The sequence below is a fragment of the Shewanella benthica KT99 genome, assembly GCF_000172075.1.
GTDB classification, from domain to species: domain Bacteria; phylum Pseudomonadota; class Gammaproteobacteria; order Enterobacterales; family Shewanellaceae; genus Shewanella; species Shewanella benthica_A.
Genome location: NZ_ABIC01000014.1, coordinates 1 through 57,671 on the forward strand (window position 1 = coordinate 1; position 57,671 = coordinate 57,671).

Annotated in this window: 53 protein-coding genes and 6 pseudogenes (1 of these 59 running past the window's edge); 29 read left to right on the forward strand and 30 right to left on the reverse strand. The window is 45.8% G+C overall.

What is annotated here, in order from left to right:
- Positions 1-417 precede the first annotated feature (417 nt).
- Positions 418-849, forward strand: coding sequence for a universal stress protein (locus KT99_RS08495; RefSeq protein ID WP_040571768.1), 432 nt, complete (start codon positions 418-420; stop codon positions 847-849).
- A gap of 90 nt (positions 850-939) precedes the next feature.
- Positions 940-1,383, forward strand: coding sequence for a universal stress protein (locus tag KT99_RS08500; protein WP_005498978.1), 444 nt, complete (start codon positions 940-942; stop codon positions 1,381-1,383).
- A gap of 305 nt (positions 1,384-1,688) precedes the next feature.
- On the opposite strand, the gene KT99_RS08505 is transcribed toward KT99_RS08500, so the two are convergent.
- Complete coding sequence (locus tag KT99_RS08505; RefSeq protein WP_005498979.1) at positions 1,689-3,098, reverse strand: alanine dehydrogenase; 1,410 nt, start codon at positions 3,096-3,098, stop codon at positions 1,689-1,691.
- Positions 3,099-3,506: 408 nt separating this feature from the next.
- Positions 3,507-3,665 (reverse strand): annotated as a pseudogene (locus tag KT99_RS23550) (TetR/AcrR family transcriptional regulator); the annotation flags it as partial.
- On the opposite strand from KT99_RS23550, the pseudogene KT99_RS08510 reads away from it, so the two are divergent.
- The 7 genes and pseudogenes from KT99_RS08510 to KT99_RS08540 all read left to right on the forward strand — a co-directional run.
- Positions 3,658-3,933 (forward strand): annotated as a pseudogene (locus tag KT99_RS08510) (oxidoreductase); the annotation flags it as partial. The pseudogenes KT99_RS23550 and KT99_RS08510 overlap by 8 nt on opposite strands.
- 319 nt (positions 3,934-4,252) lie before the next feature.
- Positions 4,253-4,600: a hypothetical protein gene (locus tag KT99_RS08515; RefSeq protein WP_232504272.1), complete on the forward strand. Its 348-nt coding sequence runs from the start codon at positions 4,253-4,255 to the stop codon at positions 4,598-4,600.
- A gap of 255 nt (positions 4,601-4,855) precedes the next feature.
- Complete coding sequence (locus KT99_RS08520) at positions 4,856-5,539, forward strand: HupE/UreJ family protein (protein WP_420038539.1); 684 nt, start codon at positions 4,856-4,858, stop codon at positions 5,537-5,539.
- Positions 5,540-5,586: 47 nt separating this feature from the next.
- Complete coding sequence (locus KT99_RS08525) at positions 5,587-6,288, forward strand: hypothetical protein (RefSeq protein ID WP_005498991.1); 702 nt, start codon at positions 5,587-5,589, stop codon at positions 6,286-6,288.
- A gap of 447 nt (positions 6,289-6,735) precedes the next feature.
- Positions 6,736-7,689, forward strand: coding sequence for a zinc metalloprotease (locus KT99_RS08530; RefSeq protein WP_040571770.1), 954 nt, complete (start codon positions 6,736-6,738; stop codon positions 7,687-7,689).
- Positions 7,690-7,724: 35 nt separating this feature from the next.
- Positions 7,725-8,111 (forward strand): hypothetical protein, encoded by a 387-nt coding sequence (locus KT99_RS08535; protein ID WP_040571771.1) that lies wholly within the window; start codon positions 7,725-7,727, stop codon positions 8,109-8,111.
- A 169-nt stretch (positions 8,112-8,280) separates the two neighbouring features.
- Positions 8,281-8,631 carry a hypothetical protein gene (locus KT99_RS08540; RefSeq protein ID WP_005499001.1) on the forward strand — a complete coding sequence of 117 codons (351 nt, stop codon included), beginning with the start codon at positions 8,281-8,283 and terminating at the stop codon, positions 8,629-8,631.
- A gap of 347 nt (positions 8,632-8,978) precedes the next feature.
- Here the strand turns inward: KT99_RS08540 and KT99_RS08545 are convergent, their stop codons facing one another.
- The 3 genes from KT99_RS08545 to KT99_RS08555 all read right to left on the reverse strand — a co-directional run bounded on the left by KT99_RS08545 (position 8,979) and on the right by KT99_RS08555 (position 12,027).
- On the reverse strand, positions 8,979-9,518 hold the full coding sequence (locus KT99_RS08545; protein ID WP_005499002.1) for a DUF924 family protein: 540 nt from the start codon (positions 9,516-9,518) through the stop codon (positions 8,979-8,981).
- Between the two features lie 111 nt (positions 9,519-9,629).
- On the reverse strand, positions 9,630-11,213 hold the full coding sequence (locus tag KT99_RS08550) for a PH domain-containing protein (protein ID WP_040571772.1): 1,584 nt from the start codon (positions 11,211-11,213) through the stop codon (positions 9,630-9,632).
- A gap of 1 nt (position 11,214) precedes the next feature.
- Positions 11,215-12,027, reverse strand: coding sequence for a PH domain-containing protein (locus KT99_RS08555; RefSeq protein WP_005499004.1), 813 nt, complete (start codon positions 12,025-12,027; stop codon positions 11,215-11,217).
- A gap of 212 nt (positions 12,028-12,239) precedes the next feature.
- Here KT99_RS08555 and KT99_RS08560 point away from each other — a divergent pair, with 212 nt between their 5' ends.
- Positions 12,240-12,530, forward strand: coding sequence for a winged helix-turn-helix domain-containing protein (locus KT99_RS08560; protein WP_005499005.1), 291 nt, complete (start codon positions 12,240-12,242; stop codon positions 12,528-12,530).
- A gap of 140 nt (positions 12,531-12,670) precedes the next feature.
- Here the strand turns inward: KT99_RS08560 and hmpA are convergent, their stop codons facing one another.
- Positions 12,671-13,918, reverse strand: coding sequence for an NO-inducible flavohemoprotein (hmpA, locus tag KT99_RS08565; RefSeq protein WP_005499006.1), 1,248 nt, complete (start codon positions 13,916-13,918; stop codon positions 12,671-12,673).
- Positions 13,919-14,055: 137 nt separating this feature from the next.
- The gene (locus tag KT99_RS08570; protein ID WP_083804827.1) at positions 14,056-15,138 is read right to left on the reverse strand and encodes an NnrS family protein; all 1,083 of its coding nucleotides are present in this window, start codon (positions 15,136-15,138) and stop codon (positions 14,056-14,058) included.
- Positions 15,139-15,382: 244 nt separating this feature from the next.
- Between KT99_RS08570 and norR the strand changes: the two genes are divergently transcribed.
- The 3 genes from norR to KT99_RS08585 all read left to right on the forward strand — a co-directional run bounded on the left by norR (position 15,383) and on the right by KT99_RS08585 (position 17,795).
- Positions 15,383-17,008 carry a nitric oxide reductase transcriptional regulator NorR gene (norR, locus tag KT99_RS08575; RefSeq protein WP_005499011.1) on the forward strand — a complete coding sequence of 542 codons (1,626 nt, stop codon included), beginning with the start codon at positions 15,383-15,385 and terminating at the stop codon, positions 17,006-17,008.
- 64 nt (positions 17,009-17,072) lie between these two features.
- Positions 17,073-17,390, forward strand: a complete 318-nt coding sequence (locus KT99_RS08580) for a cupin domain-containing protein (protein WP_005499012.1) — start codon at positions 17,073-17,075, stop codon at positions 17,388-17,390.
- A 30-nt stretch (positions 17,391-17,420) separates the two neighbouring features.
- Positions 17,421-17,795 (forward strand): PH domain-containing protein, encoded by a 375-nt coding sequence (locus tag KT99_RS08585; protein ID WP_005499013.1) that lies wholly within the window; start codon positions 17,421-17,423, stop codon positions 17,793-17,795.
- 51 nt (positions 17,796-17,846) lie between these two features.
- Here KT99_RS08585 and KT99_RS23275 read toward each other — a convergent pair whose 3' ends face one another.
- Both KT99_RS23275 and KT99_RS08590 read right to left on the reverse strand, forming a co-directional pair.
- The gene (locus tag KT99_RS23275) at positions 17,847-17,975 is read right to left on the reverse strand and encodes a hypothetical protein (RefSeq protein ID WP_005499014.1); all 129 of its coding nucleotides are present in this window, start codon (positions 17,973-17,975) and stop codon (positions 17,847-17,849) included.
- Between the two features lie 6 nt (positions 17,976-17,981).
- Positions 17,982-19,136, reverse strand: a pseudogene (locus tag KT99_RS08590) (membrane dipeptidase).
- A 221-nt stretch (positions 19,137-19,357) separates the two neighbouring features.
- Here KT99_RS08590 and KT99_RS08595 point away from each other — a divergent pair.
- Together KT99_RS08595 and KT99_RS08600 are read left to right on the forward strand one after the other, a co-directional pair.
- Complete coding sequence (locus KT99_RS08595) at positions 19,358-20,284, forward strand: TAXI family TRAP transporter solute-binding subunit (protein ID WP_005499020.1); 927 nt, start codon at positions 19,358-19,360, stop codon at positions 20,282-20,284.
- Between the two features lie 344 nt (positions 20,285-20,628).
- Positions 20,629-21,018, forward strand: coding sequence for a hypothetical protein (locus tag KT99_RS08600; protein ID WP_232504273.1), 390 nt, complete (start codon positions 20,629-20,631; stop codon positions 21,016-21,018).
- Positions 21,019-21,700: 682 nt separating this feature from the next.
- Here the strand turns inward: KT99_RS08600 and KT99_RS22805 are convergent.
- The 3 genes and pseudogenes from KT99_RS22805 to KT99_RS08615 form a co-directional block, all read right to left on the reverse strand.
- Positions 21,701-22,742: pseudogene (locus KT99_RS22805) on the reverse strand (transposase).
- Between the two features lie 131 nt (positions 22,743-22,873).
- Positions 22,874-23,143, reverse strand: a complete 270-nt coding sequence (locus tag KT99_RS08610; RefSeq protein WP_005499029.1) for a Txe/YoeB family addiction module toxin — start codon at positions 23,141-23,143, stop codon at positions 22,874-22,876.
- Positions 23,124-23,396, reverse strand: coding sequence for a type II toxin-antitoxin system Phd/YefM family antitoxin (locus KT99_RS08615; protein WP_005499031.1), 273 nt, complete (start codon positions 23,394-23,396; stop codon positions 23,124-23,126). The genes KT99_RS08610 and KT99_RS08615 overlap by 20 nt, the downstream gene beginning before the upstream one ends.
- A gap of 83 nt (positions 23,397-23,479) precedes the next feature.
- Between KT99_RS08615 and KT99_RS21965 the strand changes: the two genes are divergently transcribed.
- Positions 23,480-23,767, forward strand: coding sequence for a hypothetical protein (locus KT99_RS21965; protein ID WP_157752192.1), 288 nt, complete (start codon positions 23,480-23,482; stop codon positions 23,765-23,767).
- A 199-nt stretch (positions 23,768-23,966) separates the two neighbouring features.
- Here KT99_RS21965 and KT99_RS21605 read toward each other — a convergent pair.
- Both KT99_RS21605 and KT99_RS20100 read right to left on the reverse strand, forming a co-directional pair.
- A pseudogene (locus KT99_RS21605) lies at positions 23,967-24,109 on the reverse strand (IS110 family transposase); the annotation flags it as partial.
- A gap of 235 nt (positions 24,110-24,344) precedes the next feature.
- Positions 24,345-24,779: pseudogene (locus KT99_RS20100) on the reverse strand (aminotransferase class I/II-fold pyridoxal phosphate-dependent enzyme); the annotation flags it as partial.
- A 78-nt stretch (positions 24,780-24,857) separates the two neighbouring features.
- Between KT99_RS20100 and KT99_RS21970 the strand changes: the two are divergent.
- Positions 24,858-25,013, forward strand: a complete 156-nt coding sequence (locus KT99_RS21970) for a hypothetical protein (protein WP_157752193.1) — start codon at positions 24,858-24,860, stop codon at positions 25,011-25,013.
- A gap of 88 nt (positions 25,014-25,101) precedes the next feature.
- Here KT99_RS21970 and KT99_RS08630 read toward each other — a convergent pair whose 3' ends face one another.
- From KT99_RS08630 to yjjX, 5 genes are all read right to left on the reverse strand, one after another.
- The gene (locus KT99_RS08630; RefSeq protein WP_005499036.1) at positions 25,102-25,539 is read right to left on the reverse strand and encodes a SufE family protein; all 438 of its coding nucleotides are present in this window, start codon (positions 25,537-25,539) and stop codon (positions 25,102-25,104) included.
- A 91-nt stretch (positions 25,540-25,630) separates the two neighbouring features.
- Positions 25,631-26,845: a cysteine desulfurase gene (locus tag KT99_RS08635; RefSeq protein WP_005499038.1), complete on the reverse strand. Its 1,215-nt coding sequence runs from the start codon at positions 26,843-26,845 to the stop codon at positions 25,631-25,633.
- A gap of 149 nt (positions 26,846-26,994) precedes the next feature.
- Positions 26,995-27,132 carry a hypothetical protein gene (locus tag KT99_RS21975; RefSeq protein ID WP_157752194.1) on the reverse strand — a complete coding sequence of 46 codons (138 nt, stop codon included), beginning with the start codon at positions 27,130-27,132 and terminating at the stop codon, positions 26,995-26,997.
- A 288-nt stretch (positions 27,133-27,420) separates the two neighbouring features.
- Positions 27,421-28,395, reverse strand: a complete 975-nt coding sequence (locus tag KT99_RS20705) for a bifunctional helix-turn-helix transcriptional regulator/GNAT family N-acetyltransferase (protein WP_005499040.1) — start codon at positions 28,393-28,395, stop codon at positions 27,421-27,423.
- A gap of 200 nt (positions 28,396-28,595) precedes the next feature.
- Positions 28,596-29,195, reverse strand: coding sequence for an inosine/xanthosine triphosphatase (gene yjjX / locus KT99_RS08650; RefSeq protein ID WP_005499042.1), 600 nt, complete (start codon positions 29,193-29,195; stop codon positions 28,596-28,598).
- A 587-nt stretch (positions 29,196-29,782) separates the two neighbouring features.
- Between yjjX and KT99_RS08655 the strand changes: the two genes are divergently transcribed.
- Positions 29,783-31,075, forward strand: coding sequence for an HAAAP family serine/threonine permease (locus KT99_RS08655; protein ID WP_040571774.1), 1,293 nt, complete (start codon positions 29,783-29,785; stop codon positions 31,073-31,075).
- Between the two features lie 54 nt (positions 31,076-31,129).
- Positions 31,130-31,462: a serine dehydratase beta chain gene (locus KT99_RS22810; protein ID WP_005499047.1), complete on the forward strand. Its 333-nt coding sequence runs from the start codon at positions 31,130-31,132 to the stop codon at positions 31,460-31,462.
- Between the two features lie 105 nt (positions 31,463-31,567).
- Here KT99_RS22810 and KT99_RS08665 read toward each other — a convergent pair whose 3' ends face one another.
- Positions 31,568-32,011 carry a GNAT family N-acetyltransferase gene (locus KT99_RS08665; RefSeq protein WP_040571789.1) on the reverse strand — a complete coding sequence of 148 codons (444 nt, stop codon included), beginning with the start codon at positions 32,009-32,011 and terminating at the stop codon, positions 31,568-31,570.
- A gap of 411 nt (positions 32,012-32,422) precedes the next feature.
- On the opposite strand from KT99_RS08665, the gene KT99_RS22280 reads away from it, so the two are divergent.
- Entirely contained in the window at positions 32,423-32,740 is a 318-nt protein-coding gene (locus KT99_RS22280) for a DUF4234 domain-containing protein (protein WP_005499051.1), read from the forward strand.
- A gap of 139 nt (positions 32,741-32,879) precedes the next feature.
- On the opposite strand, the gene KT99_RS08675 is transcribed toward KT99_RS22280, so the two are convergent.
- The 3 genes from KT99_RS08675 to KT99_RS08685 form a co-directional block, all read right to left on the reverse strand.
- Positions 32,880-33,293, reverse strand: a complete 414-nt coding sequence (locus tag KT99_RS08675; RefSeq protein ID WP_005499053.1) for an META domain-containing protein — start codon at positions 33,291-33,293, stop codon at positions 32,880-32,882.
- Positions 33,294-33,459: 166 nt separating this feature from the next.
- Positions 33,460-34,404, reverse strand: a complete 945-nt coding sequence (locus tag KT99_RS08680; protein WP_005499063.1) for a GGDEF domain-containing protein — start codon at positions 34,402-34,404, stop codon at positions 33,460-33,462.
- A gap of 135 nt (positions 34,405-34,539) precedes the next feature.
- Positions 34,540-35,511, reverse strand: coding sequence for a GGDEF domain-containing protein (locus KT99_RS08685; protein WP_005499066.1), 972 nt, complete (start codon positions 35,509-35,511; stop codon positions 34,540-34,542).
- Between the two features lie 180 nt (positions 35,512-35,691).
- Between KT99_RS08685 and KT99_RS08690 the strand changes: the two genes are divergently transcribed.
- Together KT99_RS08690 and KT99_RS08695 are read left to right on the forward strand one after the other, a co-directional pair.
- Positions 35,692-36,258: a GNAT family N-acetyltransferase gene (locus KT99_RS08690; RefSeq protein WP_005499068.1), complete on the forward strand. Its 567-nt coding sequence runs from the start codon at positions 35,692-35,694 to the stop codon at positions 36,256-36,258.
- A gap of 53 nt (positions 36,259-36,311) precedes the next feature.
- A complete protein-coding gene (locus KT99_RS08695; protein WP_005499069.1) occupies positions 36,312-36,824 on the forward strand; it encodes a hypothetical protein in 513 nt (170 codons plus the stop codon).
- A gap of 214 nt (positions 36,825-37,038) precedes the next feature.
- Here the strand turns inward: KT99_RS08695 and metK are convergent, their stop codons facing one another.
- Positions 37,039-38,193 carry a methionine adenosyltransferase gene (gene metK / locus KT99_RS08700; RefSeq protein ID WP_005499072.1) on the reverse strand — a complete coding sequence of 385 codons (1,155 nt, stop codon included), beginning with the start codon at positions 38,191-38,193 and terminating at the stop codon, positions 37,039-37,041.
- Between the two features lie 441 nt (positions 38,194-38,634).
- On the opposite strand from metK, the gene tkt reads away from it, so the two are divergent.
- The 6 genes from tkt to KT99_RS08730 all read left to right on the forward strand — a co-directional run bounded on the left by tkt (position 38,635) and on the right by KT99_RS08730 (position 46,566).
- On the forward strand, positions 38,635-40,629 hold the full coding sequence (gene tkt, locus KT99_RS08705; protein ID WP_005499073.1) for a transketolase: 1,995 nt from the start codon (positions 38,635-38,637) through the stop codon (positions 40,627-40,629).
- A gap of 336 nt (positions 40,630-40,965) precedes the next feature.
- A complete protein-coding gene (gene epd, locus KT99_RS08710) occupies positions 40,966-41,988 on the forward strand; it encodes an erythrose-4-phosphate dehydrogenase (protein ID WP_005499075.1) in 1,023 nt (340 codons plus the stop codon).
- A 323-nt stretch (positions 41,989-42,311) separates the two neighbouring features.
- Complete coding sequence (locus KT99_RS08715; protein ID WP_005499077.1) at positions 42,312-43,487, forward strand: phosphoglycerate kinase; 1,176 nt, start codon at positions 42,312-42,314, stop codon at positions 43,485-43,487.
- A gap of 230 nt (positions 43,488-43,717) precedes the next feature.
- Entirely contained in the window at positions 43,718-44,782 is a 1,065-nt protein-coding gene (fba, locus tag KT99_RS08720) for a class II fructose-bisphosphate aldolase (RefSeq protein ID WP_005499079.1), read from the forward strand.
- A gap of 217 nt (positions 44,783-44,999) precedes the next feature.
- A complete protein-coding gene (locus KT99_RS08725; protein WP_040571775.1) occupies positions 45,000-45,740 on the forward strand; it encodes a DUF481 domain-containing protein in 741 nt (246 codons plus the stop codon).
- Between the two features lie 244 nt (positions 45,741-45,984).
- Positions 45,985-46,566 (forward strand): helix-turn-helix domain-containing protein, encoded by a 582-nt coding sequence (locus tag KT99_RS08730; protein ID WP_005499083.1) that lies wholly within the window; start codon positions 45,985-45,987, stop codon positions 46,564-46,566.
- A gap of 85 nt (positions 46,567-46,651) precedes the next feature.
- Here KT99_RS08730 and KT99_RS21980 read toward each other — a convergent pair whose 3' ends face one another.
- Positions 46,652-46,798 (reverse strand): hypothetical protein, encoded by a 147-nt coding sequence (locus KT99_RS21980; protein ID WP_005499084.1) that lies wholly within the window; start codon positions 46,796-46,798, stop codon positions 46,652-46,654.
- A gap of 334 nt (positions 46,799-47,132) precedes the next feature.
- Here KT99_RS21980 and KT99_RS08735 point away from each other — a divergent pair, with 334 nt between their 5' ends.
- Complete coding sequence (locus KT99_RS08735; protein WP_005499086.1) at positions 47,133-48,518, forward strand: hypothetical protein; 1,386 nt, start codon at positions 47,133-47,135, stop codon at positions 48,516-48,518.
- 42 nt (positions 48,519-48,560) lie between these two features.
- Here KT99_RS08735 and KT99_RS08740 read toward each other — a convergent pair whose 3' ends face one another.
- The 5 genes from KT99_RS08740 to srmB all read right to left on the reverse strand — a co-directional run.
- The gene (locus tag KT99_RS08740) at positions 48,561-50,777 is read right to left on the reverse strand and encodes a PAS domain-containing protein (protein WP_005499087.1); all 2,217 of its coding nucleotides are present in this window, start codon (positions 50,775-50,777) and stop codon (positions 48,561-48,563) included.
- Between the two features lie 116 nt (positions 50,778-50,893).
- Entirely contained in the window at positions 50,894-51,496 is a 603-nt protein-coding gene (locus tag KT99_RS08745; RefSeq protein WP_005499088.1) for a TatD family nuclease-associated radical SAM protein, read from the reverse strand.
- 642 nt (positions 51,497-52,138) lie between these two features.
- Positions 52,139-55,282: an efflux RND transporter permease subunit gene (locus KT99_RS08755; protein WP_420038540.1), complete on the reverse strand. Its 3,144-nt coding sequence runs from the start codon at positions 55,280-55,282 to the stop codon at positions 52,139-52,141.
- Positions 55,283-55,296: 14 nt separating this feature from the next.
- Positions 55,297-56,517, reverse strand: a complete 1,221-nt coding sequence (locus KT99_RS08760; RefSeq protein WP_005499093.1) for an efflux RND transporter periplasmic adaptor subunit — start codon at positions 56,515-56,517, stop codon at positions 55,297-55,299.
- Positions 56,518-56,846: 329 nt separating this feature from the next.
- On the reverse strand, positions 56,847-57,671 hold the 3' portion of the coding sequence (gene srmB / locus KT99_RS08765) for an ATP-dependent RNA helicase SrmB (RefSeq protein ID WP_040571791.1). Its footprint extends 408 nt past the window's final position; 825 of the gene's 1,233 nt are visible here — the last part of the coding sequence; the start codon falls outside the window, past its right edge; it ends in the stop codon at positions 56,847-56,849.

Here is a 57,671-nt window from a genome sequence, read left to right on the forward strand (position 1 = left end):
ACGACTGATTGGTCGGTCTGTGTGGGGTAATCATAATTCACTATGGAAGTAAGATCTAGCCCTGCTTAAAAATAATACGCATCGTTAGAGGATAGAGGAGTGACATCTATCGATAAGGCGAGGAGGATAAAGGATAGGATTAACAGGCATTTTGGGACTATGCTTAATACATGAGAACGGCTCTAAATGTTCAATACTTATAGCTAATCGTTAAATTTTCGATAGGGACGTCGAACGCGATCTGAGAGGGTCACTAGACAAGGTTTGGCGTAGCCCTATTGGACTAAGTATGGCGCTGCTCGTGGCACATGTCATCAGCGACCTGTAGGCAGTAGATTGGGGCTATGCCATTTATTTTGAGATAAGGTTCAGGGGTTTAGGCTTAAGAACTGGGAGCTTATCTATTAGGAGAATGTCATGCGAACTCGTCAAATACTCTGTCCCACAGATTTTTCTGAGACAGCCTCCCATGCAATGAGCTACGCCTTTGAAATGGCCAACTTCTATAGTGTAGGCATTCGCATATTGCATGTGGTCGATAAGCCATTCGGCGATAAATATACACGCGTATTATCAGTAACTCCCGAGGAACTCGCGAGTCGAATGGAGGGGGAGGCAGCTGAAAAGATGCGTAAGCTGATTGGAACCTTAGATTCCGGTTTGTCGGTTGAGGGGGTTATTCGCCACGGCTCACCGGCCGAGGAGATCTTGGCATCGGCTAGTATGATAAACGCCGGGATGATCGTCTTAGCCAGTCATAGTCACACAGGTTTAACCCATTTTCTCCATGCGAATGTGGCGGAAGCTGTGGCAAATAAGGCTAAGTGTCCGGTCTTAGTGGTTAAGTAAATTTGGTCTGGATTCTAGTTCTAAGTTCTAGGGTCTAGGAAGGCTTATTGAGAGCTGACTATTTAGAAGCTGATCCAACAGGAGAGAGTTATGCGTACTCGTCATATACTGTGCCCGACCGACTTTTCGGAAACGGCATCCCATGCCTTAGGTTATGCCGTCGAGATGGCAAATCTATACGCAGTTGATATTAGGCTGCTCAATGTGATTAGCCTGCCATACGGTGCACCTGATTTTGGCATCGTTATCGATAGCCCCGCCGAATTGCTGCAAGACCAGGAAGCCTACGCCGATGAGAAGATGAAGAAGATGGTAGCAGAAGTGCGCGAACAGATGCCCAGTGGCTTGTTGGTACATACCAATATTCGCAGCGGAGGGGTATTAGCTCAAATATTGGAAGAAGCCGAAGAACGTGAAGTGGGCATGATAGTTATTGCAAGTCATGGTCATACCGGAATCTCACACATGTTAAGTCCGAACGTAGCCGAGGCCGTCGCCAATCAGGCTCTATGCCCTGTGTTGGTGGTTAAATAAAGCTAATAAGACAGCTTCGAGTTCAAGACAAGGCTAAGAAAGTCTCGAGTTGTAAGCTTTAAGTTTTAAGAAAAAGCTAAGAAAGTCTCGAGCTGTAAGCTTTAAGTCTTAAGAAAGGCCATAGAACTGGCAGGCTCAAGTTGGTCCAAGGCTGGAGTGCTACTATCCCTAGGTCATTCCGGTGTGCTTGTGGCCGGAATCCAGTTTTTAGCTTTTAGCTTTAAGGCTCGAGGCTGCAAACAATGACAATATTGTAAAACTAGGGGGAGCATCGGCTCCCCCTAGTTATGTAGACTTTTTTTAGATTAAAAGGGACCACAGACCAGAGCAGGTCGTATTCCGGGGGCTAAATCTTTAATGCCATCGATCAGTTGTTCATGACCAATCAACACCTCGACTATCTGGCTAGAATAGCGAATGGCGGTTTCACGCATCATTCCCATCATAGGCCAGCCCCATAGCGCGGAAACAAACACACCATCCTGTACCAGATAGGGGGCAGTCAAGAAGCTACAACTTATGACTGCTTCTACTGGGCTCCTGTTGGTAGGGCTGCCGCCGACCAGGTCTATGACCACCGAATTATGAGGCATTAAATCTTTGATGTGTTGGTTGCTGATTAAAAAGTTATTTCCTCTCAGATCAGCCGCTTGTTCGGCGCCATTGACGACGATATCGGCATCCTTGAGCCAATAATCAATTCTACCGCTGCTAGTCTGAGCGCGTCCTAATACATGGATATGTTTGATGCCTTGGCTATGCAATTCATCTAATGCCCCTTGGCCTACGTTACCATAGCCTAGAATGACAGCTTTACAGTTGGAAATATCCAGAGAGGGCTTATTTTTCTTCAGTAGATCCATGCCGTATCTCGCACCGGCTTGACCGGTTTCGTGTAGGCACTGGATACGGCGTAAGCCAAATTCAGCGGGTGGATGACTGGCTCTGTAGGCCTCGACGGCTTGCTGACCTTGTTCGCGCTCAAATTCATGCATGTCGAATAGGTGAGTGCCGTTATCTTTCAGTTGAGCGAGTATGTTATGGGGATCATCAAAGCTCTGACTGTCGTATAAATACAGGGCATTGCTTCCGCTGGCATCTAGCTCATCGAAAGTGATATTGGGCTGGATTACCTGTAATGAGCGTGGATTACGGTTGCCACATCGGTTGATTGCTCCGCGAAGACGTTCACTCCAGCCGATGATTCTGACTCGCAATCCGCCCACGCTATTGTCACTGAAGAAGGGATCCAAGGCCTGATTCATGGCCACTCTTCCTAAGATTCGAGTATCCGACTCCTGATTGGGAGATTCGTATATCTCTTCCATGGCGATGACATTGATACGCTTGTCTTGCAGTAATTTGGCTCGTTCCGGGTAGGAGTTAAAATGTGCCATGCAAAACAGGGTACAGCCTTCACTCATGTTTTCTATGGAAGCGAGTGACGGCCCTTTAAACTTAATGATGAGCGCTTTATCTAAGTATATTTGTTCTGCCGTCTGCATGATGGCGCCATTTTTCAGGTATTCGTCATCGGTAAAAGAGACACCTTCTCCGGCACCATGCTCAACATAAACCTTGATCCCGGCTTGGACGAGTCGACCCACATCATCGGGGACTAGTGCCACACGTTTCTCGAGCCCACCAGGGTTTTCAGGTGACTCTATCTCTTTAACCAGGGCAATGGAGGAATAACGAGCAAAACTCATGGACATAGATTTATGTACTCTCATAATATAAGGTAAAAAATAGTTTTGAGCATAACATATAACTTGGTGTAGAGTCTGAACTTGAGTTTTACCAAGGTGTTTGTGACTGCTTTTTGGTTTGATATTGATACGAATGACTATGTCGTCAGTAAATATTGGTTAATCGTGTTATTGCTATGGGGTTAAGAAAGTCGCGAGTTCAGGGAAGAGCTAAGAAAGTCTAGAGTTCAGGGCAGAGCTAAGAAAGTCTAGAGTTGTAAGTTTTAAGTCTTAAGATAAAGCGAAGAAAGCCATAGGACTGGAGTGTATAGCCCCTATGTCATTCCGGCATGCTTGTGGCTGGAATCCAGCTTGAAAGATTGAAAGTCTGTCGCTTTAAGTAATAGTTGTCTTACAGGTCATCTGTTTCCTGATTTATCGACACAGGTCCCGATAAAGCTGATCGGCCAGTTCTTGTATGGTGTCGCCTTCGGGATGTGTGTGTGCGAAAGTTCTCAGGCCATATACTCCTAGCATGAAATAGCGTGCCAGATGCTCTGCATCGCGCTCAGTTGTGAGCTCACCTTTGGCTTTCTTACATATAGGTATCTTCGATGATGCCATGGAGTTCGACTATTTAGGTGGTCGTGCTTCGAGTTACGTGCGTAGTATCTATAGTAAAACCTTAGTGGGTGTAGGTAGCTATACCGCTGAGACGGATAGCCGTGCCATAGCGGCAGATAAATTTGATCTGCTAGCCATAGGCAGACCCTTCATCGCTAATCCAGATTACGTGGAATTAGTGCGTGATGGTAAAGCGCTGGTGGAATACTCAGATGAGATGCTGACTAGCCTGGTGTAACGAGTACTGTATAGAGGCTAATAATAGAGGCTAATAACGACAAGAAGAGGGTTAGGTGTATCCCTCTTCTTGTTAAATCGAGTTCATCTTAGTGCCTTATTTAGGTTAACACCTTGATAACAGAGCCCGCTATCTGATTTAATAGCTGAGACTGAATTATTGGAGTCCGGAACTGAAAACACATGCTTCACAGCCTCTCGCCTCGTATGGCCAGTTTAGCTCGAAGGTAACACTGGCTATTTTGCTGGTGGTGTTATTGTGTCAGTTTCTCGCAATCGGTTCGGCTTTCTCTGTGCAATACCCTAGCGGTGAACACCCTATGGGGATTGACGTTAGTCATCACCACAGCCATATAGACAGTTCAAACTCTTATGCTTCAAACTCTTATTCTTCAAGCAAGCAAGTCTCTCATCACCATGCTCCTTTAGCATTTAATGCCACTGTGCCTTCAGCTTTTGAGAGCAATGAACTCACTATTTTAGATGGCGCATCGACAGTAAATGCAGAAGCTGAACATGAACATGCTAACCATTCACATACTCAGTCTCACCCACCTGCTGAACCTATAATCATTTCAAGTTTTTTCCAGTCTGAAATCCTCAAAGATGATGATATTTCATACCTTAATTGCCGCCATGCGCCGCCCATTCCACCTCCTCACACATAATATTGCTTCATTTTTTTAGCGTAGGAGCTCGTTTTTACGAGTAAAACGTTAATCCAATATTGTTAAGACACTTAATCTGCTTATAGCTTATAGCTTATAGCTTATAGCTTATAGCTTATAGCTTATAGCTTATAGCTTATAGCTTATAGCTTATAGCTTATGATTTAGTGCTATTTAATTGATTTAAATGTTATTTTTGGAGTATGTGTAATGAGCCATCCTTTGGCCAAAACCATGACGACTATGAGTAAAGTGATGACTCAAACTATGACCTTGTTGGTGGTCTTTTTTGGGATATTTGCTTCTTTTTCGTTATCGGCACATGGGGTCGATGAAGGTACCAGGCTGTTTTTAACTCAAAATGAAGGGGTATCGATTCTGCCCTTTATCTATATCGGAGCCAAACATATGGTTACCGGTTACGATCATCTCTTGTTTCTTGTTGGGGTGATTTTCTTCCTGTTCAGAAGTAAAGATGTGTTGCTCTATGTCAGCCTGTTTACCTTAGGCCACAGTATCACCTTGTTGTTTGGTGTGCTCAGTGACATTCAGGTCAATGCCTATCTTATCGATGCCATTATTGGTTTCTCTATCGTCTATAAAGGTTTCGATAACTTAGGCGGTTTCAAGCGGGTGTTTGGTTTTCAGCCCAATACTAAAGCTGCGGTGATGATCTTCGGCTTATTCCATGGTTTTGGCTTAGCCACCAAGATTCAGGAGTTTAATCTGCCACAGGAAGGGCTGGTGCCTAATATTCTGGCATTCAATGTTGGGGTGGAGATAGGTCAGTTCTTGGCTCTGGGGGGGGTACTTATCTTGATGAGTTTCTGGCGACGGCACAGGAGTTTTCTGCAGTTTTCCACTGCGGCTAACACCTTGTTGATGAGTGGGGGCCTGATGTTAGTCGGCTTCCAGTTAACGGGATTCTTCGTTAGCTAACAGACCCAATTTGACATCAGAAATAGATTTAAGCTTAAGGAATAATCATGAAAAACAATGACAAGCCAAGTTCAACAAATCACAACGATACACTGTTTAATAGCATTCCGGTGCACTCCATTGCCACCTTAGTCAAAGCCAGTGTTGCCGCTGCGGCGATTGCAGCAGTTGTCTTGGTCACAGCTATCTTGCCTGCCGAGTACAATATCGATCCAACCGGCATAGGTAGGGCGTTGGGATTAACTGAAATATCTCAGGCGGCTTCAACCAGCGCAGCAAACACAGTTGAGAGTAAAGCGACAGATAAGAGTGCCAGCTCAGTCAAGAATAACGAGACCGTTTTCGCCTTTGGACAAGCCACGCCAGTGACGAGTACAGAGATGGCTAATGCCCCGAGTGTTGCTCAGATAGCTCAAGCTCGCCAGACTCCCGGGGTGAGAAGCGATACTGTTAAGATCAATATCCCCGCGGGTAAGGGGCTCGAATACAAGTTATTGATGGATGAGTTTGTTCACTTAGAGTATGAGTGGAGCACGGGTGGCGAGGAGCTGTATTTTGATTTCCATGGTGAGCCTAAGGGAGATACCACAGGTTATTTCGAGAGTTTCTCTATCACTACGTCAGATAAGATGAAAGGGTCCTTGACCACGCCATTCGCCGGTGCACATGGCTGGTATTGGAAAAATAAAACAGACTCTGCAATCATTGTGACCCTATCGACAACAGGGGATTACAGCATAAAGGGCTAGCTGTTCTGAGCTAGTTGTTATAAATAGCTTTGTACTAAACCTTTCTATAATTATAAGAGGCGCATCCATGGGATGCGCCTCTTTGCATTCACACTCACTTAATCTGCTCAACAAGCTAGTGTGTAATTCTGTCAGCCGTAAACATCAGCTGAGCCTAAAGAGTCTCAGAACAGAAAAAAAGGAGGAGTTAGAAGCTCTAAATAATTAATTTATCTAGCTAAGTATTTGTTGAGTCTGAAATGAGCTAAGTAGTGATGCCATCAGAGCTTCAGTCATTTTTACCTAGGTTATAATTTAGACATTACAAGTTAACTATGTAAGCAATTATTCACTTTATTTCTCTATTTGAAGCTTTGTTGAGCTAGCGGTTTGAAAGAGATGTTTGCATGAGTTGTTTATGTTAGTCACATGAATCGGTGGAGGGCAAAGCCTCCCAGGAGGTTTCAGATGTTTAGGTCACTTTTATTATCGGTATGCCTACTACTCTTAACCGTGCCGCAATCTATGGCTGCGGGGCCAAATCCTGATGGCAAGGGGTGGGATAATGCCAATCCTAATGCCGCATTTAAACGTTGCGGCACGAGAACGCCTACGGAAGTAGAGGTTCATCGGATTAATAAACGTCTCAACGCGATGAAAAAGCCAGATGGAGTGGGTAATGGTAATGGCGGAGGAAATGGTAATGGAGGCAATGATGATAATGGCACGCCATCCAATCCGACCATAAGAAGCATTAATGTGTACTTTCATGTCCTAACCGATGGTGCAAGTGGTGCACTTTCTACAGCAGATATTGCGGGGCAGATGAACGTGTTACAAGCAGCCTTCTCTTCGGGTTCGAATAGCAATGATACGGGTATCAAGTTTGTTTTATCAGGGACAAGTTATACTGATAACCCAGCTTGGTTTAATGCTGGTTATGGTTCTGTCGCTGAAAAAATAATGAAACAGTCACTTCGAATTGGCGATGAAGATGATCTGAATGTATATACTAATAATCCGGGGGGAGGATTATTAGGTTGGGCGACGTTCCCTAGCGATTATGGCGGGAACCCTGATAATGATGGTGTGGTCATACTCTACTCATCTTTGCCTAATGGCAGTGCCACTCCTTACAATGAAGGTGATACCTTGACCCATGAAGTTGGGCACTGGCTTGGCCTTTATCATACCTTTCAAGGTGGGTGTAATGGTATTGGTGATGATGTGGTAGATACACCGGCGGAGCGCTCACCAGCCTATGGTTGTCCAACGAATAGAAATTCCTGTAAGAGGCAGTCAGGTGATGATCCGATCACAAATTTCATGGATTATACTGATGATAATTGTATGGATGAGTTTACTCTGTGGCAGGCCGAACGTATGGATAAAATGAGTAATATATACCGCACACCTGAATAAAGAGTACTTAGCTTATGACTTTTTTGAAATGGAAAATGTCTTTTATTCATATAGCTATTTTACTACTTGGGTTATGTATTTCGCTTTCGGTAGCAGCCGAGGGGCGTCTTCGTCCCCCGGCTGACTTTGACTGTGAGCCTAATCATATGACTTCCTGGACCGGGACTCTAGTCTTTTACTGGCGAGGTGCGTCCCAGTTGGGTTTCACCATAGACACAGATGATGGCACGCAAGAGTCCTTGATCACGCCTTATAGCCTGGATAAATTGTTGATCAATGGTGAGCACTTCACCGATGAAGATTGGTCCAGAGTCGAGTCGGAAGTCGGCCTACTCAAGCCGATGACCAGAGCCAGAATCTGGCTTTGTGATAATGATGGCAATGCCACCTTGATCGACTGGCAGATCAGTACTTTTTTGTAGATTCGTCATCTGCTCTTCCTCTTTCCTTGCCCCATTTTTTGGCTTAGTGATAAGCTGCTAACTGACATCCTCTTGTGCCGATTGGTATTAGTTCCTGTAGACTCAAGCCTCCCCATAAAGTACTGGCTAGCGCTCCCAGTACGATAGAGATGATTAAGGTGAAACTGAGATGAGAAAGTCGGATAAGAAAATTGAAAATAGCCTGAGAGAATCACTGACTCACGTCTGTGAACTGGCACTGGAGCATGTCGAGGGCTTCGAGTGGATAACTCACCTAGTTAATTACGATAAGTTTCCTCAGTCATTAAGAATTGTCTGTGTATTTAATACCGATGCCGAGTTATCCGCTGCGATAACCAATAAACAGGATGAGTATCTTATCGGGCTCATTGAGCAGGAACTGGCTAAGGTGGCGATTAAGGTCGGTGATTTAACTAACAAGGTCAGCTTCGATACCGAAGAGAAGTGCAGCTCACAAGCCGAAGGGAAGTGGGAGCTACGTTTGAAGCGTCATGGATAAATAGACCGATATATTGATTGTTTTTGACTGGAGCAATATCTGTCAGGAAAACCTTCGGTGTCATCTGCATACTAGCCTCATATTCAGCAGGGAATATATATTGGTATGAGGATGAGTGAGCTTTATCGTGGAGCTCGCCATCTTGAAAGCTTGATGGGATCTTATGCAGTCGAAAGCAAAAATAGACAGTTACGATAAAGTGATGAACCGGGTCTGTGACACTATTTATGAAAAATCAGAACTTCTTCCCCGAAGTGGCAGAGCATGAACTGATAACAGACATTTACCTGCCTTTGGAGTGACATTAGGTCCTAGGTTCCAAGCACTAGAACCTAGGACCTATCAATCTAGAAGCTTGATCCTGGCTGCGACAGAAACTCTACTTCTTCTGACGTCGATTCTCGCCCAAGGATCTCATTTCTATGTGGGTATCGGCCAAATTGGTCGATAATCACCTTATGCCTGCGCTCAAACTCTAAGTTACCCGCTGCGGCTTCTCTGCTAAACAGTACCATGGCAATTTCATGGATCTTCTGAGATTCACTGTGCATGTAAGGCATAAACAGGAAAGGCACCTGCTTGGCTTTAAGTTCGGTATCCGCACCCTGTGCCACGGCTTCCTGCGCCAGCGCGAGCGCTAAGGGATCCGAAGCGAAAGCCTGTGGTGTATCCCTGTGTATGTTACGACAAAACTGATCCAATAGGATGATCTCGGCGAGGCGTCCCTGAGGTGTGGCGCGCCAATGATAGAGCTCACCGGCCTGAGCTTGTACGACGAGCAAACCGAATCTCTGTTTTATCAGTGCATCAAATTCAGTATCTTTAACCCACCAGGCTTTAGGCTCTATCTCGTCGAACCAAAAATTGATGATAGTTTCAGGTGTCATCTGTATCGTCTGTGACTGTGTATATTCACTTGTGTTCAAGAGTATTCTCCTTTTTCAGGCTCGAGGTTGAGCACTCGGTTCCTAGGTTATAGAACCTAGGAACGGGTAAATTTAAATCCAATTCTGATAAGAGCGACCCGTTATGGCTAAGGCACGCTCGGCAATTTCTCTGGCATCATGCAGAGGTAAATAGGGGATGGTCTGGGTACCGCTTGCAAGACCGAGTTCAAGGGTCGCCAGGCCTTTTCTTTGCTGACCTTTAGTCTGAATAATGGTGACGTGTTGTACTTTTTTTAGCGCAATTAAGTGCCAGCTATGGCCAAGCATGCCTGTGTGGATCCAGCAGTCATTGCCATCTAAGCAGTAACCCCATTGTCGATATCGCAAATAGAGACCAATAGTAAAGCCTAAACCGATCACCCACATCAATTCGGTGATGGGGCTGAGTCCCATGCCTAGGGTGTTGACCGCTGGCACGATAAGCGGGGCCAAGCCTCGTCGCCAGTACCAGCCAAAATGTATGGGATTATAGTGTTTGGGAAGCTCAGTCGTCCTGGCTTCGATGCCCTTCATATCTTGCAGTAGTGCAGATACGGTCTGTCGAGTCATGCTGGGCACTAACATATGACGTTGGGATTTTTGCTCGACTTCCGTGCCTTTTACCTGTTTGAAATAGACGGTCCACAGCTTGAGTAGTCTGCCTATGACAGGTTGTGAGAATCGTATGACCTGAATTCGCTGTAGGGCCAAAGCATCACTCTGTTTAGCGATAATACCGCCACTTCTGTGCAGCGTGTTGTTATCTCTGCTCAGATGATAGGGATAATATTTGAGCACAGATGCGGCCATAGAGATCAATGACAATAGCAAGTAGAAGCCAATCAATAACAGACTAGCCAGTACGATTTGGTAAATCACATGGTTACCGATAGTGAGCTCATACCCGTGCCACGCCGACTGAGCTAGATGAGTGTCGGCGAGTTGCGACCAGTCAAATTGGCCAATGATTGGACCGGCAATAATGGCAAACCAAAACAGGTTGTTTTGATATAAACCAAACAACAATAGTGGCTTAAAACCTTTGCGAACTAAGCTTTCGCTTCTGGTCTTAAGGCCTTTACTAGCGTAAGTGCCATGGGATTCGGCGCCATTGATCTCGGCATTATTTCCTCTGGCATTTTTAGCCTGATATTTATCTTCTGCATCAGCTGCAACATCCTCTAATGCCGAGGGAAGAAGAGGGTTAACCAACTGGTGTTTTAATTGGATCGCCTTGCGATAGCTGACCGCGGCGAGTACCGCTTCATCTTCTTTGGAGCCAGCGGTCTCCACGACTAAGCTGTAGAGTCCCATGGGCCTGAAATAGAAGGGCTGTTCCAGACGCACATTTTGTATCTTGCTCAAGGGGATCTCGTGGGTCTTCTTAAAAATGAGCCCTTGGCGAACGCCAAGTTTATCTTCATATAAGCGATAACGAAACATGGCCCATTGAATGATGGCATAGACGAGTACCGCGAGGGCAACACCAACCACAGCCACTATGACCCAGGGGGAGTTAAAGCCTTGTTTCCAACCCGTATAGACCACAGGGATCATGGCATAACCGTTGGAGATCACTAAACGAATAGTATTTAAGGTATAGCTGATTATCGACCAGGGCGAGAGTCCTGACCATTGTGAGAATCTCTTGTGCATATTAGCGCTCACTTTCTGTGGTGAGGCTGGCTGGTTTCGATTCCTGTCTCTCTGAATGTGTATCAGGAGAAGTATCGGTGGGAGTCTTGAGGGATGTCTCTGACGAAGTGTCAAAGGAGCTATTTATGCCTGGTTCTGGATTTAAACTCGAGTCTGGATTGATGTTTGCATTACCGCTTTGACTGGCAATGCCCGCTTTTGCCAGCAGATGCTGCCTGAGTTTTTCGGCTGTCCTGCTTTCTAAGCCTGGCAGCTCTATCTCGGCACTGCCGCTACCAGCACTGAAACACTTAAGTGTATGCAGGCCAAATTTTCTCTCTAAGGGGCCTTGAGACAGACTGATATGTTGCAGTCGGGTATAAGGTAGGGAGATACGTTTAAACCAGACGATCCCTTTTTGCATCAAGAGCTCGTGATCACATACCGCGAAGGCAATTGACTTAGCATGGGCATAACGTACCCAGGTGATGACACTAAAGGCCAGGCCTAAAACAAGCAGCACCGGCAGAGCGACCAGAATAGGAAACTCTGCGACTAAGATGATAAATACCGACAGTGCACTGAAAAGAACCAGTGTCGCTATGATGGTCTCACATAATACTTGGGTGTAGTAGCGAGGATCCACTGCAGTCAAAGGGATTTGATCGAAGCCAAGCCAATCGGACTCGGCTTGAGTCTGTCTGGGTAACTCATGCTCTTTGGAGGTTATTTCGTCTGCAACTCGCTCCGAGGTTGGCAGAGTCAGCGAGGCACTGCCTGATGCATTATCTGCAGCCTTGTTTGTCGCAGTAGCCAAATCAGTCGAATTATCCATATCTTGTCAATTTGTTCCTATTATTAGAAAATCACTATATCAGGATCCCGCCAACATACTCTAGGTCAGACATATTTCACAACAATTTAATGGCAGGATTTAAGCGTTGGCATAAAATTGCCTGAAACAATTCCCATTGCGAGTATTCATTCATAATGTGCTATTTTATCAATAAGTAATTGATTAGCCACTAGCTGAAAATAGGTGTTTTTGTGGATATTGAAGTCTCTAAACAGAAAAAAGCATTTTTACGTAAGCTCTATCTCGCTCACGCCATCGACAGCGAGCAGCATAACCTGCTCTCTTTGAATAAACACACAGGCATGCCAAGAAGAACCCTGCAAGATTCGATAGCCGCCTTGAGCGATGTCGGTATCGAATGCCAGTTTGTACAGGATGGAGAGCGTAATAATTCGGGATATTACAAGATTAATACCTGGGGGCCGATAAGCTCAGCCTGGGTCGATACCCACCTGGATGAGATAACTAAGCTGCTTGTTTAGATTTGTTATTTATTGAATAAAATACCCCCCGTGATACAAACCTGTATCACGGGGGTTATCAGCCAGTCGTTAAGGTAAAGATGCCATCCTCATTGTTAACCGTGATGTTTACGCCTCCTGAGTCACCTTTATAACTGTTCTTATAACTCGGAATGTGGACCGAAGACTTCGTAATGAATACGGGTATCTTCGACGCCCAGCTCGATGAGTTGCTGTTTAACAAAGCGCATAAAGGCGACCGGGCCACAGAGGTAGAAGTCACCTTTATCCAGAGGCAGATCGGCTTTCATGGGGACTAGGTTCATAAAGCCCATATGGCTGTTGACGCTGCCGCTATTACTCTGGCCCAGACCTTGTGAATTCAAGGCTTCCTGCTCATTGCCATCGAGTTCTCTGTACCAGGTATGGTGAGTCAACTTGAGTTCACTTGTCAGCGCCTGCACTCGATCATTGAAAGAGTGTTGGGCCAAGTTTTCACAGGCATGTAGGTAAAATACCGGCTTGTCGGATTTTTTCGAGGCAAGCATTTCCAACATAGACTGCATGGGAGTGACACCAACACCTGCCGAGATAAGTACCACAGGTTCGTTGCGCTCCACATAATGAAAATCACCTGCCGGTGGGAATATATCTAGCACGTCGCCCACATTCACTTGGTCATGTAGGTAGTTGGAAACGGTTCCCGGCTCATCATCTGGGTTGCTGGAGTCTTCACGTTTTACCGATATGCGGTAAGTCTTGCCATTGGGCTTGTCTGACAGTGAGTATTGACGCATCTCGCGGTATTCATGATTGGCAGGTTCTACCTTGATGCCCAGATACTGACCGGCTTGGTAATCGACCACGGGCTCGTCATCGACTGGGGCAAATATAAAGCTGGTGACCAGGGCCGATTCCTGACGTTTCTCTATCAGCTTAAACTGTCTTGCGCCGAGCCAGCCACCGACTCGATTGGCATTTTTTTGGTAGAGCTCTTCTTCGCGGTTAATGAATATCCCGGCTAACACACCGTAGGCTGCGGCCCAAGCTTCTTCGACTTCGGCGGTAAACGCCTCCGGTGCCAACTCTCGTAGTGTGGCTAGCAGGTGGTGTCCCACAATCGGGTAGTGCTCGGGTTGAATATTTAGGCTGGTATGCTTATGCGCGATACGCTCGACAGCCCCAGAAAGGGCAGCGAGGTTGTCGATATTTTTAGCATAGGCTGCGATGGCGCTAAACAGCGCAGCTGGTTGGCCTCCGGTGCGTTGATTGGTCATATTAAAGATGTGTTTAAGCTCTGGATTATGCTTAAACATGCGCTGATAAAAGTATTCGGTAATGCCAGTGCCTGCAGATTCTAATAGGGGAATAGTGCTCTTTACCAGTTCAATATGTTTTGCAGATAACATTTAAATATCCTTCATTATTATGGGTGACTTATGCATCATCCCTTCGGGTGATGGTATTGTTTTTACTGTTTTAGCTTGAGGGTATTAATCAGTGAGCTTCATAATTTGGCTGTAACACGGTTTGATAATCTGGATCCTTAGTGTCTGGCGCTAAACAAGATAGGCGTGTAGTGCCACAGAAACAGGCTGAAAGCGATGATCCAAGACGCGGCGGCTATGTCCCAACCCAAACTTGCTTGTTGAAACAGGGGCAGAATGAAACGAGCCAGAGCGCCAAATAAAATCAGCGCGAAGGCGATATTCAATGAGGCGTGTGGCTCGAGTGCGCGGCCCGTATGACCCAGAGACACTCTGGCTATCATGGCGAGTATTATGCCGCCTATGGTACCTATCGTTATCAGGTGCAGTGCATCGGCGAAGCGTATGGCGTCGGTCAAATAGCTTGCGCCTAACAGTAGCAGACCTAGGCCCAGGGCTAAGTAACTGGCATGCAGTGACCAGAGTAAGGGTACCTTGCGTGTGGATATGGGATCCCAGCAATATAAACGCCGCAGATGTAAGATTCCAGCGGCGATAAGCGGCGCTGCCGGTGTGAATGGCAGGGCGATAAAGTGGCCACTAAAGAACACAAATACCCCGAGTAAAGTCACAATTGGCAGTAACTTGTCGACTAATGGCGTGGCCTTAACCTGAGCTCCATCGGCGCCTCGTTCGGTGAAGAAGGGGATAACGCGTCCGCCGACGATACCAACCAGTAAACCAAACATGAGTATGGCACTGCGGGACAGGTGCAGGGCGAGTGCGGTATCGCCGAAGATATCTGCCAACAGGAAAGCTAAGTTCAGCAGCATCATGGCGGACAATAGGGGGATAAACGGATAATTGCGGCGACTCTTAGCGCGAATGACCATATAGGCCAGATAGCCGATGGATACCAGCCACCATAGAGCCAGCAGTTGCAGGTTAACGGAATTGCTTAAGAGTAACACGCGAACGGCTAACCAGATGCCGGTGAGCAGGAGTAAAACCAGGCCGTTGAAGCTACGGATCTTGGTCCAGGTCTGCGCCGCCGTTAACAGAAATCCCACGGCTATGGTGGCGCCGAAACCAAAAAGCATTTCATGAATATGCCAGATCAGTGGACTGATCCCTTCAGCGCTAAAAGGCGAGACCTTGCCATGGCGGAACTCCTTAAATCTGAATCTGTGTTTGAGCCAGATAGTTAGTTCAAGTAACTTACACCGAACATATTATGTGTTTAACACTGCTAATCTCGTGCCAAGTATTTAAAGTGTTCTTTTACAATGATTTGATTAATTAGCTAAATCTTAATGAGTCATATCGACTCGATTGTTTGGAGTCAATATGACTCTTGTGATGCGTTTTTTTGTGTTGGCATGCTATGGTCACTGTATACTTCATATGACTCGGCTCGTTTGAGCAGACAAGAGAGCGGCAATTTTTATGACCATGATAGATATCTCTTCGACGGCCCTGATAGAGCTGGCCCTGGATTTGACCAACAGTTTGACCACCAAAGATCGCTTCGATCGTCTACTCAGTACCGTGCGTCGTACCGTGAGCTGTGATGCAGTGGTCTTGTTGCACGTCCAAGGCGAGAGGCTAAAGCCTTTAGCCCAACAGGGACTAAGCAAAGACAGCCTGGGGCGGCGCTTCGATATTCAGGCTCATCCCAGGTTCGAGATTATCTGTGGCTCATCGACTCCGGTGCGCTTCGCCGCCGACTGCGTGCTTCCCGACCCCTACGACGGCATGCTGTTAGCTCATACTGGTGATCTTCCTGTTCATGCCTGCATGGGTCTGCCACTGCTGGCCGATGACCAGCTTATCGGGGTGTTGACCTTAGATAGCATGACGCCTGAAGTGTTCGATGAATTACCTGAACGTACCTTAGACATCATCTCCGCCATGTCGGCTGCTACCCTAAAGACAGCGATTTTACTGCAAGAGCTGGAGAGTCATTCCCAGAACAGTCAGGAGCTGGTTGCCGAGTTGACTAATGAAGCTTTGGTTAAGGATGGTGGCGAGCTGATTGGCGATAGCCCGGTGATGTTAAAGCTTAAGCGAGAGATCGACATGGTGGCGGTTTCAGGTTTTTCGATTCTTATTGAAGGCGAAACCGGCGTGGGTAAGGAGCTGGTGGCCAGAACCTTACATAGGCAGTCGGCGCGATCAGAAGGGCCCCTCGTCTATGTTAACTGCGCTGCACTACCGGAAAACTTGATCGAGAGTGAGTTGTTCGGTCACGTTAAAGGGGCATTTACCGGTGCCGATAGGAATCGTAGCGGTAAATTCAGCCTGGCCGATGGCGGCACGATTTTTCTCGATGAGATTGGTGAGCTTCCCTTAGGTGTACAGAGCAAGTTACTGCGGGTACTGCAGAGCCAGGAGATCCAGGTAGTGGGCAAAGATGCCACCGAGCAGGTCAATGTGCGCATCTTAGCGGCGACCAACAGGAAGCTTAAGCTGGAGGTGAGTGAGGGGCGGTTCAGGGCCGACCTGTACCACAGGCTAAGTGTTTATCCCATCTCAGTGCCAGCTCTTAGAGAGAGGGAAGGGGATGTGACTATGCTGGCGGGGTATTTTATCGAACAGATCCGGCGTAAATTGGGGATCCGTCAGCTGACAATCGATGCCTCGGCCATCAGCATACTCAATCGTTATGATTGGCCGGGCAATGTCCGTGAGTTGGAGCACGTGATAGGTCGTGCGGCTCTCAGGGCTAAAGGACGTGGAAACCAGGCTATCGTGAGAATAGGTATCAGGCATATCGAGCAACTGGTGGATTCGGTGGCAAGCTCCCAGGATAATTTGTCACCTTCAGCCTCGAATGGGTTAAATGCCGATCTGTTAACATCAGGTCTTGTGGTGGAGAAGGGGGCGAGTATAGGCCTTAAGCTGGAAACGGAAACGTTTCAGCGTCAGCTTATTACCCGAGTCTTGAGTCAGGAATCAGGAAATTGGTCGGCTGCGGCGAAACGCCTGCAAACAGACAGAGCCAACCTGAGCCGGTTAGCGAAGAGGTTAGGGATCAGCGTGACCAAAGCTGTCACCCTCAGTACGAATTAATCCACAGTGGTTAAACCGTCGTTGTTAAAGTAAGAGATAGCATAAATACGTGAGGAGAGTGTCTATGGAAAAGAGCAATATTTTCGACAAAATACCAGCGGATCTGACTCTAGAGTCCTTCGAGCAGATTGGTGGTAATGACAAAATACTTATCGAGAGGATAGTCTCTAAGGCTCATGTGACTCCCGAAGGCCAGTGGTACGATCAAGACCGTAGCGAATGGGTGATGGTATTAAAGGGGGAAGCCAAGTTGCAATTTGAGCAAGGTGAGCTGGTGCATATGAAGGCGGGTGATCATGTCGATATTGCCGCCCACTGCAAGCATAGGGTCGCCTGGACCAGTACCGAGACTGAAACTCTATGGCTGACGGTGCATTACTGATTATAATGAATACTTTTTAAGGAGGAAGAAATGGGATTATTAGATTCATTGCTGGGCAACGCTTCGGAAGTTAACCTTGAAGAACTTGCCGACGAGCTAGGTCCAATCTTGGCTGACAACGAAGAACTGCACTTAGCTTATAAGCTGATCCGTGACATGTTTGTGTTTACCAATAAACGTCTCATCCTTATCGATAAGCAGGGATTGACCGGCAAGAAGGTCAGCTATCATTCCATCCCCTATAAGGCCATCACGCATTTTGAGGTGGAAACTGCGGGTCGCTTCGATATGGACTCTGAGCTGAAACTGTGGATCTCGGGTCAAGACCAGCCACTAGTCAAAGAGCTCAAGAAGGGCACCGATGTGATCGGTATTCAGAAGACCATAGCGAACTTCATGTTATAAACTTGTCGTTATAAATAGCGTTAAGCTTCGAGACTCGAGCTTAACACTGCTTTACCAAGAGGAAGAGCTGACAGAACAAATATCGATAATAATGTCATAAACCATGATGCCAACATTGGCGTTTTTCTCATAATTAGGCTTGGCATGTTCGAAGCCATAGGAGGTCACTGTCTTATCCATGAGAGTTTAACCTAGGACCTCTTTTAGTACTCTCTGCCAGTTACCACCCATGATATTATCTCGGTCACTGCCACTAAAACCAGACTTGGCCAAGGCAGAATCTATGCGATCCATACGCTGAATATGATTGAGTTCGGGGATCACCACATGCACAGGTTCAATGTCGTAACCCAGTACATTCTTGGCCCGCAAGCTATGCCACCAATCAAGATACTGTTTTACACCTTCGGAGTTATCGTTATCGAGCTTAAGCAGCTTCTTCTGGCCAATGAGTGGATAGTCATTGGCGATGGCAACGCTATCTATGCCGCCCACATTAGCCACATGTTTCAGGTGAGCAATATAGTGCTTTGTGGTGGGTATCTTGTCGTTAGTCAGCCAGAAACTCATCATAAATACCCCAAACAGGCCGCCGGTATCTGCGATAGCCTTAATGACCTCATCGGGTGAACAGCGAGCGTGATTGACGATGGCGCGCACGGCGCCGTGACTCTGAACGATTGGGGCGTTAGAGGCTTTGGCCGTGTCCAATGCCGATTGCGGACTGGAATGACTGACATCGACCAAGATGCGTTTATCGTTAAGCTTGGCGATTAACTGTTTGCCCGCTTGGGTTAGTGGCTTATTGAGTCCTTGAACGCCATCATTATCTAAAGCACCGCCGCTAAATTTATTGCCATAGTGATGAGTGAGTTGCAGTGCTCGCAGCCCTTTAGCATAAAACTCATCGACCTGATTCAGGTTTGAGCCGATACTGTCCTCGACACAATCGGCGCCCTGAATTTGGAAGAATACCGCAGTCTTACCTGTGGCATGTGCTTCTTGGATATCGGCACTGGTGTTACCTAAGATAAGCTTGTCAGGATTATCATTCACTCGCGTGAGAGCTTCCGAGATGCTCTTCATGCACGCCTAGTAAGTGCGTTTATAGTTGGTGGTGCCGTCGGGCTGCTTAATGGCCTCAATATCTGAGATATCACACAGGTAAGCATCTATGCCTGAGGATTTCAGATCGTTTAAGTCATCGGGCAGAAAACATAAGCCATCCATATAAAGGCGTTTCCCTTGAGTGGCAAGGGCCGAGAAACTGCCAAGTTGGCAAAGTACGCCGCCAGCGGCAATGGCTTTAATCAGTTGTCGTCGTTTAATCGCTAGTTTCATATTCATCCTGAGGCACGCTGTGAATGCGTGCATTTATTATTCTTATAACTGTTCATATTAACCCATAGCCTAAGACTATTCGAAATCTTGACTTTAACTCGGCCTTAAGTGACTATCGATGCCAAGTTGAAGCGTAAATGCACTAATAATTAACAGGTTTCTGACTAATAGTTAATGACCGAACAAGCAATGAATGTATCAAATTAATCAAGGGGAAGGCTATGTTTTATCGCGCGCTTACACTCGCTTTACTGCTCATTTTACCTTCGGCAGTACAAGCTGAAAATTACTCCATCGGTACCGGCGGTCAAAGCGGTATCTATTATCCATTCGGTGGTGCGCTAGCCAAGGTGTGGTCTGACAAGGTCCCAGACGTTAATGTCAAAGCGGAAGTGACCGCGGCATCGGTTGAAAACACCATCAAGGTCGTTCGCGGTGACATGATTGCCGGTATTGCCATGGGCAATGTCGTTCTCGATGCCTATAACGGCGAAGGCAAGTTCCGCAGTAAAATGCCAGTTAAGACCTTGTTTGCGCTTTATCCAAACCTGGTACATACCTTGGCATTGGAAAAATCCGGGATTAAATCTTTAGCCGATCTTAAGGGAAAACGTATTTCCTTAGGTGCGCCGGCAAGTGGTACTGCGGTAACGGCAGCCGCCTTGTTGGCCTCTGTTGGTATCGATGTGAAGCAAGATATCGATGCGGTTTACTTAAACTACGGCGAGACCACCAATGCGTTAGCCAATGGTCAGATTGATGCCGGCTTCATCGTTGGTGGCCAAGGTGTAGGCGCCGTGACTCAGATTTCGCTGACTCACAAGGTCAATATTATTCCAGTATCGGATGCCGAGAGCGCGGCTTTCATCGAGAAAAACCCAGCCTATAGCCAGTACACCATACCTGCCGATGTGTACAACAATGTGGGGGCTGTATCTACCTTGAGTGTGTGGAACGTCATCGTCGTTAGCGCCAAGATGAGTGATGAGATGGCTTACAATCTGACTAAGTCTGCGTTTGAGAACATGGATGATGTGCGTAAGGTGGTGAAAGTTGCCGAAGCGACAACGCCTGAAAATGCCCATCGATTGGCTGGAGTCCCCTTGCATCCAGGGGCACAGAAGTATCTGGACTCATTGGTTAAGTAAACACAATGAAATGAATGCAAGGGTAACCTAAGTGGTTGCCTTTGTGTTTTCAGTTTACCCCTTATATTTTCTATTAATGCCTCCTATTGATGTCTCTTTGTTAGACAGGATACGAATCACCTCGGCGTTAATAGATTGAGGACATGATATGACCCAAACTAATAATAGCAAATTAGGTCATGATGAACCTGTACTCGAAGACACTAAAGCTATTCATCGCTCAGTGACCCTAGATACATCTCTGCCTTATGAGTCAATGTTCAAGGTATTCGGTTATATCATTCTACCCATCTCGGTGGCCTGCGGCCCACCTCATCATCTTCTGGCTGTCCCAGACCTCAAATGTGACGCCACCAATTGCATTAGCCGCCTTTGCCGCGGCCGGTGTGGCTAACGCTAACCCGATGAAATCTTCGGTGGAGGCCTTTAAGCTCGCTGGTGGCCTGTTTATCATCCCGATCATGATGGCCTATACGGATCTGGTAAGCCCTGAGGCGAGTGCATTGGAGTTTGGTTTTGCCATTGCCCAGACCGCGGCAATCATAGTGGCTTTAGCGATATCCATCGAAGGATATCTATTGCGGGCACTGTCTAAAATGGAGCGGGTCATCGCGCTGATGATGGCCCCCTTGATCTTGTTCAATCCCTTCGGCGCCGGATTTGTCGGAATATTAGTGATTATAGGCTTGATAATTGTGCAGTGGAAAACGCGGGATCTGCTTGGGGTAAGGTAACTGGCGAGATAATGATGTGCCCTAAGATAAGGTGTTCTCGGTCAATCGCGGCATAGCTAAAGGCAGTGAAGCGCTATGGTTTAGCCTGGAGAATAAGCTATCGGATGCGGTGGATACAGGCCTGCTTAAATAGGCCTGTGTCTATAGCTTTAGCTTCGACAGCTTTGGCTTAGATAGTATTAGGCTAGGCCGAAAGCCTTATAAATCTAAAAGGATTCGTTAATGGGAGAGAATATGGCTCGAAGAGTGCTCATCTTTGGTAATTCAGGCTCGGCAATGTCACTGAGTTAATCTTCATGAAATTGCCTGTCGACCTCTGTATCGAGAATGCTAAGCAACGTCCCTGGGAGCCACACAAGTACCCTTCAAAGCAGGCCCAAGATGTAGTTTATCCATGCTTATCGAATGGATAGCCCAATACGTTCTAAGAGATGACACCTTTTCGAGACTGGCCCATGAAGACTTTTATTCTGCATTTCAGGGAAAGAAGACCAGTTATATCAGTAATCTAAACTCTATGATAAACAGCCGAGACATGCATTGTTAGTGATGCGATAAAACATGCCGGTGCTGTCTTTTGCTTGCCAAGCGTTTAGCTAGTTCTGAGGGCATAGTTCAACTAGATCTCGATAGTCTGGTCTGGCAACCCTATTTGTTGACGGATGCCTGAATATGAGTGAGCTTATTGTGATGGATGGAGTGCATTGCTGCTGGCTTTACCTTTACACCATTGTCCACAGTTATGCTGTTTTTTGAAAGCACACATAGCATCCCAACGATCACTAATACCACTGTATTGGCGGCGAAACTCTTTCGCTGAGGTGACCCAGACCTCGGGTGCAATGCCAAGTTCATTGAGTAATTTAGGTTGGCTTGAGTCAACAAACCCTTTCTTATCAAGCCTAATGGCCCTGCCAGTCCAATCAATAAGTTGTAAATAATCACAGAAATGAAATACCTGATTGAGCCGCTGGATGGGCAGTACCATCGAATTGGGCAAGTGGTTTGAGTGGATCGCTCGAGGTTGATGCTGATTTATCATCATTTGGTTTAGTGTTTTTATCCGAGGTACTTAGCTCGGTAATGCGCTCCTGAATAGACGTATAATCAGATGCTTGAAGTGTGTTAGCAATCCCAGCTCTGATAGGGTTTAAATCAACATACATCATGCATGCTAGCAGTGCTTGTTCATCGAGTAAGGCTTGGCTCTTAAAACGACCCTCCCAGAAAGCGCCTTTACACCCATCTTCTCGATTGGCTCGGCGGGCAATGTCTTCATTGAGGCACCTCAACTCCTCATTAAATCAAGTGCAAGAGATACTAGATAGGCGTTCATGCCACTCAGCCAATAACCCATCGAGGAGTAACCGCTCACCCTCGATTAAGGTGTCGCCATTCATGTATTTAGTCGCTACATCATGTCCTTTAGTCACCTTACACCAAAGCTCAATTATCTCGCGATTAGACAACGAATTCGTTCTATCAAGGTCCATTTTCAGCACGAGATGATAGTGATTATTCATCACCGCATAGGCACAGACATCGATACAAAAGATAGCAGACAGAGCCTTAATTTTATCGACAATCCAGCCGCGTCTATGCTCGAAACTTTTTCCTGTCAGTTTATCCTCACCGCAGAGGAAAGCCCTTCTAACACAACGATTTATTATGTGGTAAAACGGAGTCGATTCTGGGTCGATTAGTGTACGTCGAGCTGAAGTCATAGTCGCTATTCTGAACAAACTGAGTTGAGGTAACTTAAAGGTTAGTAGAGGATGTTCTAAAGCACAAAAGATATGGCTGTCCCGTCTTTTGCCGTCTTTTGTCTTTTTCTTTTGCTACCACGATTATTTATCTAATGTTGGTCGTAATGTCCGCCTATTGCAAAAATATAGATATATTCATCATCAAACTTATAAAGTAATCTGTCTTTTGGGGAAATGCGTTTAGACCATAATCCAGATAAATTATGCTTTAAGGGCTCTGGTTTACCTAGCCCACTAGTGGGATCTGAACGCATCATTTCCTTCAATAATTCACACAACGCCTTATGAAGCTTTTTATCTTTTTCTCTGAGTTGTTCGTAAACAATCCAAGTATTACCTTCAAAGACTAGTGATCTCATTTAACTGCTCTTTTGTTGGTTTGTAGCCTTTATTATTTTTATGAGTGTTCATAGACTCGACAATTTGTTTCATTAAATTACTGCTTTGCAACACATGTATGGTTTCTTGTTCTCTTTCCCAATCATCTGCACTCATCACAATAAAGTCATCTCCAGCGCGTCGGGTAACTTTTATAGGTTCATGTTCACTAACAGTTTGTTCAACGTATGCTTTTAAGTTGTCCCTAAACTGGTTTACGCTTATGCTGTTCATCGTCATCTCGCTATTTACGTACGGTGTTGTCGTACATTGTAGTGTAAAAAATATAACAAGTCACTTAAAAGGACAAATAACAGTTGGTTTTTGCTCCTTCGTCGCTAATTTTAACCAACTATTTTTCGCCTGTTATTTGGGCGTTGACAGGGTCCGGAGATGTAAATCGAAAACATTATTTAAAGCGTTATGTGCCAAGGATTGGTTCAGGTTTGCGTAAATATCATCTAATTTTCTTAGTTATCATTTCTTTGTTTGGATGCGAACAAAAATCAGAAATCACGTCGAAGCAGGTGAAAGCTGAAATTGTTCAGGCATTACAAGTAGGAGATGATGCCAAAGCTATCGAAAGCTATCGAAAGCTACCTTAACTCCAAAAATATCCTTTTTACTTATGATAAATATGCGAATAGGTATCAGGGGATAATTCGAGATCAAGACTCAGATTTTCATGCGATTACTATTTATATAGTATTGGATAATCAGAAGAAATATGTCAAAGTCGAAGTTAATGATAGTTACACTAGTCTGTAAAGCACATAACAAACGACTATGGCGTCAATCACTAATTTAAGCTTTTGGCGTTTCCCACAAAACACCATCTCTCAATATTGAGTTGAGTGTCACCACCATCTTTCTCACACTGGCAATTATTGCCACTTTTGAGATTTCCCCGTCGCAACTATTCGCTGATAAGTCTTTTTAAAGCTGGGGGGGGGGCAGACATCATTGCAACTTGCTCTAACAGAAAGGTAAAATCGTTCTTACTTGATGCCTGCGCCTTGTATTTTCCTCATCCCGCTCGAAGCGTCCGTAACTTGTTACAAAGCACATAGTTTTTCGGCGGCTTGCTGTAATGCCTTATCCTCTTTGGCAAAGCATAAGCGAATGGCTCTATCACCGGGGGCAGTTTGGTAAAACACGCTCAGTGGGATTGTAGCTACGCCAACCTCCGGCCAGTTCAATGGCGGGTTTATAGGAATCATAGGCCGGATCGAAGATTATTATTTCGTCTCCTGGGTGGGTGATGGTCTGTATTGTGACAAACAATGCTTCGGTCGCTCCCGAAGTCACCGTTATCGTATCGTTTGGGTTTACATCTATGCCGTATTGGCGCCCGATGAGGGAGGCAATTTGAGTCTGTAGTGGTGCAAGTCCAGAGGAGGGAGCGTACTGATTAAAACCTTGATTGCAGTATTTGGCCAGGCCTTGCTTTAATCGTTTAGGGGCATCAAACTCTGGGAAGCCTTGAGAGAGGTTAATGGCATTGTATTGGTTTGCCAGCCCCCATGTGTCAGGAAGTGATACTCTTCGAACGAGAGGCTGGGTGAATATGGCAAGCCATAAGCTCATGAACGAGAAACATGGAAGCTGAACTGGCATTTGTATATGGACATATTTTGCCGAACTGGCCGTTAAACATGGACGTTGTTGGAAACCGCAGAGCCCACAGGACCAAAAATGTTCCCTACATTTTTTGGCATTCCCGCCATCCATGGCAGTCAGATGTGCTTGCGGCGAGTCGCAGAAGTGTTTGCACTTAAGGTCGTTCATTCACATCCATGTGATCACGACATTGGTGCATCTTGCACGGCACCGCCGCAGGCTATTGATTAGATTGAAGCCTAAATACCTAAATAACTCAACAAAATGCCAATAAAGCCAACTTAAGAAGATATTTGAAACTTGTTATCCAACAAGTCAGTCAGACTGATGTTTTAATTGCCTTAGCCAAGGCAAACAAACCATTGGTGCGTGAGGGGCTGAGCTGTCCGGTTAAGCCTAATCGGTCGAAGTAGGCCTCTATATCGAACGCTGCTATCTCGTCTGCGCTCTTGCCGTGACAGGCGGTCAGCAATAACGCGACCAGGCCTTTGACTATGCGGGCGTCGCTGTCGGCGAGAAAATAGTGCTTGCCGTCTATTTCACTATGATAGAGCCAGGCATTACTCTCGCAGCCCCTGACCAGGGCCTGCTCCACACGAAACTCATCTTCGAGTTTAGGTAAGGTCTTGCCTAGGAGCATTATCTGACGATAGCGCTCCTGCCAGTTGTTGGCATTGTCGAATCTAGGCAATATCTCACCGCTATCGAACTTAAGGGCTAAAAATGTCTCTGTGGCGGGCTGTATGGCTGAGCTCATAAAATTGACCTGAATTAGTGACCTTGAATGATGTTTAAATAACTTGCTAGAACTTAGAACTTAGAACTTAGAACTTAGAACTTTTATATCGTTAGTCTAACAACATCTCTTTTACCGATGTTAGCGCCTCTATGAAGCGATCGATATCTTCTTTACTGGTATAGACGCCGATGGATGCACGGCAGCAGCCCTTGATCGCTAAGCTCTGCATCAGGGGCATGGCGCAGTGGTGGCCACAGCGGACGGCGATCCCTTGTTGATCCAGTAATATCCCCACATCCTGATGATGTTCGTCGGCCAAGTTAAAGGCGACGGCGCCGATATTATTTTCGTGGGCACCATAGAGCTTAATGTTACCTAAATCTGTTAACTGAGTTTGCAGGTAAGTCAGCAGTTGCTGCTCCCGTTGGGCCGTCTCAGCTTTAGGTAGATTTTGTATAAATTCGATGGCTGCACCAAGCCCAATCACTTCGGCTATGGGCGGTGTGCCGGCCTCGAGTCTGTTGGGTAAGATATTAAATTCGGTGGTATCGAAACTGACGGTCTTGATCATCTCGCCGCCAGTCATCATAGGCTCGAGCTTATCGAGAATATCGAAATGGCCATAGAGCACTCCTATCCCCGTTGGGCCATACATCTTGTGGCCGGAGAACACATAGAAATCACAATCTATCGCCTGTACATCTACTTCCAGATGGGCGACAGCCTGAGCTCCGTCGACTAAGGTGATGGCACCGGCGGCCTTGGCTTTAGCGACTAAATGATTAACGGGATTAAGTGTGCCCAGTGCGTTGGAGACATGGCATAGAGCGACGATGGCAGGCTTTTGTTTGAGGAGTGCTTTATAGGCTTGTTCATCGAGTCGGCAATCCTCTGTCAGCGGGATGGGCTTGATGATGGCGCCGCTGCGCTTAGCGAGTTCTTGCCAGGGGACGATATTGGCATGATGGGCAGCCGTGTCTATTAAGATGATATCGCCAGCTTGTATTTGATTCATCAGGCCATGGGCGACCATATTTATCGATTCAGTGGTGCCGTGGGTGAAGATTATTTCTTCGCGGCGACGGGCCTTGATAAAGCCTTTTAGCTGATCGCGCACCGCCTCATATTGAGAGGTGGCTCTGGATGAGAGTTGGTGAGCGGCCCGGTGAACATTGGCGTTATCTTTATGATAATACTGAGTCATGGCATCTATGACACACTTGGGTTTCTGGCTGGTCGCTGCCGTGTCCAGATAACACAGAGGGTATCCCTCTAAGGTCTGCTCGAGTGTAGGGAATTGAGCACGCAGTTGGGGAAAGTCCATTGTTCGGATCCGCTAGTTCATCGGGTAAAAAGGCTGTTAGATCTTCGGAGATTTAGGCGACTAATGCAAGTGGCTTTTTAGTTGGATTATCTGCATGGCTTACTTGCTCATCTTGGTTGCATTTTTTAGCAATCTTTTCAGACCATCTTTTAGCTAACGGCTATGGCAATATTACTGTACTGGATCTTTCTGCGGCGGCGCTGGCCAAAGCTCAAAACAGGCTGGGCGAGCAGGCGTCGAATGTGATTGAGGCCCAATACCCCCATCATGGCTATGATGTCTGGCATGATAGGGCTGTGTTTCTCTTTGCTCGGTCATGAGAAAGAGTCTCATCAAACCCCAGGTGGCAGCGAACAGCATTTCGTCTACTGCTTCTGTAGAAAGTTAGTCTAGTTTCTAGCTATCATTCGAAGCTAACAAGCTTTCAGAGGAAAGACTAGGGAAAAGATAGACGGCTGCGCCTGATTATCTGAATGGCAAGCCTTTCTCTTGCCAATAGCCCAAAGGGCGTCGTCTTAGCTTTTCAGCGAAGCATCAATTTGCCCCAAGTCATCGTCTTGACTATGCGGCGATTTCTATAGTTTTAACAACATAGGCATCTCGCAGGCATCGTGTCCCGTGTCGCCAAGATGAGAGTCCAGATGTTTGAATCCGATAGACTCATACAGTTTGACCGCTTCATTGAGATCCGCCGTGGTTTCCAAGTAGCAGGAGTGAAATCCTTGCTCGCGGGCAAAGTCGAGCGCCAGATAAGCCAGGCGTTTAGCAAACCCTTTTCCTCTAAGCGCTTGGCTGAAGTACATCTTCTGCAGTTCACTTACTCGCTCTTGCTTTGCTGCGGGCTGATCTAGTGTGTTCATGACTGCTGTATTTATGCTTAAAGGCGCAATCCCTCCTCCACCCAAGATTTCACCCTCTTTTTCTATGACCCAATAGCAGGCATCACTTGCTTGGTATTGTTCGCTAAGACTGTCTAAGGTGGGATCCGCTACGGCATAACCCTTATCTGAGGTGAGGCCATATTCAGCTGAGACCGTGCGTATCACTGCGGCCATAGGGGCGTTATCTTCTGGGGTCATCACCCTAAGTGTATATTCCTGCTGCATCCTGGAGCGTTGGATGGCCTTGTTATATAGGGTCATTGCGGTCTCAATCTGCTGGGTTTCGGAGCAAGATAACTGGGATAAAATTTCATTGAAGATGATATTTTGCTGATGGTCTAACTTTTGTAATAATTTTCGCCCTTGAGGAGTCAGGTGAGCCAGTAGGCTGCGGCTGTCTCTGGGATTACTCTTGGTATGAGCAAATCGCTTCTCAACCAGATGACTGATGGCACGACTGGCGTTGGATTTATCAATATTTAGGATTTGTGCCAATTTTTTAATCGATATGGCACCCTGGCTGACTTCGATAAGCGCATGAGCCTGAACAGGAGATAGAGGAAGGTCGCCACAGGCAGAGTTAAGCATGCCAAGTTGTCGCACAATATGGCGAGATACTGTTCTGAGTGTAGAACCTTGTTGATTGCTTGGTTTATTATCTTCTGTCATACCATGTTCCTGCAATTTATTTTGTCTGAATCGACATTGGTTATTTTGGTCAGAAATAACGTTTCTTCATCCAAAGCTGACTGCTGGCATTGGATGTGTGGGGTTGCGAGTTACATCTAATTTATGGGTATATTAAGCAAGTTGCAAGTAATTGCTAATGAAAGTCGCTTGCTTGCATTAAAATAGGATTGGAACGGATATTAATCGAGATAAAGCTCAGGATTTAGCATGGGGGCCATGGCTAAGATTAATGCCTGAGTATAGACACTCTCTCTGGTGGCATGTCCTTGGGTCAATAGACCAATTGCCCCACCTTTTTGCTTGATGTTGTTAGTGTTGAATAGTTTGTCCATCACATCTCCTAGCTCCTCACCGGCAACCAGTGACTCATAGATAGATTGAGAGATGGGGAGTTGTGCGCTACGCCCAACGGATAGTTGCTTCTGGGTGGCAACCACAGTATAGGCAAAAGTGGCTGGCCCGTATTCGAAATTATCGACGCCGCCCTCCATTGCGATAAAGAGTTCGGCAACTGACTCGCCATCAGCTTGCTGCGCCGCCGTAGCGGAAAATTCTCGGCAATATTTAACTCGGTTTATGGCGCCTTCGCGGGTTTCAACATCTGTCATGGGTTGGTCTGGTACGCCTGACGGGGCGTGCATACCAGTACATTCAATATCAATATCCGGAAACAGTTGGCAGATAGCGATTTTGGCTGCGTTTACTTTCACCGGGTTTTTAGAGCCGACTAATACTCTGATCTTCTTTAATTTAGTTATCTGTAGCATTTTCTTATTCATTCCAATCAACCTGGGGGGATTATACCAAATTTACTGCTGCTTTATTACGGGCGGTGAGCCTTGAGTTAGTTGGTGGGGATGTATCTCGGCTTATCTAATTTGGCTTAGAAAAACTGATAGTAGATCCAGGTCGAATTCTGGTTTTTATCGAATGTATAGTGGATCACGTTTTATTTTTGGATTGAGCCAGTGATAAAGACTGTGATCTCGCTCATGTTTCATAAGGTTTGTGCGGCGCCGCTTAACAGACCTGCTATTATTTGCGACTCACCTCACCTTGCCGCCTCCTCGAATAAATTTTCCAATATCACCAATAGGCAATATATGTGCCTCAAGTGTTAAATTTAGGTTCGTTTTGGTTGCGGCCGTGAGGTCGAAATAAAGATTTAGCCCATGATAATTTAGACATAGCTCCCATTATGAACTTGTTCTGAAATTTGATGATAAAACTCCGTTCCAGATCAATTATTCAGGGCTTGACTTCTATACTCTGGCCTTGAAATTTATAGCTGCTTCCCTTTGAAAATGGTTTTAGGTGGAGTGGTTTCTGGAAACCAAAGGTGTAGAACACCTCAAAGGTAATGTTTATGCAGCAAGAAGCGACCGTCTCTCCAGTCAATGGAGCCGGAACCCAAGTAAACCCAACCGCCAGTCAGAGCTGGACAGGTAAAGATACCACTTGGATGTTGAGTCTGTTCGGTACAGCCGTTGGTGCTGGTATCCTTTTTCTCCCAATAAATGCAGGTATGGGCGGTTTCTGGCCGCTGGTGATGATGGCCTTGGTTATCGGTCCTATGACCTATCTAGCTCATCGTGGCTTGTCACGTTTTGTCTGCGCTTCTGAGAAGCCGGGCAGTGACATTACCGATGTGGTGGAAGAGTTTTTTGGTGTCGGTGCTGGTAAGGCGATCACCTTGCTCTATTTTTGCGCCATCTTTCCGATTGTATTGATCTATGGCGTGGGGATTACCAATACCGTAGACAGTTTCATCGTTAATCAACTGGATATGGCATCGCCTCCACGTTGGATGTTATCGGGCTTGCTTATCATTGCCATGATGTCTGTGATGATATCCGGTGAGAAGTTAATGCTCAAGGTGACTCAGTTCCTAGTTTATCCTTTGGTGGGTATTTTAGTCTTTATGTCCCTGTACCTGATTCCAAGCTGGAAAATGGACGCCTTAACCCAGGTTCCGTCAGTGGGGGACTTCCTGGGGACCGTATGGTTAACGATTCCGGTATTGGTTTTTGCCTTTAACCACTCTCCTGCAATTTCTCAGTTCTCAGTGGCGCTCAAACGTGAACATGGTAAAGATGCATCGAAGAAAGCCGATGTAATTCTGCGTAACACCAGTATGATGTTAGTCGGTTTCGTCATGTTGTTCGTGTTCTCTTGTGTTCTCTCTTTGAGTCCGGAACAACTTGCCGAGTCTAAGGCGCAAAACTTACCGATTCTTTCTTATCTGGCTAACATTCACTCAAGCGGCTTCGTCAGCTACTTCGGTCCTATCATAGCTGTGATAGCCATCGTTTCTTCATTCTTCGGTCACTACATGGGTGCGACAGAAGGCATGAAAGGCATCATCACTAAGCAGTTACGTAGCAGCAATAAGCAAGTTTCAGACAAGAAAGTAGATAAGTTTATCCTTGTGTTCATGTTCGTCAGCATCTGGGGCGTGGCCATCATCAACCCAAGTATCTTAGGCATGATTGAGGCGCTTGGTGGTCCAATCATAGCCGCGATTCTTTATCTGATGCCTATGTATGCTATCTACAAGGTACCGGCACTCAAGGCCTACCGTGGCCGAATTAGCAATATCTTCGTTGTTATTGCGGGTCTGCTGGCAATGACTGCCATTCTGTTCGGTATGTTGTCTTAAGTTCTCCGTTTTCATCTCTTTATAACGTTCGGTTATTCGGGTCAGTCTCAAATTTTGGGACTGACCCTCCTCATTTCACCTGCCACTATCAGTGAGATTGAGCAGAGCTGTAGTCTCTTGTTAGGTACAGAGGCCCACAGGGGCGATTTCTCGCAAGATGCCGTCACCTTCCATAAGTATGCATTGAAACTCCATGAGAACGGCATGTCGATTCATGCCTGGGTTAAAGATAACTGTATCTTTAGTAAGACCTACTATTCAACCGGTGGTGGCTCTATCGTCGATGAAGAGCACTTAGGTTTAACGGGGGCTAGCCCCTCAGGTGTGCATTGTCGCGAAACTAGCCAAGGTGGTTTAGCCATCAAGGTAACGAGTATCTGCGCTTAAAAGATAGTTGCTTGTTTCTTCGCTTATTCTCGTTTTCTCGCAGCGAAGCGCTCTAGCAGGGAACTCGTTCCCGCGAACGTCCTCGAAGCGCAGCGTTCGTTCTCGCTATTTCTCTTCGTACATTAGATAATAACTCTGCTCCATCCCCAGTGCTTGATAGGTTTGTTGCGCCTTGGTATTTTCTTGCTCTACGTAGAGTCTGAAACTTGCAGCGCCACCATTCTCTGCTGCTATGTTCTTAACCTGTTGGTATAGCTTGCCATAGATACCCTGGCGGCGATTCTCCGGACGGATATAGACACTCTGGATCCAGTAGTAATTTAGCGCGCGCCAATCGCTCCATTCGAATGTCACCATCAGAGAACCCACTATCTCGCCATCGGCTTCGGCGACCAGATAGAAGCCTTTTTCTGGCTCCGAGAGTAAGGCGTTGACGCCTTTTGTCAGTAGAGCTTCATCCAGTGATAGGTTTTCGGTTTCCAATGCCATCGCTTGGTTGAATCGAACCAGTGCCGCCAGATCCGATTGCTGGCCTTTTCTTAATTGCATACTGGGTTGTACATTTGATTTCACACTTGAATGCATGGTGGTCTAGCTCCATTTTTTGCAGATACTCTAGCATGTCTCCGAGCTTAATTTGACGAATCATGTACGAATTTTTATTCGATTAAAGTCCCTAGGGTTTGTTAAGTGTTTTTGCAGCAATATAGCTAGCTTATGTAGAATAACTAGACTGAACGAGTTCTACCCTTTACTGCAAAATAACCATGAAAGGTCAATTGCCCTAACTCTGCTAGACTTTTACTATTGGCTCAAGAGAAGTCGACTCAAGAGAAAGAGGCGCCTATGGCATCAGTCCAGCATAAATATCGCGTTCATCGCTTAGCGGTTAAGCCCTGTTCCCATTGTTATGTGAGAGTCAGAAGCAGAGGTGAGAACTTACACTCATTGTTTAGGCGAATGGCGGCTAATCAAGATAGACTCATTACGGGAGAAGGGACTGATATTCACCGTGCTGATGTTAAACTGGCTAGGCTTGAGCCGACAAATCTCGAGAAACACAAGCTGATTCACTTGGTTCTTACCCTAATTACTTTCGGTGCCTGGGGGCTTGTCTGGTGGTGGTTAATCTTAAAATCTGAAGGGAAAACGGATCAACTTTTTCGTGGATTTGATGATGCTTATTGGAGTTATCTCATAGAGCGGGAGCAGCCTCCTGCATCACTTCATAAAATGAAAGTCGCTCAAGAGACAGAGACTGGACATTTCGATGCCTGATCTAGATGGCTTAATCTAGGTGGTTTAATCAACATCAGTTAGTGACACATAACCAAAAACCGCCATGAGGCGGTTTTTTACATTATTCATTTTGCTTTTATTTATTTTTTTCCTGTCACAGCTAGCCGATAAAATGGTATTAGAGCTTACTCAATACAAATTGAGTTTTCCCATTGGCGTCTTTCAATACCAGCTGACTTTTGACTATTTGACCCGAAATGACCCTGGGCATAGCGGTCATGACTCTTTGCTCCTGATCCATCAATGCATCGACACAGGCTTTCATCGTGCTCCCTTCTGGGGAAAGTGTGATCGATGACCCTTGCAGTGAATATTCACCAAAGAAGCTGTTACAACTGTTATTACCACTCAGTTTGCCTTCTGGGCTAAAGATGAGTTGAGCCGGACTGTAATCGATGACAGGATGACCTGCGATTACTTCTATATGCCAGGTTCCAGTTAGTTCTATTTCCAGAAACTCAGGCTCTGCAGTGCTTTGGCAGGCGGATAATGCGAAGAATGTGGTGGCGATCAAAAAAGATTTTACAGACATGACTAGGATCCCAATAAATTTATGCTTATATTGTGGCAAGTTTAGAACAAGATAAACAGCGAAAACTCGATATGAGGGCTTAAAGTGTAATGAAAGCTTTAAAAATATTAGATTGGATAGCTTACTGATGTTTCTTAGTGGCATGGAGATAATAATCAGACTAGCGCTATTTTGTTGTTTTTTTCCGTTCGAGTTGATTCAGCTTTAGACTCTTTATGGCCTGCTGCTGCATAGGGACAAGGCTGATTTGAATATCTGGGGTGAAGTAACTCTGCCCTATGGCTAAGTTTAAATTCTGGCCTTCTTTGGCGAACTGTTTCTTCAGTCTTAATACCAGTGAGTCTAGGTTTGATTCATTGTCGATGAAACAAAGAATAATAAATTGGTTATGACTTATTCTTGCCGAAACATCCGCCTCTCTTAAACTGTTATGGATTATCCTAGCGATTATGCGCAGCCTCTGCGCATTCGATTCTGTTTGTCCTTCTGTCAACTCATCGAAAAGTGCTTCGACTAAGATTATCCCCGCGTGAGAGCCAAAACGTCGACTTAGACTCAATTGTCTTGGTGCCATCAGGTTAAAACCATATTGATTAAGCATGCAGGTCTGTTCGTCTTGTACCGATAGCATCTGTACTTTTATCATCAAGAATAGATGTTTAAGTTCCGCCTGAATTAAAGATTTAGTGGTTTCTATCAGAGGGGCGAGATGTTCTTGAAATCTATTCTGCTCAGGATCACAGATCAATATACAGCTAAAGAGCTCACCATCTGGCCAGTAAATTAATTGACATATCACCTGTTGAAACTGAGACAGAGCAGAATTAAACTCATTGCCTTTTACATGAAATTGGCCATAACCACTCTGAGATTCAACCAGCTTTAATAATCCAGCATCGAAAAATGTTGTCCCCCCATTAAGCTTGTAATCTTGGCTCTGCTGAGCGCAAACAACTTGAAAACTATTATCGGCTAATTGCAATATCAGGCTAGCTTGTGAATGATAGAAACTGGTCAAGAGATCCATTTGTTGCTGCCATCTGGGCAAGCTGATCGCTGGATGATCTTGTTCTCTTAGCCAGAGTTGGTGATAATTGCTTTGGGCTAGCATGAGACTTCTCTCTTAGTTATTTTATCTGTACTAAAATCACTTTTATCATATGAATAGCAATTAAATGAGTATGGGTTTACATCAGGAATTAGGCCTGAGAAGGAAATCGTCAAGCCTATCTGTAGAGTGTATTTTTCAGATCGTTGCGGAGTCTTTTAGTTTGGCTTCTTGAACTGCTAACTTAAGTTGTTCAGATTTTAGTCCTTTTTTGGATTTTTCAAGCATGGGGGCGAGTTTAAGTACCGAATCTGGTGTGAAATAATTATAACTTGAATCGATTTTAAGTTGATCGTTTTGTTGAAAAATCAGCTTGTCGACTCGCTGACCTATATGGAGAATATCCCTCTCTGAATCGACAAATACCAGCACGACAAACTGATGGTCACTGTAATGGGCTGCAATATCGGCCGTTCTTATTGTATCCTGAATGATACGGCCTAATAATCTATGATGCTTTTCTTCTATATGCTCTATGGTGTGAACCGAGTAAAGTTCAAAGAAGATGATGCCAGCATGGGCGCCGAAACGTCGCCCTAAACTAAGCTGTCTCGGTGCCATCATGATAAAACCATATTGGTTCAACATGCCGGTCTCTCGATCACGCATGGATAAAGATTCTATTCGTTGAGTTTGGCAGTAAAGAGTCAGCTCTTGTTGAAGCAATATCTGGAAAGGTTCCAACATAAATGAGTTCGATACTGAAGTGGATGCTTTGGCATTCAACACACAGATACAGCCGAAATGTGTGCCATCTGGCCAGAGAATTGGGCGAGTTAATAAGGTTTTGGCTTGATCGAACTCTTCATGTAGATCGACGTGATTATGATTGGTTAAATCGATATTTAAACCATCGGGTAGCGAGCGCACTAGGCGCTGGAAAACTTTATGATCTCTATCGAAGCTAGTACCGGTAGTAAACTGTCTGGACTGGCTAATAGAGCTAACGATAACTTCAAAGTTGCTCCCGGTTTCTTGGATGATAAATACCACATTGGCTGCATAATAACGTTTCATCAATTCGCACTGGTGCATCCAGCGAACTAAGTTCAGCTGGGTATTATCACTTTTAAGTAAACTAATACTGGTATCGACATTTTCGGGGAGCATGGGAACCTAGACAAAGTCATCACGTTATTTGGTTAATTGTGGTAGCCAGAACGTTATTATGCAAATGGATGGGAGTTTAGGCATTTTCCGAGAGCGGATAATTAGCCTAGGACTATGGGGTATTAGTATATAATCATGGCTAACTTGTTTATTCATCATTAAAAGGTCAATACCTGCACCATGAACATCAGACTAGCCCGTATGGGTGATCTCAAGCAGTTGGTAGAGCTCGAACGAATCCATCTTAATGACGAGCTCAGTGACGGAGCACAAGCTTACGCATTAGATGGGCAAGCTTTTGGGGAAGCCGAGTTGAGACAGCTGATTGACTCCCATTGGATCTGTGTTGCTGAGCGAAAACCTGACCGTCTCGATGGGCAAAACGGTGAGATAGTGGGTTATGTTATTGCGGGAGCCTGGTCGTTTTTTGAATCTTGGCCTGTGTACCGGCATATTCTTAAGAGATTAAAGGAGTTTAGTCTTGGCGGGGTTAAGTTAACCAAGAGTAATTCATGTCAATATGGTCCTATCTGGATTAAGAAAGAATATCGTGGCCAAGGTGTTTTTGAGGCTCTGGTCAGTGAGATAAAAACCCATGTACAAGCTCAATTCCCCTTTATGCTGACCTTTATCGCCGAAGATAATATGGCTTCATTTTCGGCACACACCCATAAAGCATCGATGCAGGTGTTGGATTTTTTTACCTTCGATGACAGAGACTATTATCTGTTAGCCCTATCTACTTGAGTAAATAAACAAAATTCAATCAGCTTGAATGAACCTCCACAGGTAATGTGATTATGAATTCTGCACCAGATAAACAAGTATTACAGCAAGTTCAAAGTTTACTCGCGCCCTATGCCAGAGAGTCGCTGTCGGCTTTCGATAATATGAAGTTAGTCATTGCTGTTATTGCTGCAGATGCGGAGAAGAGAGTCGATGATTCAATTAAACTTGAGTCTGGCATTGCCTATGAAGTGACTCTGTGTAGAGGTGATCACTCGGATATTGAAGGGGGTAAGGACGAGTTCAGTGAGCAATTTTACTGTGTGCAATGGCAAAATATTTGGATCAATTGTGGCCTCATCAATGATTACAGCGCGTCGATTCAGTTACTAACTCATGATGACAAGGTGCTGCACATTAAGCAGTCTGATACCTCTGATGACAAAAATGAACATGCCATTGGTAAAGGGACACTGGATATTATGCATATAGAGACGTCCTCATTGAGGCAAGTGAATGTGCCGCTATTATCGCTACAACAAGTTGAATTCATGTGTATGGAGTATGCGCATTTTGACCATTGCTAGATTTATAGACTCTAGTCACACTTGATTCTTACCGATTAAATGCTCTCCAATAGAGTGAAGTCCTTAAAAGGGCAAGGAGTACCAATTTTCCAAGGTTGCTTGCCATTGTCTCTCCAAAAATAGTGTTAGCAATAAAGACATTGGCAAAAGACATAAAAAAACCGCCTCTCGGCGGTTTTTAAGGTTTAACCCTCGTTAGACGGGTTAAACAAATTTATAGCTTAGCATCCTCTTTCAGTGCCTCGGCTTTATCGGTACGTTCCCAAGGGAACTCATTACGACCGAAGTGACCGTATGCCGCTGTAGCTTGATAGATTGGACGAGCCAGGTCTAGCATCTCGGTCAGGCCATAGGGGCGTAGGTCGAAGTGCTCACGTACCAAGGCTATCAAGCGCTCTTCAGATATCTTGCTAGTGCCGAAAGTTTCAATGCTGATAGAAGTTGGCTCGGCAACACCTATGGCGTAGGAAAGCTGCAGCTCACAGCGATCGGCAAGACCCGCAGCAACTATATTTTTAGCCACATAACGTGCCGCGTATGCCGCACTGCGATCGACTTTGGAAGGATCTTTACCCGAGAATGCACCGCCACCATGGCGAGCCATGCCGCCGTATGTGTCAACGATGATCTTACGACCCGTTAGGCCACAATCACCTACTGGGCCACCGATAACAAAACGGCCTGTTGGGTTGATGAAGTATTTAGTGTCTTTAGATAACCACTTAGCCGGTAATACTGGCTTGATGATGGTTTCCATCACACCTTCAATCAGGTCTGACTGGTTTACGCTGTCACAGTGTTGAGTCGAGAGTACGACGGCGTCGATACCTGCGATGCTGCCATCGTTATTATAAGCAAACGTTACCTGACTCTTCGCATCTGGACGTAACCAAGGCAGGGTCTTGTCTTTACGAACTTCGGATTGACGCTTCACCAGTGCGTGTGCATAAGTGATAGGCGCAGGCATGAGTACGTCGGTTTCGTTGTTGGCATAACCAAACATTAGCCCTTGGTCACCGGCTCCTTGCTCTTTAGGATCGCCGCGGTCAACACCTTGGTTGATGTCTGGAGACTGTTTACCAATGACATTTAATATAGCGCAAGAATCGGCATCGAAGCCCATATCAGAATGTGTGTAACCAATTTCACGTACAGTCTTACGGGTGATCTCTTCGATATCGACCCAAGCAGAAGTCGTGACTTCACCACCGACCATGACCATACCGGTCTTTACATAAGTTTCGCAGGCAACTCTAGCCTTAGGATCTTGCTCCAGGATTGCGTCCAATACCGCATCAGAAATCTGATCGGCGATTTTATCGGGATGCCCCTCTGAGACTGACTCGGAGGTAAACAGGTGCTGTGCCATGGTGATAAATCTCATTTTTAAAACAATTTGAATGTGTAGAAGTATCTACATCTAGACGTCTATATTAATTCAAAACGAGTCGACGATCACCCCCGTTGACTAATTATTAGCAGATATTGTGACATTGAATATGTGAAAGTAATTTGTTAGATAGTTATAAATCCTTAGTTATCAGCCTTATATATTCACTAGTGTCGATGAATTTAATTTAACTTAAAAGGAGGTAAAGGCGGCGTTTAGCGACCTTAGTGTTTCGCCGATGGCGGTTCATCCTGACGACTTACAGGGAAAATCATGATTTGGTGAATTATCGTTTGCGTCCGCCTGTTATGTGGGCGAAAATATGGCTCAAAATTTTGTAGTAGAACATCGACTCTTAATTTAAGTGCCAATTGATATGGCGCTCGATTATCTAGACCTCAAAACCAAGCAGGAGACAGCATGTCATCTCGTAAAGAACTCGCAAACGCTATCCGCGCATTAAGTATGGATGCCGTTCAAAAAGCCAATTCTGGTCACCCAGGTGCACCAATGGGAATGGCGGATATCGCTGAAGTGCTTTGGAATGACTTCCTTAAGCACAACCCTAATAACCCAGAGTGGGTTGATCGTGACCGTTTCGTTTTATCAAACGGCCATGGTTCTATGCTTATATACTCTTTGCTTCATCTGACAGGCTATGCACTGCCTATCGAAGAGCTTAAACAGTTCCGTCAGTTGCACTCTAAGACACCGGGTCACCCTGAATATGGCTACACTCCGGGTGTAGAAACGACCACAGGTCCACTCGGTGCTGGTATCAGTAACGCCGTAGGTATGGCTATCGCTGAGAAGACCTTAGCGGCTCAGTTCAACCAACCTGGCCACGACATAGTCGATCACTTCACCTATTGTTTCTTGGGTGACGGTTGTCTGATGGAAGGCATCTCGCACGAAGCCTGTTCTTTAGCGGGAACTTTAGGCCTTGGCAAGCTCATCATGTTTTGGGATGACAACGGCATCTCTATCGATGGTAACGTCGAAGGTTGGTTTACCGATGATACGCCAAAGCGTTTCGATGCTTACGGTTGGCATGTGATTGCTGGCGTTGATGGTCATGATAGCGATGCTATTCGCGCCGCCATCGCAGAAGCTAAGTCGGTTACCGACAAGCCGACCATGATCTGTTGCAAAACGGTTATCGGTTTCGGTTCTCCTAACAAGTCTGGTACGCATCACTGCCACGGCGCACCTCTGGGTGATGCCGAGATCGCAGCGACGCGTGAATTCCTCGGTTGGGAACACGGTCCTTTCGAAATCCCTGAAAATGTATACGCAGGTTGGGATGCTAAAGATGCTGGCGCGACTAACGAAGCCAGCTGGAATGACAAGTTTGCTGCTTATGAAGCTGCATTCCCTGAACTTGGTGCAGAATATAAGCGCCGCGTGATCACGGGTGACTTACCGGCAGATTTTGAAGAGAAGGCGCAAGCTTTCGTTCAAGAGTGTCAAGACAAGGCCGAAGGCATTGCCAGCCGTAAGGCATCACAAAATGCAATCGGTACATTCGCAGCTATGTTACCTGAAATGTTAGGCGGCTCTGCCGACCTTGCTGGCTCTAACCTGACTCTTTGGTCTGGTTCTAAAGGTATTCAAGACGACCCGGCCGGTAATTACATCTATTACGGTGTACGTGAATTCGGTATGAGCGGTATCATGAATGGTGCATCACTTCACGGTGGTTTCATCAACTATGGTGCAACTTTCATGATGTTTATGGAGTACGCACGTAACGCGGTACGCATGTCTGCGCTTATGGGTATCCAAAATATCTGGGTTTATACTCATGATTCTATCGGTCAAGGTGAAGATGGTCCGACTCACCAGCCAATAGAGCAACTTGCTAACTTGCGTATGACGCCCAACATGACAGTGTGGCGTCCATGTGATGCGGCAGAAACTGCGGTTTCGTGGAAGTCTGCTATTCAGCGTCGTGATGCTCCAACGTCACTCATCTTTAGTCGTCAGGGCCTTAAGGCTCAGGCGCGTACCGCAGAGCAGTTAGCTAACGTCGCTAAAGGTGGCTACACCTTAATCGATTGTGCTGGCACGCCTGACTTGATCTTGATTGCTACCGGTTCTGAAGTTCAACTGGCTGTCGATTCAGCAGCTGTACTCACAGAGCAAGGTAATAAGGTCCGTGTGGTCTCTATGCCTTCTACTAACGAATTCGATAAGCAAGATGCGGCTTACAGAGAGTCTGTACTGCCAAAGTCTGTGACTAAGCGTGTTGCTATCGAAGCGGCTCACGTTGATTTCTGGCACAAGTATGTCGGATTCGGCGGCGCTGTTGTGGGCATGAGCACCTTCGGTGAGTCGGCTCCGGGCGCAGACTTGTTGAAGCATTTTGGCTTCACCGTTGAAAATGTTGTCGCTACTGCGAACGAGCTGGGTTAATAGATCTGCTTTGCATCTCTATTGCAGCCACTTTGTGGCGTTAGCGAGTTTGTGGCGTTAGCGAGTTTGTGATTAAATTAACGGCTTACTTCATATGGCATATTTTGCCGTAAATATTGAGGTAGGCCGTTATTGATTCAACACAGTGATTTAGTCTATTTTTGATGTAAGAATTGCCAGTCTAATGGGTTGGCCATTTATCATGTTTCATTCGTTCGAGGAGTGAGCCATAATAAGTGATTTTTTGTTGGTGACATACTTGATGGCATACTTGAAGATAATGGTTATCAAGTATGATCAAGATTCTTAGCTTCTTTATAGGATGACAATCGCGAAATGATCAGAGTTGCAATCAATGGTTATGGCCGCATAGGCCGTTCAATTCTCCGTGCCGTTTATGAGTCAGGTAAGCGTGATCAGATCCAGATCGTCGCGATCAATGAACTGGCTAAACCTGAAGCAATTCTTCATCTCACTAAGTACGACACGACTCATGGACGTTTTCAGTTTCAAGTAGAACTGAGTGCGGATGAAAACTACCTGCATGTCTGTGATGATTTCATCAAGTTACTGCATCAAAGCGATGCCAGCAGGCTGCCGTGGGCGGAGCTGGATATCGATATCGTCTATGAGGCGACTGGCGTGTTATCCGATAGAATCAGCTGTGAGGCTCACATCCATGCGGGGGCCAAGCAGGTACTCATTAGCCATCCTTCATCGAGCGATGTAGATGCGACTATCGTCTATGGGGTGAATCATGAACTATTACGGGCTGAGCATACCGTGGTGTCTAATGCATCCTGTACCACAAATTGTATTGTGCCTGTCATCGAAGTGTTAGATAAACACTTCAGTGTGAAAAGCGGCGCAATCACCACCATACACTCGGCGATGAACGATCAACCGGTGATCGATGCCTATCATGACGATCTGCGGCGTACACGAGCCGCGGGTCAATCGATCATTCCTGTGGATACTAAGTTGGCTCGAGGCATAGAGCGAATACTCCCGCAAATGAAAGACAAGTTTGAAGCCATCTCGGTGAGAGTACCTACGATAAATGTCACCGCCATAGATGTGTCGGTAACTTTAGTTTCAAGAGTCGATATAAATCATGTAAATCAGGTGCTTCGAGATGCGGCTAAGGGACTCTATAAAGGTATTTTAGGCTATACTAATGAGCCTCTGGTGTCCTGTGACTTCAACCACGATCCAAGATCTAGCATAGTCGATGGCACTCAGACGCGAGTGAGCGCCGGTCATCTGGTTAAGTTACTGCTTTGGTGCGATAACGAATGGGGCTTTGCCAACCGTATGTTAGATACCAGCTTAGAGATGATTAAGGTGAGAAGAGCGTAGGCTGTAGGACTGGCTTTAGCCGGGAGCGGATTAACCTAGGAACCTCGGGGCTAAAGCACCCTCCTACAGACAAGAATAGGCGTAGCCGTCTGCGAAGCAATAGGCCGAAGGCCGTCGTCTTTGCTATTCAGCCGTTTACGTTTAGTTGTAGGACCGGCTTTAGCCGGGAGAGGATGGTTATGAACCTAGATTCTAGATTCTCGGGGCTAAAGCCCCTCTTACATATTTTTATCTGATGGCCCGGTGTTTCGTCCCGGCGGTCAGAGTGAATCGAATTGATTTATCCGTTTTTAACTTTAATTTTAACTTTTAAGGAAACACAAATGACGATTATTAATATGTCAGCATTGGATCTACAAGGTAAGCGTGTGCTTATTCGTGAAGATCTTAACGTACCTGTGAGTGATGGCGTTGTCACCAGTGATGCGCGTCTTAGGGCGGCATTACCGACGATTAAGCTTGCGCTGGAAAAAGGTGCTGCCGTGATGGTTATGTCACATCTGGGACGTCCTACGGAAGGCGAATTCAACGCTGAATTCTCCCTCAAACCTGTAGTCGATTACCTGACTAAGGCATTAGATTGTCCTGTGCGTCTGGTTAATGATTATCTCGATGGTGTCGAAGCAAACGTAGGCGAAGTGGTTGTATTTGAAAACGTACGCTTCAATGTCGGTGAGAAGACAAATGATGCAGCCTTAGCGAAGAAGCTTGCGGCTCTTTGTGATGTCTATGTGATGGATGCCTTTGGCACAGCACACAGAGCTCATGCTTCGACTCATGGTGTGGGTATGCATGCACCAATTGCCTGCGCGGGTCCACTACTTGCCAATGAACTTGCGGCTTTAGGTAAAGCACTGGACAACCCTGCTCGTCCTTTCGTGGCGATTGTAGGTGGTTCTAAAGTGTCGACTAAGCTCACGGTATTAGAGAGTCTGTCTGGCATAGTCGATCAACTCGTGGTCGGTGGTGGTATCGCCAATACCTTTATCGCTGCTGCTGGTCATGAAGTCGGTAAGTCTCTGTATGAGGCTAATCTTATCGACGAGGCTAAGCGTCTGGTTGCTAATGCTCAGAGTCGAGGCAGTGATATTCCAGTACCGACCGATGTGGTGGTAGCCAGCGAATTCAGCCCGACTGCAAGCGCGACGCTTAAAGATGTGAGTGAAGTGACCAAGGATGATATGATTTTCGATATTGGTCCCGACAGTGCAGCAGCCTTAGAAAAAATTATTGCCGGTGCCGGCACCATCGTTTGGAACGGCCCGGTAGGCGTATTCGAGTTCGATCAATTCGGTGAAGGTACTAAGCGTATCGCCCTGGCGATTGCCGAGTCAAAGGCGTTTTCTATCGCCGGTGGCGGCGATACGTTAGCGGCAGTGGATAAATATGATATCGCCGACAAAATCTCATATATCTCTACCGGTGGCGGTGCTTTCCTCGAGTTTCTCGAAGGAAAAGAACTTCCGGCCGTAGCTATGTTAGAATCTCGCGGAAAATAACCAACATAAACTGATTTAGAGTGAAATAGTGCTGTTAAAATTATAATTAACCTCTAAATCAGCGATAAAAAGAAACCGTGCTTTGGTTACATTCGATGCTGAGACTTAGGTCTGAGTATTGTGTTTGACCAAGGCATATAAAAATCAATCCAAGCGATAGTGACCTCGGTGACGCTACAATTTAAGTGCAAAAACTTAAGTCTAGTATCACCCTATTATTGGAGTAAAAAATGGCTTTAATTTCCCTACGACAACTGCTTGATCATGCTGCAGAACATGATTACGGCGTGCCAGCTTTTAACGTAAACAACCTTGAGCAGATGCGTGCCATCATGCAAGCTGCCGAAGCGACAGACAGTCCTGTGATTGTTCAGGCATCGGCTGGCGCACGTAAGTATGCTCGTCCTCAGTTTCTTAAGTATCTGATGGCTGCCGCTCTCGAGCAGTATCCTGACATTCCTGTGTGTATTCACCAAGATCATGGTACAGAACCAGATATCTGTCAGCGTTCTATTCAGCTTGGCATGTCATCTGTGATGATGGATGGCTCTTTGATGGCCGATGGCAAGACACCAGCATCATACGAGTACAACGTCGATGTCACGCGTAAGACTGTCGCTTTTGCTCATGCCTGTGGTGTGTCTGTAGAAGGTGAAATTGGTTGTCTGGGTAGCCTAGAGACAGGTGAAGCCGGTGAAGAAGATGGCATCGGTGCTGTGGGCATATTGACCATGGATCAGATGCTAACCACACCGGAAGAGGCGGCGCGTTTCGTCTCTGACACTCACGTCGATGCCTTAGCTATCGCTATCGGCACTAGCCATGGTGCGTATAAGTTTAGCCGCAAGCCTACCGGCGATGTGCTTCGTATCGATCGCATCAAGGAAATTCATGCCCGCATTCCTAACACTCACTTAGTGATGCACGGTTCTTCATCTGTGCCTCAGGAGTGGCTGAAGATCATCAATGAGTACGGCGGAGAGATCCCTGAGACTTATGGTGTGCCACTAGAAGAGATCGTCGAAGGCATTAAGCACGGTGTGCGTAAGGTCAATATCGATACCGATCTTCGCTTAGCATCAACCGGTGCTGTGCGTAAGTTCCTGGCCGAGAATCCAAGTGAATTTGATCCACGTAAATTCCTTAAGGCATCTATGGAAGCCATGGCTGATATCTGTACCACGCGTTATGAAGCATTTGGCGCCGCGGGCATGGGCTCTAAGATCAAGCCTAAGTCGCTGCAAGCCATGTATAAGGCGTACCAATCTGGTGAGTTAGATCCAAAGATTAAGTAAAGCTAAATAGAATATTTTTAAAATGCCCGCCACTCGCGGGCATTTTTGTATCTTGGTTTTGGCATAAACATAAATAAGATAAAAATACTGGCGATTGAACGGATTGGAGTATCTTTGTCTAAATGCATTAATGTGTATCACAGATTTTCAATTCTGTTTTGTGAGTGTTAATATTGCGCCGATTTTAAGGGATATGATCTTTCGGAGTAGAATTAAAATGAAAAAAATACTAATAGCGTCTGCTATTTTAATGGCGGCGCCTTTCGCTGCGCAAGCTGGTGCTGACTTTGTCGAAGGCGATAAGACCTTTGGCGGCGACGCTGAGCTAGGTGCGACCTTGACCACAGGTAATACGGAAACGACATCGATAAAAGGCCGTTTAGATATGAAGCACGAGTTTGGTAACTGGGAAAATCAGTACTTGCTCGAAGCGCTATATAAGGAAGATACGGGTGAAGTAACGGGTAAGCGTTATTTTGGTTTGATCCAGGGTGATTATCAGTTAACCAATACTCGCTATATATTTGTCAACGCAAACCATGAGATCGATCCTTTCACTGGTTTTGACTCTACCTCGACGGTTTCTTCTGGTTACGGTCATAAGTTTATCGATGATGGTAAGACTCTGTTTAATGTTGAAGTCGGTCCAGGTTATAAGTATAAACGCTTAGACACTGAGAGTGCTGCACTAGTGGGTTATGACTCCGAAGACAGCTGGGTTGCCCACGGGGTGGTGAACTTTGAAACTGATATAACCGAGAGTTCTAGGTTTAAGCAGATGTTTGTTGCCGATTTGGGTGAGACGTTTGAAGGTCGCTCTGAAACCTCGGTCACAGCAAATATTATTGGCGCTTTAGCCATGAAGTTTGCCGTTATTGTACGTTATAACGATTCGCCTCTCGCTGATAAAGAGAGTACAGATACTGAAACAAATATGACCTTACTTTACGCATTCTAAGCGTATTTGAAAATGATAAGCGTCATCATGGCGCTGGTTAACTTACCTTTCAGTCACTCCCTAACGTTAACTAAGTATTTACACTTGTGTTAACTTGTATCCACTCTTGTTCACTATTATCAACTAGTTATGTGATAATCGTCACGATTTCTTTCATTGGTTATAGATAGGTTATTGTGATCACTGACTAGAGTGATAGGAATAGATACAATGTTTGTCCGTAAGATAAATTAGGCCGCTAACTATGCAAATTGGTTGCTGCTGGTTTGATATAAAGCGAACCACACTATCAAATCAGCAAAATGAGACCAGCTGGAAAATGCCCTTGGTGGAGTTTGTTGTACTCGAACACTTAGCACGTTTCAGGGATCAGGTGTTATCAAAAGAGCAGCTGCTGCAACTATTACCACAAGAGCATAGAACACCGGCTAAATTACAAGAAGCGATCGATAGGCTCAGATTTTTTCTAGGCAAGCAATCTGCTCAGTTGTTAGAGGCTATAGATGATCAAGGTTTCATTCTGCATACTAGAATGAAGGCTTCCATAAATCATACTTTCTCTGGCCCCCTAGCGGGCATGACTAAGCAGAAGTATGGGCTCTTAATCGCACAGATTTTGCTATTGATTATCTTTATCCATTCAATTTCTGAACCTATAGAATCAATTAATCCGTTGAATAATCAGGAAATACACACGTCGTCAGGTATCGTATCTTATTACTCTGTGCCTAATGAAGGGGGAAGCCTTGCCGATATTGAGGATCTCTCTCGCTTTTTTATACCGCAGCTTGAGCGTTGCGACAGTGTACTCACTGTTGCAACCTAGTTTTGCTCAAAAATCGATTCCACCCCATATGTTTTCCATAATAGACTGGGCGAAACAGACTTTAGCATATTCAAAAACAGCGAGTTTACACCTCCACATTATAGATATGGATAGCGCTAAAGGTTATGCTGTCATTCAGTTTAATCTGGGTGATGGTATCTGGATCTGCGAGCTTGATTAATCGTGTTAGCTCAAACCTACTGAGCTGTGATGCATCAACAAGGGCCTTCAAGGTAAAGTCTCCTCATATTTCTAATAGGGTATTAATAAGCTTTTAGACTATACTTACGATCTAATATCTTATTAATTTTTAACTATTTTATCTAAATCCACCTCTTGTATTTTCTGCATGAGAAAGTGATAAAACCATGACTCTCAGTATGGCCTTTGTAGGCGAAAATGAGAAAAAATCGTGTTTTGCAGTACACAACACATTGCCATAGTAAATTGTTAATTCTATCCCTTGAGATAATCCCATGCTATTTGCCAAGATGAGTATGGTGACAGCGAGGGAACAGACTAAACCGATAAGGCATTATACTGAATTTAAAGGAAACTGGAGCTAAGTGTCGAAGATTAGAGTCAAGCAGGAAGAGTCGCTCTCTATTAAGTTTATTCATCAGATGAAGGTGGGGGATAACCGACGTTTGGATCTCTATTTCTTCTTGCCTAAAGAGATGGGAATAGGTCCTCAGAGCCTGAATGAAGAGGAGTACTATCATTCGGCAATCACAGGGCGTCGTTCATATTACTCCACTGGGCTGCACCTGCCTCTGGTACAGAGCCGTTTTGCCAGTCAGAAAAAACGTACGATAGAAGAATTTCGCCTCTACTTGAATCTATTTGCCTATCAATTTTCTGTTGCCATCGAGAACGATAGCAAGGAGCTAGCACAGATTGAAGAGCCAGAAAACTTCTTCAATTCTCTGCAAGATCTGTGTGACTTGGTGAGTCAACTGCTGAAGAAGTTTCGTCGTAATGAGCCGAGCGATCCCAAATGGAAATCCTATTTTGAAAATGCCGACAATTACCTCTCCTGGTTCTGTGAACAGCGTCTACTAAAACTCTTGTCCACAGCGCCGAGAAGTAGCGAGTACAGTGTGGTGTTAGATTCGGCTATTGCCCTGTGCCGGGCTGAGAACGAACATAGAGAAACTAAGCGGTATAATTCACAACAGACTAAGGATGATCCTAATCGCATCTCCAACAAGATGTTGCTGCTCAGACGTTTGATCCAGCAAGGTGTGGTATTAAAAGAGGAGATGAAAACTTTAGGCACAGGCCTTAAGAAGATGACTACCGGCTTTGCGACGGCCATGGTGATGTTAGTAGTGTCGGCGCTTATTATTAAGGCTCAGGGAGTCTTTAGCGGCTTAACCATAGCCTTAGTGTTAACTCTGGCTGTGATCTATGGTTTTCGTGAGATCTTTAAGGAAGACATTCGCAATGCACTCTGGCGCCTGATACAGAAGGGGAGGCCCAAGTGGAGCAGAATACTCAGAGATACCAATAGCCATGCACCAATAGCCAAACAGTTAGTTTGGTTAGACTTTATTAAAACTATCGAGTTACCGGATAAAGTCGCCGAAATTCTTAAACGACGTCATAGGCAAAATAAGCTCGATGCCGAAGTACTGCATTATGGTATTCATACCCGTGTGACCCAGAAAGAGTTTCTGGCTGGTTATACGTCGATACAAGAGCAGGTTAACTTTAGTTTAGCCCCATTCGCCCGTCATCTGGAGCGGGGTAAGGCGAAGATCTACAAGGAGCAGGAGGGTAAAATCAGCAATGATTCGGTGGAACGCCGTTATCAGATCAATCTGATCTTAGCGGTAAAAGACGGCAAAGACGCAGTGCAATATGCGCGTTATAAGATCACCATGAATCGCTCGACGATTATCGATATCAGCCAGAGTGAACTGCCCGAAGGCATAGCCGCGATAGAATAAGAGTCTAGCTCTTAGCTCTAGGTTTAGGATCTAGGCACTTTCTCAGCGCTGGCGCGTAAACGCCTGACAGATATTTTGCTCGCCTATTTGCTTAGCGCGTTTAAGTGCAACCTCGGCATTACTCAAGTACTGTTCGAGATTTTGCTCTGGTTGAAAAGACGCTATGCCCATACAAATGCCTTTGCCCAGCCCCATATCATTGAGACTCGCTAAAGACTTGATGGCGAAATAATGTGCCTGGTCTGCATCTGTATCCGGTAAGATGAAGATAAGCTTACCGAGTTGCCAGTGAGACATCTGGTAATTCGATGGCAGCTCTCTGAGGAGAAAAAGCTCAACTTCTTTCTGCCTGCTCTCAAGCAGCCCTATATCACTCATATGACTCAGCATACTCTCAGAGGTGATGTCCAACAGGAGTAGGCTGGAGCGATCTTTACTCGTGTGGTCTAATGAATCGAAGTAGCTTTCAAGATCTCTATAGTTGACTAAGATCGTTGAGCGATGAGGCTGCAGCACACCGGATTCATCATGGTTATTCTTGATGATCGCCTGTTCGAAGGTACAGACGATATAATCCAGCTCTCCGGACGCATCAATATGCCCCTTGAGTGTGGCTTGTAAGCAGGTGTTAGTACTCGATGAGGAACATAATACCTGACCTTTCCAGCTCCCCTGCAGCAATATTAGCTGAGAAATTTGCGACCACTTATTGCCTAAATCATCGGGTAAGGTGTCAATGATATTGCTACATTTAGTGTTTGACTGCATCTGCTGTTCGAATGCCGGGTTAGCACGAATGATCGTGCCGTCAGCCTGGATCAGGGCCGATGGCACGCCACTATTATTCAAGACTCTGCTCAGGTAGGCATCTTGCTGTGCGTGTTTGAGCTCACTGACATCTTCGAAGGTGATGACCAGATAGGCTTCCTGTTCATCTTTAGATACTTGGTTTTTTATATGGGCAATTAACTCGGCCTGTGTTTCTGCACCCATATCGAGGCAAAGTTCACCTTTCCACTCTTGCTTTTGCTGGATCTCAGTCACTATACGTGAATAGTCATCGTCCTCAAGTTGTAGAATTCTTTGTAGACTGCGATCGAGTAGCTGATCTTTAGGCAAGGATAACTGAGTTGCCGCCAATTCATTTGCCGAAATCACCCGATTGTTATGATTGACTATGATGCAGCCCACTTGTCGGTGGAAGAGGCGATTCGATAGCTCTATGCTGAACTGTCTCGATCTCTGCTCTAAACGATAAAAGTGGCTCAGCAGAATGAGCATAGAGGCTAACAGAGTCAGCATGAAAGCACAGCTCATGAGTATGGTGCGCCACTGGGAGAAATTGGCTGCAATATCATCATTGCGCACATAGGATACCAGAAAGTATTCTCTGCGGGTCTCGTATTGGGCCGTCAGCTCGATTTTTAGGTAGACGAAGGTGGCATTATCGCCATGAAACTGACCGAAATTACTCATGGCCATCTTACGCCATAGCGCTGGATAGCTTTGTTTCAGGCTGCCTCCCATAGTATCGGGAATACGTTTTAATGACGGACGGGAATCTGCACCTGCATAGAGCAAGCCCTGAGTATCTAACATCAATAGCGGCGATTGACCGCGGGAGTTGGCAGGCTGGATACTCTTCAGCATTTTAGACATAGAGCTATATGTCACCAAATAGCCTCGAACACTCTGATCGGGATTCTCGAGCCAGGCAAGTTGATACAGGTATGGCTCTAGCTTGCCATTGACCGGACTAAATTCCAGTGGAGAGGTGTAAATCTCGTTGCCACCCATGTTTCTCGAGCTGCCAAGCAGGGAAGGGAGTAGAGGTTCATGGCCGAAATTATCGCTGGTAGCGAATTTGAAGTTACCTTGGGGATCGAACAGGGCGATATCTAACAGCTCGGGAATATTACTGGTTATCACATCCCAGTGTTTCTCGAGCTTGTCTTGTCGAGGAATACTAGGCACATCTAAGTAGCGCTTGAGCAGTTCTGACTTGGCAAACATCTGCGTGCGAAATTGTTGGAAAGAGACCTTATCCGCGATCAAGCTGCCCACAGCCTGGAGCTCACTGTACCTCTGAGTCGCCCAGTCTTCCTGGAGCCTACGTTCGCCTAAGGTGATGGTGACGTTACTGAGTAATACCACGCTGATTATCAGAATGAAGATCTGTGTTGCCACCGACAATAGTCTTTGATTTGACCAATGAATATCTTGGGCTGGGATAAGAGGTGATAGTTTTGGCGTCAACATCTAAGGTGTTTTTGTTGTTGGTTTTATAGGAAGTCATATTAACATAAATCAAATTTGCGAACACTGCTGGTTACATGAATATAACCTCACTTTTGTCCATAGGATTAACGGAGCATTCAGCCGACGACACCTAAGCTTCGATGTTTAAATTCGGCGCCGCTCTGCTCTACCCAGATTCTACAAGCCGCAATATCGACCCCTTCCAGGCCCTCTATGGCCGAGACCTGTACAGAATCGATAGTATTGACTGCCAGTCGAATGAAGGCTTTAACACTATCATAGCTCCCCTTCAATTTTGGCTTACAGTGCAGCAGATAAGCAGTTTCATTATCTGCATTGAGTGAAATTGACAGGCTATCTACCCAAGGTGCCAGCTCAGGCAAGATATTGCGCCGGTGAAACAAGTTACCTAAACCATCGGTATTGACTCTGACCTGGCCGCCTCTGAGCTTAATCTCCTTTGCCACTGTTATTAAGGTCGCTAAATTAAGAGTGGGTTCGCCATAGCCACAGAAGACATATTCCTCATAGGCACTGACGTCACCAAGCTGAGGGATGATCTCTGCGGCTGTGGGCTGATGATCAAGGGCTAGCTGGTAATCATGAACCTGTTTACTGCCGTTATGCTTAGGGCAGAATTGGCAACGCAGCGTGCATCGACCGGTAATATTAAGGTAGCGACTATTACGAATATCGTAAACTAAGGTTGAACTGGTCATATGGGCCTTAGGAGAAAATTTTGGAGTCTCATTGTAGGGGAGTTAAGCGTTGTAGACTGATAAACGGATCACGTATGTAGCCTTCGACTTCGAGCTCAAGGTGGATTACTAGTGGTAAGCTGTAAGCTGTAAGCGATAAGTGATCAGCGATAAGTAAGAATCAACAGCTGGATGTTGAAATGAGCTCAGCTATCTGCAAGGCTTCACTTTTGATAAATCTAACGGGTTAGTGCGACTTCTAAAATTGTTCCCTGAACGAATAACTAATTTATTTTGATTGATTTTTAACTTGAACTCCCCTAACCAATCAATTTTTTTTATCAAGTGTAATTGATAAAATCCCAGTGGTTTTGGGCACTTGTAGAAGAGCGAGTGAGTAATGAGTCGTTAAAAAAGCGTTGAAACGCCACTTAATCGCAAAAATATCTCTGATTTTACTGTGATTCATCATCAGAAGGTAGAGTGCGAGAAATATCCCACCTAATTTTATAATGACTAATGCATCTCTGAGGTCATCCATAAACAGAGGGCTACGCCACTGTAGCCCAAACAAAGTACTTGAACTGAGAGTCTCCAGCAAAGGTACTAAGGTCAACAAGCTAATAATTATTAAGAGATTAATTCGCTGCACTGTTCACCTATTTAGTTACCTACTCTCGCAGAATCATCCTTTGGCTGCCACCACCAGTTGTAGAAGCGGCGGCTAGTGCGTTTGATATCATCCAATATGATATAGAGCAGAGGAATAAGAATCAGTGTCACTACCGTCGAGAAGACGATGCCAAATGCGAGTGATGTCGCCATAGGGATGACGATTTGTGCCTGTAGACTCTTCTCTAACAGAATTGGCACCAGACCGACGAAGGTGGTCATAGAAGTCAAGATGATAGCCCTGAATCGATAACATCCTGAGTCAATTGCAGCCTGAGTAATCGATTGACCTTGTGCTCTTGCCTTGTTGACGAAGTCGACCAAGATCAGTGAGTCATTCACGACTACGCCTGCCAAGGCGATAATACCGCACAGGCTTAAGATATTGAGCGTCAGTCCCAACAATAGGTGACCAAATAAGGCGCCAATGATGCCGAAGGGGATAACCGACATGATGATTAACGGTTGGCTGTATGACTTGAGCGGGACAGCCATCAGTGCGTAGATAGCAAATAGCGTAAAGAAGAAGCCCTGCAACAGACTTATCAAGGCACTCTGATCATCGGCGCTACTCCCATCCAGCGCTGTCGAGATGGCAGGGTACTTAGCTTCTAAATAAGGCAGGAAATCTTGCTGGATCTCTGCAACTATCTTGGATGGCTCGACCTTATTTTTATCTGCGCTAGCTACGATACTAATGGCTCGGCGACCGTCGACTCGGGTGATGGAGGAGTAAGAGTCACCCATTTCAATCTCAGCCACCGTCGAAAATGGCACCGAAATGCCTGCGGACGTGCGGATCATCATGTTTTCCAGATGGCCCACTGTGCGTCTCTGCTCAAGCGGATAGCGCACCATCACCTTTACTTCTTCCTTGTTACGCAAGATGCGCTGCACTTCATAACCATAGAAACCATATCGAACCTGGCTGGCCAGATCTGACAAGGTGAGTCCCTGAGCCTCTGCTTCTGGCTTGATCGTTAAGCGTATCTCATGGCTGCCTGATGAGAAGTTGTCTGAAATATCGTAGACACCTTCATAGGTTTTTAGTTTCTGTTTAAGCTCAGTAGCGGCCATTGACAGTTGTTCGAGATTGCTTGCGGTTAATATGAAAGAGATATCGCCGCCACCCTTATTGGTGCTGGCGTTAATATTCAATTTTTTCACGGCGATAAGCTCAGGCAGCTGTTCACGCCAGGCAGAGGCAATGGCGACACCATCGACCTCACGGTCTTCACTCTTAGTCAGCTCGGCAAAGATAAAGGCCGAGGTTCTCGAGCTCATGTCGATAAAGCTGTGCTTGACCACTTCGTAGCCATTTTCAGACTTCATCTTGTCATTCATGGCGTAGAGGGCTGCTTCGATCTCTTTGACTACCTTTAAGGTATTAGTTTCAGAGCTGCCTTCATCCATCTCTAAATGTACTTGAATAAAGTCGGACGGAAGATCAGGCATAGTGACCATGCGTATCTTACCGCTGACCACTAAGGCGATGGCTAAGATCAATACCCCGATAAAAATGGCGACGACGTTATATCTTTGCTTGATACAGCGTTCGAGAAAGTGGCGATATTTATGATGGATGAAATACTGAATTTTGTCGTTAAAGTTGGCCTTTAATAGTCCCATTTTGCCTAATTGTGACCTAGGTTTCTTGGGCTTCATGCGCGCGAGGTGAGCCGGAAGAATTAACTTAGACTCCACCAGAGAAAATATCAGGCAAAGGATCACTATCATGCCGATAGATTTCCAGATGATACCTTGGGGGCCGGATACCACCAGCATAGGCAGAAAAGCCACGATTGTGGTTAACACCCCAATCGTGGCAGGCATGGCCACCTTGTTGGCGCCTCTGACGACATTTTCTAGTGAATGACCGTGTTTCTCTATTTCTGTATAGACGCTTTCACCGATGACGATGGCATCGTCCACCACTATGCCCAGCACCAGAATAAAGGCGAACAGGGTAAGCAGGTTGATAGAGAGAGAAAAAGGCTCGACCGGCATCAACAACACGGCTCCGAGGAAACACACTGGTAGGCCCATCATGACCCAGAAGGCTAACTTGAGTTCCAGAAAGATGGCCAGAATAAGAAACACCAGTATGGCACCATAGAACATGTTAGATAACATCATGTTCAGGCGTCCTTTGAGATAATGAGTCAGATCACCCCAGGTATCTAGCTGAGCACCGGCTGGAAGTGTCATACGTCTCTCTTCGATATAGGCCTTTACCTGGGCCGAGATATCGAGGGCATTTTGATCGTCTATGCTGCTAACTTCAATAATCGCCGCAGGCTTGCCGTTGAAGCGGGTATATTCCAATCGTTCCTCGAAGCCATCCTTGATGGTGGCGACTTGCGACAACATGATACGGCTGCCGTCGGGACGGGTGCTGACGACTATTTTCTCAAAATCTTCACCCGTGTATGCCTGCCCCTTAGTACGTAGCAAGATGTCACCATCTTGGGCACGAATAGAGCCGCCGGGAAGGTCTATCGAAGAGTTCTGCACAGCTTGAGCGACCTGGACGAAATTTAGGCCGTATTCCCTAAGCTTGTCTTCAGACAGTTCAATGCTTATCTCATAGTCACGGACGCCAGTGACTTTTGCACGGGTAACCGCAGGTAGCGCGGTGATGTCTTCGCGAATGGACTTAGCTAACTCCTTCATATCATGCAGATTTATGTCGCCATAGACAGAGACCCAGATAACATTGTTCTCTGGTTTAATACGAAAAATATTTGGCTTTTCAATATTATCTGGAAAGGTAGAAATTGCGTCTATCGCAAGTTTGGCTTCATCGAGAATATCCTGAGGATCATAGTTATCTTCGACCTCTATGGTGACATTACCAAAGCCGTCACTGGCGACAGAGGTGACCTTTTTGATGCCATTGATATCTTGGATCGCCTCTTCAATCTTAATGTTAATCCCCTCCTCAATCTCTTGAGGTGCAGCGCCTGGGTAAGCCACAGATATCTGCAGGTAATTAAGCTCATAAGAGGGGAATATTTCCTTATTGACCAGGAAATAACTACTAAACAGGCCACCTAAAATTAAGAAGGCCATCAATAGGTTTGCGGCAACACTGTTTCGAGCAAACCAGGCAATTATGCCTTCTTGAGCAGCCACTTTTTGTACATCCATTAGTGTTCACCCGCGCTAGCGAGTCGCTGCTCCTTGGTCTCTGAATCTGGTGTGTCCGCACCGGTATCATTTTTCTGCATTTCACCGAGGATTTTAACGACCTGACCCGTTGACATATTATTGAGTTTAGTCAGTGAAATACGTTCTCCATCGAGCAGACTGTCCTTGATATATACACTGTCGATATCGGTTCTAACCACATTGACTTCGCGGATCTCGATGACATTGTCACTCGATACTACGGCCACATGACCGTTACGCACCAGGTGGCGGGGTAACTGTACAATACCGTCTACGGTGCGGCCTTTAATTACGGCGGTAACGAAACTGCCATATTTAAGAGGAAATTGACCCTCCTTACGGTTCTTTCTCAGGTAAGGATCTTTAATTTCAGCCACCAGATATACCATACGATTTTCAGCATCGATAACGCCTTCACTTCTTACAATCGTGCCAATCCAGGTGACATCTTTACCCGCTAATGATGCACTTAGAGTGACCAGGGTATTGGGGTTATCGACCGACTCCAGATAGGCGAGGTCATTATTTGTAACCGGTAAACGAATCTCGGCGATACGGGTATCGTAGAGTTCACCTAGGTTGGTGCCTAAGGTGACGTATTGGCCTAAGTCGACAATTCTTGACTTGATGATGCCATCGAAAGGCGCACGAATGATGGTTCTTTCAAGGTTACGTTGAGCGCGAGCCAGCGCTGCTTGTTGGAATTTAACATTGGCCTGTTCTTTTTTCAGCTGAGGCAGGCGTAATCCAAGCTCGGGTGGGATGCCGCCATCGAATCCTTGCCAATCGTTCTTGGCGACTTCGCCTCGGGCTACTTCTTCCTCCAGAGCCGCTTCGGCTTGAGCGAGAGAGGCCTGGGCCTGCATCAGGTCGGCTTCATAATCGGAAGGCTCGATGACGGCAAGTTTTTCGCCTTTTTTCACTACACCACCGGCGACAAAATTGGGGGCTATTGTCAGCATTCTCCCCTGAACTTCTGTTACTAGCAGTGTCTTGTTTTTTGGGGTGACGATACCGTATGAAGACAAGTTTAAAGACACGGTTTTTTGTTCGACACGGGTAACATCTATGATGGGCACTGGCACTTCATCTTCTTTCTGCTCGGGGGCTTCCTTGGTGCTGATGAGTAATGCTGCAGCCACACCGAAAACTAACAGAATCAATAGAGGAGAAGATCTTCTGAGGATTATTTTTATCATTATTTTCCCGCTTTTCCTAGCTGAAATTTTTCTATTAACTAAATTACCAGAGTATTAGGCTTGGATAAATCTGTTTTTGTAAAATAAAGATATCTAACATCCAGAAATCCTACAGAAAAGACGATGCTGCGCTGATGGGGCATAGGCCGATTATATTCGTTGTAGGACTGGCTTTAGCCGGGAGAGGATGAACTAAGAACCTATAAGCCTCGGGGCTAAAGCACCCTCCTACACAAGCACCCTCCTACAAAAAAATGTAAAAAAAAAGAGCCGCGGTTAGCGACTCTTTTTTTATTAATGAATAGGAATAAAGTGTGTAGATGAAAGACCTACTTCTTCTTCTTTTTCTTCTTATTTTTCTTGCTGAATGTTTTTGTTGCACCAGGCTTAACCTTGTTTTTCCCTGGTGGCCTAGCTTCCTTATTCTTAGGGCGCAGATCTTTGATGAATCTGCGTTTAAGGACCTGGTCTATATAGCGTTCAATCTTGCCGACAACGCGGATATCGTGAGCCTCGACCAGAGAGATAGCCGTGCCCTTGGCGCCTGCGCGGGCAGTACGTCCGATGCGGTGTACATAAGTATCTGCAGATCTTGGCATATCGAAGTTGATCACATGACTGATGTTATCTACGTCGATGCCGCGAGCGGCGACATCGGTGGCCAACAGGACACTGACTTCGCCTTTAGTGAAGCGACCCAAAGCCTGGAATCTCTGTTTTTGTTCCATGTCGCCACGCATAAAGCTACATGTTATCCCTTCTCTCTGTAGCAAGCCTTCCAAGCTTGCTACACCTTCTCGGGTCTTAACAAACACTATGGTACGTGTCACATCTTCCTGTCTGAGGATGTTACACAGCATGGCGAATTTATGTTCTTTATTGTCGGCAATATGGATCCATTGGTGGATTTTGGCTTTCTCGCTGCGCGGTGCTTCGGCCTCTACCTTAACTGGATCTGTCAGCAGCTGGTGTGAGAAACGTCCCACATCACTGCCCTCTAACGTTGCCGAGAATAGCATGGTCTGTTTACGACCAACGGATTCGATGGCTAAGGTCTCGACCGCGGCGGAGAATCCCATATCCAGCATTCTGTCGGCTTCATCGATGACAAACACTTCAACCTCTTCGGCATTGAAGTTGCCCTTGTCCAGATA

Bases quoted from the DNA above. Each gene is read 5' to 3' on its own strand.
- KT99_RS08540 (WP_005499001.1), top strand. From the start codon at position 8,281: ATGAGAAAGTCGGATAAGAAAATTGAAAATAGCCTGAGAGAATCACTG.
- fba (WP_005499079.1), top strand. From the start codon at position 43,718: ATGGCTTTAATTTCCCTACGACAACTGCTTGATCATGCTGCAGAACAT.
- KT99_RS08630 (WP_005499036.1), bottom strand. From the start codon at position 25,539: ATGAGCTCAGCCATACAGCCCGCCACAGAGACATTTTTAGCCCTTAAG.
- KT99_RS08685 (WP_005499066.1), bottom strand. From the start codon at position 35,511: ATGCTCCCCGAAAATGTCGATACCAGTATTAGTTTACTTAAAAGTGAT.
- KT99_RS08595 (WP_005499020.1), top strand. From the start codon at position 19,358: ATGTTTTATCGCGCGCTTACACTCGCTTTACTGCTCATTTTACCTTCG.
- KT99_RS08695 (WP_005499069.1), top strand. From the start codon at position 36,312: ATGAATTCTGCACCAGATAAACAAGTATTACAGCAAGTTCAAAGTTTA.
- KT99_RS08550 (WP_040571772.1), bottom strand. From the start codon at position 11,213: ATGCACAAGAGATTCTCACAATGGTCAGGACTCTCGCCCTGGTCGATA.
- KT99_RS23275 (WP_005499014.1), bottom strand. From the start codon at position 17,975: ATGGATAAGACAGTGACCTCCTATGGCTTCGAACATGCCAAGCCTAAT.
- KT99_RS08730 (WP_005499083.1), top strand. From the start codon at position 45,985: ATGCAAATTGGTTGCTGCTGGTTTGATATAAAGCGAACCACACTATCA.
- KT99_RS21975 (WP_157752194.1), bottom strand. From the start codon at position 27,132: ATGCCAGACATCATAGCCATGATGGGGGTATTGGGCCTCAATCACATT.
- yjjX (WP_005499042.1), bottom strand. From the start codon at position 29,195: ATGAATAAGAAAATGCTACAGATAACTAAATTAAAGAAGATCAGAGTA.
- KT99_RS08635 (WP_005499038.1), bottom strand. From the start codon at position 26,845: ATGGACTTTCCCCAACTGCGTGCTCAATTCCCTACACTCGAGCAGACC.
- KT99_RS08740 (WP_005499087.1), bottom strand. From the start codon at position 50,777: ATGTTGACGCCAAAACTATCACCTCTTATCCCAGCCCAAGATATTCAT.
- KT99_RS08515 (WP_232504272.1), top strand. From the start codon at position 4,253: ATGGGGATTGACGTTAGTCATCACCACAGCCATATAGACAGTTCAAAC.
- tkt (WP_005499073.1), top strand. From the start codon at position 38,635: ATGTCATCTCGTAAAGAACTCGCAAACGCTATCCGCGCATTAAGTATG.
- KT99_RS22280 (WP_005499051.1), top strand. From the start codon at position 32,423: ATGGCGGCTAATCAAGATAGACTCATTACGGGAGAAGGGACTGATATT.
- metK (WP_005499072.1), bottom strand. From the start codon at position 38,193: ATGGCACAGCACCTGTTTACCTCCGAGTCAGTCTCAGAGGGGCATCCC.
- KT99_RS08495 (WP_040571768.1), top strand. From the start codon at position 418: ATGCGAACTCGTCAAATACTCTGTCCCACAGATTTTTCTGAGACAGCC.
- KT99_RS08745 (WP_005499088.1), bottom strand. From the start codon at position 51,496: ATGACCAGTTCAACCTTAGTTTACGATATTCGTAATAGTCGCTACCTT.
- KT99_RS08520 (WP_420038539.1), top strand. From the start codon at position 4,856: ATGACTCAAACTATGACCTTGTTGGTGGTCTTTTTTGGGATATTTGCT.
- KT99_RS08665 (WP_040571789.1), bottom strand. From the start codon at position 32,011: ATGCAATTAAGAAAAGGCCAGCAATCGGATCTGGCGGCACTGGTTCGA.
- KT99_RS08530 (WP_040571770.1), top strand. From the start codon at position 6,736: ATGTTTAGGTCACTTTTATTATCGGTATGCCTACTACTCTTAACCGTG.
- KT99_RS08580 (WP_005499012.1), top strand. From the start codon at position 17,073: ATGGAAAAGAGCAATATTTTCGACAAAATACCAGCGGATCTGACTCTA.
- KT99_RS08690 (WP_005499068.1), top strand. From the start codon at position 35,692: ATGAACATCAGACTAGCCCGTATGGGTGATCTCAAGCAGTTGGTAGAG.
- epd (WP_005499075.1), top strand. From the start codon at position 40,966: ATGATCAGAGTTGCAATCAATGGTTATGGCCGCATAGGCCGTTCAATT.
- hmpA (WP_005499006.1), bottom strand. From the start codon at position 13,918: ATGTTATCTGCAAAACATATTGAACTGGTAAAGAGCACTATTCCCCTA.
- KT99_RS21970 (WP_157752193.1), top strand. From the start codon at position 24,858: ATGTTCCCTACATTTTTTGGCATTCCCGCCATCCATGGCAGTCAGATG.
- KT99_RS08555 (WP_005499004.1), bottom strand. From the start codon at position 12,027: ATGGATAATTCGACTGATTTGGCTACTGCGACAAACAAGGCTGCAGAT.
- KT99_RS08505 (WP_005498979.1), bottom strand. From the start codon at position 3,098: ATGTCCATGAGTTTTGCTCGTTATTCCTCCATTGCCCTGGTTAAAGAG.
- norR (WP_005499011.1), top strand. From the start codon at position 15,383: ATGACCATGATAGATATCTCTTCGACGGCCCTGATAGAGCTGGCCCTG.
- KT99_RS08610 (WP_005499029.1), bottom strand. From the start codon at position 23,143: ATGAGATCACTAGTCTTTGAAGGTAATACTTGGATTGTTTACGAACAA.
- KT99_RS08615 (WP_005499031.1), bottom strand. From the start codon at position 23,396: ATGAACAGCATAAGCGTAAACCAGTTTAGGGACAACTTAAAAGCATAC.
- KT99_RS08545 (WP_005499002.1), bottom strand. From the start codon at position 9,518: ATGACACCTGAAACTATCATCAATTTTTGGTTCGACGAGATAGAGCCT.
- KT99_RS08585 (WP_005499013.1), top strand. From the start codon at position 17,421: ATGGGATTATTAGATTCATTGCTGGGCAACGCTTCGGAAGTTAACCTT.
- KT99_RS08715 (WP_005499077.1), top strand. From the start codon at position 42,312: ATGACGATTATTAATATGTCAGCATTGGATCTACAAGGTAAGCGTGTG.
- KT99_RS20705 (WP_005499040.1), bottom strand. From the start codon at position 28,395: ATGACAGAAGATAATAAACCAAGCAATCAACAAGGTTCTACACTCAGA.
- KT99_RS08680 (WP_005499063.1), bottom strand. From the start codon at position 34,404: ATGCTAGCCCAAAGCAATTATCACCAACTCTGGCTAAGAGAACAAGAT.
- KT99_RS08760 (WP_005499093.1), bottom strand. From the start codon at position 56,517: ATGATAAAAATAATCCTCAGAAGATCTTCTCCTCTATTGATTCTGTTA.
- KT99_RS08725 (WP_040571775.1), top strand. From the start codon at position 45,000: ATGAAAAAAATACTAATAGCGTCTGCTATTTTAATGGCGGCGCCTTTC.
- KT99_RS08535 (WP_040571771.1), top strand. From the start codon at position 7,725: ATGTCTTTTATTCATATAGCTATTTTACTACTTGGGTTATGTATTTCG.
- KT99_RS08500 (WP_005498978.1), top strand. From the start codon at position 940: ATGCGTACTCGTCATATACTGTGCCCGACCGACTTTTCGGAAACGGCA.
- KT99_RS08525 (WP_005498991.1), top strand. From the start codon at position 5,587: ATGAAAAACAATGACAAGCCAAGTTCAACAAATCACAACGATACACTG.
- KT99_RS08655 (WP_040571774.1), top strand. From the start codon at position 29,783: ATGCAGCAAGAAGCGACCGTCTCTCCAGTCAATGGAGCCGGAACCCAA.
- KT99_RS08675 (WP_005499053.1), bottom strand. From the start codon at position 33,293: ATGTCTGTAAAATCTTTTTTGATCGCCACCACATTCTTCGCATTATCC.